Genomic DNA, 57,054 nt, shown 5'->3' with positions numbered 1-57,054 from the left:
GTGGCTGGGCCTTTACCGGACGCGGCTGGAAAGGGCCGGGACCCCGACGGAGCAGGCACTGGCGGTCTTCGACGCCTACCTGGACCACGCAAATGCCGCCTACCAGCAAGGATTCCGCGGCTGCGGGCTGCTGAACGCGGCGGCTGAACTGCCCGCGGGGGACCCCGGGCGGACTGCAGTGCGGCTCCACAAGGAGGAAGTAGAGGAACTCCTGGCCCGGCACGTCACGGCACTGTTGCCCGGGAGGGAGGGGCAGGCGCCCGCCGTTGCCGCCCACTTGGCGTTCCTCCTCGAGGGGGCCATGGCCAGGGCAGGCCTGGAGGGCGGCGACGCGCCGCTGCGGCAGGCCCGGGCCATCGCCGCGCAACTGTTGGACGCGCTGTGAACTCCTCCCCACGCCGCCCGGCGCCGCCATGGGGAGCGTTGTCCGTGGTGGCGGCGTCCGTCCTCTGGGGGACCACCGGGACAGCAGCCACCTTCGCGCCGGATGTAAGTCCCCTGGCCATCGGCGCGGTGGCCATGGGGGTGGGCGGGTTGCTGCAGGCTCTGTACGCCGCACGGCACATTGCCAGCCGGCCGGCCGGCCTGTTCCGGCGGTGGAGACTGGTGTTGTTGGGGGCGGCAGCGGTGGCTGTCTATCCCTTGGCCTTCTACAGCTCAATGCACCTCTCCGGCGTGGCCGTGGGAACTGTGGTCTCCATCGGCTCGGCCCCCATCGCGGCGGCCCTCATCGAGCGGGCGGCGGACAGGAATCCACTGCGCCGGCGGTGGATTGCCGGGGCAATGCTCGGAGTGGGTGGAGCGGCGCTCCTTTCCTTTGCCGGGCACGGCCCTGCCGGGCCCGCCGCCACGGATTCCTGGACCACCACGGCGGGAGTGGCCCTGGGACTGCTGGCCGGCAGCACGTACGCCCTGTATTCCTGGGCAGCCCACCGCCTGATCGGGGACGGTGTCACACCCAGGGCGGCCATGGGCACGGTCTTTGGCCTGGGCGGGCTCTTCCTGATGCCGGTCCTTGCCCTGACGGGCGGCCCACTTCTGGCCTCCTGGTCAACGGTCGGCGTCGGCGCCTACATGGCGGTGGTGCCGATGTTCGCCGGCTATCTCCTGTTCGGCTGGGGCCTTGCCCGGGTGGGGGCGAGCACGGCCACCGGCATCTCGCTGCTCGAAACGGTGGTTGCCGCCGTACTGGCGGTATTCGTAGTGGGTGAACGGCTTCCGGCGCTCGGCTGGCTTGGCGCCGCCGCGGTCCTGGCCAGCCTGTTCATCCTGGCGCCGCGCACCCGGGCCGTACCAGGGCCGGCAGCAATCCCGGGTCCGCGCTCACCAGCGGCGCCGTCAGGCGGTGGGCTGCCGCCGCGCGCTCCTGTTCAACCCGATGGGGCCCAGCAACAGGCAGGCGCCCAGCCCCAGCAGCAGGATTCCTAGCACCACCGCGCCCGGCGCCGGCAGACCTGCCCCCGCCAGGATCAACACCAGGCCGATGACCGCCACCGCCAATCCCGGGAGGAGAGCCGTGGGGAAACGGCGCGCTGGATAGCCGGACAGCAGTTCCATGGCCAGATGGGGATCGTCCGCGATCAGCCCCAGTTCCAGCTCCCTGAGCAGGCGTCGCTCCTCATCGGACATTGGCATGGCAGCCCCTGTATTCCCTGGGAGGCGGTTTCGCTATCGACCGTAGAAGTCTTCTACCGCTTAGTCAATAGTTTCCCCGGCGGCCCGCCCCGCCCGCCCCGCCGTCCCGCCCGCCGGTGTCGTTCGACGCCGGGCCGTGACGGTGCTGCCGGACGCTGACCGTGCTGCCGCGCCCGTGGGCCCGCTACCGGCGTCGTAATTCGGCGAACTCGATGGACGGGACAATTGCCCCGGCGTCCCGCTCCACGAAGTTGGTCCCCGGCGGAACCAGGTCGTCGATGGCGTCCAGGACCGTCTCGCCCAACTGGACATCCGCGGCGCGGAGGTATGCCTGGAGGTGTTCCTCGCTGCGCGGGCCGATGATTACGCTGCTGATCGCGGGGTGGGTCAGGGCGAAGCCGACGGCCAGGTCCACCAGGGGCATCTCCAGCTTGTCCGCCAGCCGGGCCAGGGAATCCGCTGCCAGCAGCTTCCGCTCGCTGGAGGGCCCGGAAATGTCGTACCGCCCCGGCAGCGTGTGCACCCGGGTGGGCGGCTTCCCCGAGTCAAGGACGAAGCTGCCGGAAAGCCAGCCGCCCGCCAAGGGTCCGTACGCCAGAACGCCCAGACCGTACTGCTGGGCGATGGGCAGCACGTCGCGTTCGTTGCCGCGGACCAGCATTGAATAGGGAACCTGGTTGCCCAGCGGCGGAATCAGGTGGTTGGTGGTTGCCAGCCACTGCGCTTCGACGAGCTGCGCCGGGGTAAACACCGACGTGCCGTAGTAGAGGATCTTGCCCTGGCGGATGAGGTCGTTGAGGGTGGTGATGGTTTCCAGGACGTCGGTGTTGTAGTCCGGCCGGTGCGCCTGGTACAGGTCGATGCGGTCCGTCTGCAGCCGGCGGAGGCTGCCCTCGACGGCCTGGGTGATCCAGCGGCGGGAGTTGCCCGAGTGCGCCGGATTGGGGCTCATCTGGCCGTGGAACTTGGTGGCCAGGAAGACGTCATCCCGCCGCCCGCGCAGTGCCCTCCCCACCACCTGTTCGGACTCGCCCTGGGAATAGACATCGGCGGTGTCCACCGCCGTGATGCCGGCATCAAGCGCCGCGTGGATGATGCGGATGGCCTCATCGGCGCCTGTGGGGGCGCCCGGCGGCCCACCGGTTCCTTCGCCAAAGTTCATGGTGCCAAGGGTGAGCGGGCTGATGGGGGTTCCTGACCGTCCGAACACCCGCAGTTCGCTAAGGCTCATCTCCGGTCTCCTCCATATAGTTGCCGCGCCGTGGATCGTCATGACGCTACACAGATTCCGCGGACGGCCGCAGAATTCCGCCTTAGTCCTTCTCTTTTCGTCGCATGGAGTAACCGGAGCGCCGCAGGATGACGTTTTGTGGCGGCCGCCGCCATCCTCGGCCCGGGTTTCGCCCCGGCTGCCCCCTGCAATAATCTGAACCAACGGTTGTGCACTGGGGTGTCAGCTCCCGGGGCAACAGGCAGCACTGTAAGTTCGGGACCATCACAGACGAGGCGGACACCCATGACGGCTTCAGACCAGCAGCACGCACCACGGCCAAACATGCCCGCAGACCCTCCCGCCGCCCAGGCGCCGGTGGATCCGCACCTGCTCCAGCAGTTGGCGGATGCGCACGGGGTGGGCACGTCCTTCCAAGGCTGGGACGGGCTCCCGCACTCCGTGGCCGCGCCAACGCTGATCAAGGTGCTCGCCGCCCTGGGTGTGCAGGCCCACACGAACCAGCACATCGAAGCTGCCCTGGCGGAAGCGGAACTGGCGCCATGGCGGCGGATGCTGCCGCCCGCCGTCGTCATCAAGCAGGGTGAGCCCGCCCAGGTTCCGGTCCATGTCCGGGACGGCGCAACGGCCCGGCTGACGGTCGCCCTCGAAGGCGGCGCAGGCTCACTCGAGGCGGCCCAGGAGGACGTCTGGGTCCAGCCCCGGGACGTCGACGGCATCCCCACCGGACGCGCCACCTTTTCCCTGCCGCCGGATCTCCCGCTGGGCTGGCATACCCTGCACGCCGACTCCGAGGGCGCCACGGCCACTGCCACGCTGGTGGTGACGCCGGCGCGCCTGGACACGGCGGCGCCCCTGATGGAGCGGCGCGGCTGGGGCCTGGCCACGCAGTTGTATTCGGTCCGGTCCAAGCGCTCGTGGGGCATCGGCGATTTCGCGGACCTGGCGGACCTGGCGGCGATCAGTGGCGGGCGCGGCGCCGATTATGTGCTGGTCAATCCCCTGCATGCGGCGGAACCGGTGCCACCCATCCAGCCCTCGCCCTATTCCCCGTCCACGCGGCGGTTCTTCAACCCGCTCTACATCCGTATTGAGGCGGTCCCCGAGCTTGCCTACTTGCGGCCGCGGAAACGGGCGGCGCTGGAAAAGCTGCACGAGGAAGTCGCCGGGCTGAACAGGGACGGGGCCCGGCTGCACCGCGATGCCGTCTACGCGGCGAAGCTGCAGGCGCTGGAAATGCTGTACCACACCCGGCGCTCGCCGGCCCGGCAGGCGGCGTTCGACGAGTTCTGCCGTATCTCCGGCAGCGGCCTGGACGACTTTGCCCTCTGGTCCGCCATCAGGGAGGACCTCGCGCCGGACGATCCGCTCTGGACCGACCCGGCCTGCGCCATCGGAACCCGCGAGGCGGAGGCACTGCGGGAGAAATTGGCGGACCGGATCGGTTTCCACCGCTGGCTTCAGTGGATCTGCGACGAACAGTTGGAAGAAGCGCAGCAGGCAGCCTTGCGCTCCGGAATGCGGCTGGGAGTGGTGCACGACCTCGCCGTCGGGGTTGACCACAGCAGTGCCGACGCGTGGACGCTGCGCGGCGTGCTGGCGCCGGCCACCAGCGTGGGCGCGCCGCCGGACATGTACAACCAGCAGGGCCAGGATTGGGGCCAGCCGCCATGGCACCCCACCCGGCTTGCAGAAACCGGCTACGAGCCGTTCCGCAACATGCTCGCCACCGTGCTCAGGCACGCCGGCGGCATCCGCGTTGACCACATCCTGGGCCTGTTCCGGTTGTGGTGGATCCCTGCCGGCAACGCGCCGGGGGACGGCGCCTACGTCCGGTATGACCATGAGGCCCTGATCGGCATCCTCGCCCTCGAAGCGCACCGCGCCGGTGCCGTGGTGATCGGGGAGGACCTGGGAACCTTTGAACCGTGGGTGCGTGACTACCTCGCTGCCCGCGGCATCCTGGGCACGTCCATCCTGTGGTTCGAGTACGACGGCGACTCCCCGCTGGCGCCCGAAAAGTACCGGACGCAGGCACTCGCCAGCGTCAACACGCACGACCTCCCGCCCACCGCCGGCTACCTCGCGGGTGACCATGTGGCGTTGCGGAGCCGTCTTGGCCTGCTGGAGCGCTCCGAGGAGGACGAACGGGCCGAACACAATGCGTCGCTGGAAAAGATGTTCGCCCTGCTGCGCGAACGCGGTTATCTCACCGAGGCGAACACCACCGGACCGGGCGAACCCGGTGCCGAGGCGAACACCATCGAGGCGCTGCACCTGCTGCTGGCCCAGGCGCCTTCGGTGCTGCTCGGCGTGGCCCTGGTGGATGCGGTGGGGGAGCGGCGGGTCCAGAACCAGCCCGGGACCACCGAAGCGCTGTACCCCAACTGGCAGGTGCCTTTGGGCGGCCCCGACGGCAAACCGGTCTTCCTCGACGACCTTCCGGCCAACAAGAGGTTCAACTCGCTGCTCGCGGTGGTGGACGGGGCCCTGCACGGATCCTGACTGGTGTTCATTGACGAAGGGCCCCGCCGCTGGGTGAACTGCCCGGGAAGCGGCGGGGCCCTTCGGTGTGTTGCCGGCGAACGCTAGCTGGCGGTCATCACATGGGTGAAGTGGTCGTAGCGGAAGGTGACCGGGCCGCCGTCGTGCTTAAACACGATGTTGGCGCCAGGCGTTGCCCCGCCCGCTCCGTAGCTGACGTCCCATGACTTGTTGAGGGCGGCCTTGAAAACTCGTAGCTTCCTGCCGGGAGGTCCGGGATGGACAGCTTCCAGAGAAGGTCGGCCGGGTCCAGTACCAGCTGCGCCTGGGGACAAGACGGCTCCCAGTCCGAGGCGCAGCCCAGCTCGCTGTCCATGCTTCCGGCGGCTGCCACGGCGGCCGGCTGCTGCGACGCGTAGACGGCGCTGAGCAGGTGGGTGCTGTTGTCATAGCGGAACGTGACCGGGCCGCCGGGGTGGTCCAGCACGATGTTCTGCCCGTTGAGCTGGCCGTCTGCGCCGTAATTTTCGTCCCAGCCGCCGTTGAGCGCTGCCTTGTATTCGTACTTCCCGGCCGGCAGGTCCACGGTCAGCCGCCAGATCCGGTCCGCCGGGTCCAGGACCATCTTTGACTGCGGGCAGGCCGGATCCCACTGCGCGGTGCAACCCATGGCCTGGTTCAGTGATCCGGCCACCGTGACCGAGTCGGGCTGCGGGGCCTGGCCCACCAGGACAGTCCTGGTGCCGCTGGTGACGTTGAAGCCGGCGCCGGACATCGCCGCCCGGTATTGGACCTTGGTACCGTCCGCCAGTCCGGAGACATCATCAGTGGCCGAGTACACGGGCGAGGACGAGTCGGTGCCCACCGACGTCCAATCCCCGCCATTGACGCTGCGCTCGAAGGACACCACATGGCTTGCCTTCTCCGGGTCAGCCGTGGCGCTCAGCTCCACTTTGCCCTCGACGCTGCTGCCTTCGGCAGGCTTCTGGAGGGTCAGCACGGGCGCGGGAACGTTGGTGGAGCGGCCTTGGCTGGTGGTTGTGTGGCCGCCGTTGTCCAGCACGGTGGCGCGGTATTCCAGCGGTGTCCCGGCATCCAAGGCCGCCACGTCGTGGAATACCTGGTACGGGGCGGTGTCGTCCGTCCCGATCGGTTCCCAGCTGCCGCCTGCCGTCCTGGCCTCGAAGGTGACCTCGTAGAACGAGGTACCGTCGACGTCGGCCGTCACCTGGATGCGCCCGTTGTCACTCGTGGCTGCTGCCGGCTGTTGGAGGGCGACGGCGGGAGCGGCCTTTGAGTGCGGAATGCGGCCTGAGGATTCGTAGACGACGGCGGAAAGCGGCGGGACGGTCACCGTCAGTCTGGCGTCGTCAGAGGTTTTGGCTTCATTGGCGCCTTCGCCGTAAACGCGCGTGTAGCTGCGCTTGGCGATGTAGGTGGGAACGTCCGCCGTCCGGGCCTGGGCGCTGTTGTTCAGTGCCACCACGTATTCGCGCTGGTCCTGGGCGTCCGTGCGGGAGAAGGCGTAGATGCCCGGGCCGTCGGAGGCGTAACGGTTTTGGTGTGCGCCGTTCCGCAGCGCCGGGTGCTCCTTGGTGAGGGCTGCAAGCTCCCGGATCTTGGCGTACAGCGGGTGGCTTGGGTTGAAGTTGTCGGTGGCGTGGGTGGCGTCCGTGCCCAGCAGGTCGTCGTCGAGGTAGTCCGGAACTTTGCTGGCGAAGAGCGTCTGCCGGGCATCCTGGTCACCGCCCGGTCCAGTGAAGCCCTGTTCGTCGCCGTAGTACACCACCGGGTTGCCGCGCGAGAAGTACATCAGCTCGTGGGCCAGTTCGTCCCGTGCCACCTTCTCGGCGTCGCCTGCGGCGGGGTTGTCCTGGCTGATGAAGCTGCCGATGCGGCCCATGTCGTGGTTTCCGAGAAAGGTGGGCAGTTCGTAGACGTTGGAATCGGCGTCGGTGTACCAGTCATCGCCGGCGAAAAAGGCCTGGAGTCCTTTGGCGTCCTGGCTCTTGGACGCGAAGTTGCGGGCGGCATCCTGGAACGGGAAATCCAGGACTGCCTGCATTTTGTTGCGGGTGGTGAATTGGGAGGTGAAGCTCTTGCTGGTATCGAACACCTCGCCGAACATGAAGAATTCGTCCTTGCCGTGTTCCTTGGCGTAGCTAAGGACCTCGGGGCCGAATTCCTGCCAGAACTCGTTGTTCACGTGCTTCATGGTGTCGATCCGGAAGCCATCCACGCCAAAATTGCCGATCCACGATGTGTAGATGTCTTCCATGCCGTGCACCACCGCGGGGTTTTCGGTGAAGAGGTCATCGAGGCCGAAGAAGTCGCCGTACATGGAGTCCTCGCCGGTGAAGGTGGTGTCGCCCCGGTTGTGGTACAGCGTGGGATCGTTCAACCAGGCCGGTACTTTGAGGTTTTCTTCGCCGGGCGCCAGGACCGGCTTGTAGGGGAACGATGTCCCGGCATCCAGCTGCGGGAAGGTCCCGGTGCCGGCGTAATCCCGGTCATCAAACGGTTGGCCCGAGGCAGTTTTGTACGGTGCGGCGTCCTTGGATACGTAGCCTTTGCGGTCGCCTTCTTCGTAGCCGATGACGTCCGCCGTGTGGTTGGTGATGATGTCGAAGTAGACCTTCATGCCGCGGGCGTGTGCCTCGTCGATGAGCGCCTTGAGTTCATCGTTGGTGCCCAGGTGCGGATCGATCTGGGTGAAGTCGGTGACCCAGTAACCGTGATACCCGGCCGACTTGTCCTCCGGCTGGACTGCCTTGTTCTTGAAGCTGGGCGTCAACCAGATGGAGGTGGTGCCCAGGCCCTGGATGTAATCGATCTTGTTGCGCAGGCCGGCCAGATCGCCGCCGTTGTAGAAACCCTTCTTGGTGGGGTCGAAGCCGGACACCACGGGATCCGGGCCCAGGCCGCCCTGGTCGTTGGCGGTGCTGCCGTTGTTGAACCGGTCCGCCATGACAAAGTAGAAGTTTTCGTCGGTCACGGGGCCGCGCAGCGAATGCAGTGCCGGAGCGGAGCCCGGGTTCTTGGGTCCGGGATCCTTGATGCCGGGCGCCGCCTGGGCCGGAAGGACCGCGATGCCTGCGGCGAGTGCCGTTGCCAGCAATGCGGCGGCGGACCGGGCAGCGGTGAGGTGGATTGCGGAAGTTGGCCGGGATGCGGCGCGGCGGGACCGTTTGTTCCGCCGGGACGCAGTGACGTGGTGGGATGCTGCCGGAGTGCCCGGCAGGTGGGCGCGTGGGGGCGCGCCATGGGGGGTGCGGAATAACAAGGGTGAGACCTTCCTGGGAAGCAGCGCTGCTGTACAGGCGTGCCGTTGACATGCGGATGCGGCAGGAGAGCTCGAAAGGGCAGCTTGCTGTCCTTGTGAACCAAGTCACAACTGTAAGCGCTTGCACCGGATTACTCCAGCGTTTGGGGAAGCTGGTGTTCCCGGGCGCCTTGCTGTTATCCGGCGTTTATGAGGGCGGTGGGTGACGGGGTGGAAAGGCGGTGCAGGACCGGGCCGGGGATGCCGCTGGCGGGGTCCAGGTCAAATGTGGCGATGTTGTCCGACCGTTCGTGGGCTACGTGCAGCCGGTTTCCCCGGACCAGGTGGTGCCGGGGCCAGTCACCGCCACTGGGGACGTCTTTGACGGGGATGAGTTCCGTGCCGCCTTCTGTGACGGCCAGGACGCTGATGATGTTCGAGCCGCGGACACCGGCATAGGCGAACCTGCCCTGGGGGCCGAGGCAGATCTCGGCCGCGGAATCGCTGTCCTTGCCACCGCTTGCCGTGGCCGGTCCGCTGAATATCAGTTCGTAGGTGCCGGCCGCCGCGCGGACCACGAAGACCTCCACGGAGTATTCGGACACGATGAAAACGGCGCCGGTATGGTGCTGGACCATGTGCCGGGGACCGCTGCCGCGGGGGAGGACCACATGATGGTCGGGAACCAGCCCGGTTCCCGGCACATAGTTCCAGATACGGAGCACGTCATGGCCCAGGTCGGTGGTCATGATGCGGCCGTCCTGCAGCACCAGGCCGGCGTGGGCGCGGCTTTGCCTGGGGCTGCCGGGGGCCGTGCCGGCGTAGGGATCCACCGATGGTGCGCCGGGGAACCGCCCGGTGATGGCGCCGTCGTTATCCAATTCGTAGAGGAGGACCTGACCGTCACCCCAGCACGCCGCAGTGAGGAACCGCCCGGCCGGATCCACGGCGACATGGCACGTGGCCTCGCCGGCCGGTTGGGGCTGTCCGTGCGGCTCCAAACCGAAATTGCCCCGGCGGCGGTAGGCCCGCACTTCCTGGCGGTGCTCGGCGGCCGCGTACACCACCGGCTGACTTGGGTGGACGGCCACGAACGACGGCGATGGGGCCTCGACCGCCGTGCCCAGCCATTCAAGCCTTCCGTCCTGGCGCGTGCCCACCGCGCCGATGCCGCTGGCACGGCCGCCTGCGTCGTCGGTGTAGCTGCCGATCCAAAGAGCGCTGCTGGCTGTGCCGGTGGTCATGGTTCCATCCTTTCAACACTTGGCCCCATTTCCCTGCATCGGGCTGGCCGTTAGCATGGGGAAGTCCGGCTGTTGCAGCAGGCGACGATGCCGTCTTCTGCAGTTTTCGATGTCCACCGCATGCCGGTCCAGACTGGTGGCGGACGGTGTCGGTGAGTGTTCCCGCTGATTCACCTGAGAGGCGTCGATATGCCATATCCTGAATCAAGCGCTGTTGACAGCCACCCCACCCGGGTCTTCGACCACATCGTCACCCTCCTGCGCTCCGCCGGCTGCGTTTTCGCCGAGGAGGAGGCCCGGCTGCTGCTGTCGGACGCGTCCGGGCCTGCGGAGCTCGCGCTGAATGTGCAGCGGCGCGTTGAAGGGGTGCCGCTGGAGTACGTGCTGGGCTGGGCGGAGTTCGCGGGCCGCCGCATTGTTGTCGAGCCCGGGGTTTTCGTACCGCGTCGCCGTACTGAACTGCTGGTCAACCACGCTGTGGCCCTCTTGTCCGGCTCTTCCCTGGCGGTAGCTCATGTCGTCGTCGACCTGTGCTGCGGGTCCGGCGCCGTGGGGGCTGCCATTCTCTACGCGCTGCCCGGTGTGGAGCTGCACGCGGCCGACATCGACGCCACAGCCGCACGGTGTGCGATGCGAAACATCGGGCCGCTGGGCGGCCGCGTCCATCGGGGTGATCTGTTCGAGGCACTCCCTTCCTCGCTGCACGGCCGGGTCGGGCTGTTGGCCGTCAACGCGCCCTATGTGCCCACCGGGGCCATCAGGACCATGCCGCCCGAAGCCCGGCTCTACGAGCCGGTGGCTTCACTGGACGGCGGCGAGGACGGGCTGGACTTCCACCGCCGCGTTGCCGCCGGCTCCATCGAGTGGCTCGCGCCCGGGGGACACTTGCTGATCGAAACCAGTGAACGCCAGGCGGCCGGCACATCTGCAATCCTGGCTGCGGCCGGGTTCCGGACGCAGACGGTCCGCTCGGAGGACTTGGACGCGACGGTGGTGGCGGGGCGCGCCCTGCCCGGGACCAGCCGGGGCTAAGTGCTGTCGCGGGGCAGGAATTCTGCCTTTGGAAGTGACCCCGCCGCGCTTAGGACGATGCCGGCCGCCGCGTCCCCCAAGGATCGCGACGGCCAGCAAGGCGATTCAGTTGTAGCACAACACTGGCCGGCTGTGCTTGTCACACGGCCGCAGCGCTAAATGCAAACAAATAGACCTGGAGTCAGGCCTTTCCTGCGGTCGCGTCCGAGGTGCCAAGGTTGGTGGTCTCCGGGTGGGTGCTGTGGGCGGGAATGTGGTCCTCGCCCAGCCCCGCCGCACTCTCGGCCGGTGGGGTGCCGGTAACGGTGGCGGAGGTCCGGCTCCCGTCGGAGGCACCCTCGCGGTGCAGTGCGGAGCCAACCACAGTGCCTGCCCTGCGGGCGGCTTCGCCGAGCTGGTCGGCCACTTCGGGGGCCTTTTCCTTGACGGCCTCCGTGGCTGCTGCCACCTTGTCCTGAACCGGCTTGCTGTCCCACAGGCCGGCCGCGCGGGCCTTCAGCTTGTCATACGCTGCACGGCCGGACCGTGAGCCGAGAACGTAGCCGACAGCCACGCCCACACCCAAAAGAAGCTTGTTTTTCATGATGAACTCCTGCTCTGCGAGAGGGTTGTCAGTTCCGGCATACGCGGGGGCACCCGTTGCCGGAGAAAATGAAAGCCGGCCTGGGGAGGGTGTCCCCAAGCCGGCTTCCTGGCTTGCCCGAGCTGTTAGCGGGCGCTGCGCCGAGTGACCATGCCGTAGATGGCAAGGACGATCAGCGAGCCGACGATCGCCAGCAGCCACGTCTGGATGGAGAAGAACTCCTGCAGTCCACTGCCGAAGATCATTCCGCCCAGCCAGCCGCCGAGGAGCGCGCCAACAACGCCCAGGATCAGCGTGACGACCCAGCCGCCACCCTGCCTGCCCGGGAGGATCGCCTTAGCGATCGCACCAGCGATAAGTCCGAGAATCAGAAATGCAATAAATCCCATTTGTTGCTCTCTTCCTAGGTAGAGGAGGCCTCCGGGTCCCGGAGGCACTTCATCCTTCTGGCTCAATAGTAATCATGCTTACTATCTATTTGCCAACCTGTTTTTTGGAAAAGTGCTGTCCAGGCTGTTCTTAATGCCCGGTTTTGTCGGAATCGTTGCCGGCGCCGGGACCCTCGTCCAATACCGAAAGTTCCGCTAGATCCTGCGGATCCAGGGCGAAATCGAACACGTCCAGATTCTCCCGCATCCGCTCCGGGGAAGAGGTCTTGGGAATCGTTACCAATCCGTTTTGTATGTGCCATCGCAGGATCAGCTGGCCGGGTGTTTTCCCGTGTTTTTCCGCCAGTTGCGCCAGAATGGGGGCACCCAGCAAACCCGCTCCGGATCCGCCCAATGGGCTGTAGGATTCCGTGACGATCCCGTGCCTGGCATGGAATTCGCGCTCAGCGGTCCGGGTAATTGCGGGGCTGAGCTGGACCTGGTTGACCGCGGGCACCACGTCCGTCTCCGCCATCAGGCGCTCCAGGTGCGACGGCTTGAAGTTGGACACCCCAATGGACCTGGCCTTTCCCTCCGCCTGCAGCCGCTCGAACGTCTGCCAGGTGGAAATATATTGGTCCCTGCCCGGGAGGGGCCAATGGATCAGCAGAAGGTCCACGTACTCCAGGCCCAGGCGTTTCAGCGAGCCTTCCAGTCCTGAGACGGCGCGGTCGTGGCCCTGGAACTCACCGTCGAGCTTGGTGGTGATGAAGAGCTCGCTGCGGTCCAGTCCGCTCGCCCGGATGCCGTTGCCCACGCCGCGTTCGTTGCCGTACTTCACGGCCGTATCGATGTGCCGGTACCCGGCTTCCACGGCCTGTACGACGGCGGCAGCCACCTGGTCGTCGTCCAGCGGCCAGGTGCCAAGGCCCATTTGGGGAATGCTGTTGCCGTCATTGAGGGGGATGAGCGGTGCAAGTGTCATGGCATCAGTCTGCCCTGAATCGGCCGCGGCGGTGCCTTCGTCCATGAGGTTTCGGGGGAAGCTTTGGGGTTTGTCCTCCGGTGTGCCGGTCCCGCGGGCTTAGCCGGCGTCCCCGGCCAGTTTCCGCTTGAGGATCTTTCCACTTGGTCCGAGGGGCAGTTCGGAGAGGATCCTGACCACCCGCGGGTACTTGTAGGCCGCCAGCCGGGTGCTGGCGAACTCGACCAGCTCGGATTCGGTGACGGCGGCTCCCGGGTCCAGTACGATTGCGGCCGCGATCTCCTGCCCATGCATCTCGTCCGGAATTCCGTAAACGGCGGCGCTGACCACGGCCGGGTGGGTCAGCAGGACTTCCTCCACCTCCCGGGGATAGACGTTGTATCCGTTGCGGATGATCATGTCCTTCTTGCGGTCCACGATGGTGAGGTAGCCGTCGTCGTCCTTTGTCCCAAGGTCGCCGCTGCGGAACCAGCCGTCCACCACGGCTTCTGCCGTTGCCTCCGGGCGGTTGAGGTAGCCCTTCATCAGCAGGTGTCCGCGGATCACGAGCTCGCCCAGTTCCCCGTTGGGCAGCAGTTCGATGCTTTCCACCGTCTCGGGACGGGCGATCTCGATGTCCACGCCCCAGATCGGGACCCCGATGGTTCCCGGCCGGGGAGGGGTGCCCACGTGGTTGAAGGCGGCCACCGGGGAGGTCTCGGTGAGGCCGTAGCCTTCATGGATTTCCACCCCAAAGACGTCGCGGAACCGGTCCATCACGGCCAGCGGAAGGGAGGCCCCGCCGGAGATGCCGTACCGCAAGGCCGCCGGCCGTTCAGGCGCTGACTTGGCGGCTTCCAGGAGAGCCACGTACATGGTGGGCACGCCGAGGAAGATGTTCACGTCGTGCTTTACCAGCAGCTGCAGGGCGTCTGCGCCGGTGAATCGCGGCATCAGGACGATCGTGGCGCCGGCGCGGAGTCCCGTGTTGAGGACAACGGTCTGGCCAAAGGTGTGGAACAGGGGCAGTCCACCGAACAGGACGTCGCCGGGCCGGAAGTCCATCACGCTGGTGAGCAGGACGCTGGTCTGTTCCACCAGGGCGAAGTGCGTGCCCAGCGCCCCTTTCGGTTTGCCCGTGGTGCCCGAGGTGTAAAGGATGGTGGCCGTGTCCGAGGGGCGGCAGGGTTCATAGGTCCGGATGGGGTCGGCGGCGGCGGCCTCCGTCTCCAGCCGGGGGAACCCGTCGTCGTCCGGTGCCAACACCGTCACCACGTCCACTCCGCTGGCGGCAGCACCCGCCGCACCCTCGGCCAGGAGCGGGGCAGCGCAGATCAGCAGCCCGGCCCCGCTGTCCTGCAGGACATATTCGATCTCACGGGCCTTGAGCAAGGCGTGCACGGGGACCACGATGGCGCCCAGGGACAGGATGGCGTAGTAAACCCGCGCGAAGTCCGGAACGTTGGGAATCAGGACGGCGACGGCGTCTCCCGTACCTATGCCGCGGGCCCGCAACGCTCCGGCGTAGGCGCGGGTCTGGCTCCACAGGTCCCGGTAGCTGACCTGGTCCTCACCGACGACGAGGGCAATGCTGTCCGGGGTCCGGTGTGCCGATTCGGCCAGGATGGCGGCGACGGAGATGGTGGCAAAACCGTCGGCGGTGCTGGTGTTGGTCATGGCCTGCTTCCTTGGTGGGAGGGACTCGCTGGTGGGAGGGTCAGGCTTTGAGGATGAGGGCGTCGCCTTGGCCGCCGCCCCCGCAGAGGGCTACGACGCCGGTGCCGCCGCCACGCCGTTTCAGCGCCAATGCCTGGTGCAGCACCAGGCGGGCGCCCGAGGCGCCGACGGGGTGGCCCAGGGCAATCGCCCCGCCCTCGGCGTTGACCGTTTCGGCGTCGATGCCAAGATCGTTCGCGGACTGGATCAGGACCGAGGCGAAGGCCTCGTTGATTTCCACCAGGTCGAGGTCCTGCGTGCTGAGGCCCTCGACCTTGAGGGCACGCTCGATGGCCCGGGCGGGCTGGGAGTGCAGCGATCCGTCCGGGCCTGCAGTCTGGCCGTGTGCGCCGATCTCGGCGATCCATTCCAGCCCCGCGGCGATGGCGGCGGCCTTGCTGGCAATCACCAGCGCCGCCGCGCCGTCGGACAGGGGCGACGCCGAGCCGGCGGTGATGGTGGCTGCGGCATCCTTTGAGAAGGCAGGCCGGAGCTGCGCCAGCGATTCGGCCGTGGTGTCCGGCCGGATGCCCTCGTCGTGCTCAAGGGTCACGGCGGGGCCCTTGCGCTGCGGTACCTGGATCGGCGCGATTTCCTCTGCCAGGGCACCGGAAGCGCGCGCCGCTTCGGCACGCTGGTGCGAGCGGGCGGCCACGGCGTCCTGCTCGGCACGGGTGATCCCGCGCTCAACATTTCCGGCGTCAGTTGCCTCGCCCATCAGTTTGCCGCTCACCGGATCCTGGAGTCCGTCATGGTTCAGGGAGTCCAGCATGGGGGCATCGCCGATGACGACGCCGGCGCGCAGCCCGGGGACCAGGTGCGGCGCATTGGTCATGGACTCCTGGCCGGCGGCGACAATGAAGTCGGCTTCGCCGGTGCGGATCATCCGGGCGGCATCAATGACTGCCGTCAGGCCGGACAGGCAGAGCTTGTTGATGGTGATGGTGGGAACGTCCCAGCCGATGCCGGCGGCCAGGCTGGCCTGCCGCGCCGGGCCCTGGCCGGCCCCGGCCTGGATGACCTGCCCCACGATGACGGCTCCGATGAGTTCCGGGGCCACGCCCGTCCGTTCCAGCGCCGCCCGGATCGCGTGGGCGCCCAGCTCGCTCGAGGAGAAGGGGGTAAGGCCGCCGCGGAACCTGCCAAAAGGTGTCCGGGCGCCGCCGAGGATGACGGGGATGTTGGCGTTCTGGTTCAAGAACAGTCCTTTCGGGACGATGGGGCGGCCAAAGTCAGCCGGTAAGGGTCAGGCGAAGGCGGAGACACCCGTGATGCCGCGGCCGATGATCAGGGCCTGCACGGTTTCGGTGCCTTCGTAGGTATGGATCGCTTCGATATCGGCCAGGTGCCGGGCCACCCGGTTGGCCAGCAGGATGCCGTTGCCGCCCAACATGTCGCGGGCATTGGAGGCGATCCCGCGGGCCGTCCGGGTGCAGGTGTACTTGACCAGCGAGGCCTGCTCCGGGGTCAGCGTTCCGGCTTCGTTGAGCCGGGTCATCTGCACCACCATGAGCTGCATGGTGGCCAGTTCGCTGAGCATCCGCGCCAGGCGCTCCTGGATGATCTGGGACGCGGCCAGCGGCCGGCCGAACTGCTTGCGCTGCTTGGCGTACTGGACGGCTGTCTCGTAGCAGGCCGTGGCATGCCCGACGGCGGACCAGGCCACGCCGAGCCGGGTCGCCAACAGGACGCGGGCGGTGTCCTTGAACGTGCGTGCGCCCGGCAGGACGTTGCTTTCGGGGACGAAGACGTTCTCCAGCCGGATGTGGGCCTGCCAGATGGCGCGAAGGGCCAGCTTGCCCTCGATCCTGGTGGCGGCGTAGCCGGGGGAATCCTGGGGGACCAGGTAGCCGTGCACCTGGCCATCGTCGCCGCGCGCCCAGACAACGCTGACCCCGCCGATGGAGCCGTTGCCGATCCACTTCTTTTCGCCATTGAGCAGGAATCCGCCGTCAGTGCGGGTTGCCGTGGTTTCCAGGGCTACGGAGTCGGATCCATGGGTGGGCTCTGTGAGGGCAAAGGCTGCGTACTCGGTTCCGCGGGCGATCGCGGGCAGCCAGCGTTCCTTCTGCGCCTCGGATCCGCACTCGGCGACGGACCGCAGGGCGAGGCCGCCCTGGACCGCGATCATGGTGGCCACGGATCCGTCCCCGCGGCTGATTTCCATGTTCACCAGTCCGGCGGCCATGCTGCTCATCGGTTCGAAGCCGTCCACGGCGGTGCCGTCGCGGAGCAGGTCCAGTTCGCCGAGGCGGTGGAGGAGGTGGAGCGGGTACTCGCCGCGCTCCCAGTAGCCGTCAATGACGGGGAGGACTTCCTCCTGGACGAAGCGGCGGGCGCGGTCCCAGTACTTCCGGTCCTCGGCGTTGATGCCGGCGAAGACGGAGGCGGGATCGGTGCCGAGGGCCTCGGTGAGAAGGTAATCGGGTTCCACCGTCCCGGCCGGGAAGTCCGGCGCACCGCCGGTGACGGTGGGTGCTGGGCTGGGCGACGTCGTCGTCATGTCTGCATCCTCTGGTTCAGCGGCGGCTGCGGGCCGCCCGGGTGATATGGCTCACGCCGCATCGACTAAGAATGCACTGAAACGCAGTTCCACGTCAAGAAACTCCGTACCAGATGCGCCTGGGCGTCAGGGCAAGGCATCGCGGACCGCCCGGGCGATGGCATCCTTGTCCGCCGGGCCGGCGAGCACGGTGACGACGACGGTGGCCGCCTTTTGCTCCGTGGCGTCAACAGGGGCGCCGGGACCGAGGAGGGTTGGCCGGAACGTTTCGGCCAGGGCCGCGAGTTCACGGGCGAGGGCTGCCGCCCTATCAGGCTGCCCGGATTCCCCGGCCGCGAAGGGCGCGCGAAGCCACTGCCGCAGGAAGGCGTTGTGCACGGCCACCACGGCTGCGGCGAAGGCAACGGCCGCGTACTCGCGGCGGCCGTCCCTGGGCAGGGTGTCGTTGAGGTACCGCAGGAAGGCCCGCTCATACCGGTGGGAGGTGACCAGCTCCCGGTCCCGGAGGGCCGGCACCGCCTGCAGGAGCCCGTACCGGGCCAGGGACGTTGCGCGGTTCCGCAAGTGGTGGTCGAACACCAGGAGCGCGGCGTCCGCGACGGCCGCCAGTGGCTCCAGCCGTGAGTCCGCCAGCCGGGTGTTCACCTGCTGCAGGATGCGCTCGTGGTCAGCGAAGACCACATCCTCCTTGGATCCGAACCTCCGGAAGAACGTGCTGCGGCTCATGCCCGAGGCCTCCGCGAGTTCCTCAACAGACGTTGCATCGAAACCCTGCTTTGCCAGGAGTTCGATGGCGGCGGCGACAGGCCCGTCGGCAGGATGGCTGGGAGGGGGTGGGGTCATGCGCCGAAATCTAGCACAGCGGCACTGTGGCCGGCCTGCCGCGGGATGGTGCGGCAGGCCGGCCACGCCGGCAGGTACGGATCAGGCGCCTTGCCGGGCCCAGCCGGTGAGCTTGTCCGAAAGCTGCATGTAGGCCTCGTTGACCTGCTGCAGCTCCGGGTGGGCGTCGTACCACTGGACAATTTCCCGGGCTCCGTCCGCAAACGGGATGGTGGCGGTGTAGTCCGGGACCAAGGATTTGATCTTGGTGTTATCGAAGACCACCGAGTGGGACCGGTCGCCCAGCAGGTTTGACCCCAGTTCCTGGTCGTGCGCGGCGATGGTCTGGGATGCCACGTGCACCAGTTCGGGTTCACGGACGCCGGCCGCCCGGGCGAACAGCCGGTAGATCTGGTTCCACGGCAGGTATTCGTCGGAGGTGATGGTGTAGCTTTCACCCACCGCCTGGGGCCTTCCGAGCAGGCCAACAAACGCCTTCGCGAAGTCTTTGCTGTGCGTCAGCGTCCAGAGTGACGTGCCATCGCCGTGCACCATGACCGGAAGCCCGCTCCGCATCCGGTGGATGTCCGTCCAGCCGCCCACCATGGCGATTTTGGTGCGGTCGTAGGTGTGCGACGGCCGGACCACGGTCATCGGAAAGTCCTCTTCCCGGTAGGCCCGGAACAACAGCTCCTCGCACGCGATCTTGTCCCGGGAGTACTGCCAGAAGGGGTTCTTCAACGGCGTGGACTCCAGGATGGGCAGCCTGGTGGGCGGCTTCTGGTAGGCGGAAGCGGAGCTGATGAAGACGTACTGGCCCGCCCGGTCCCGGAACAGATCCATGCTGGCTTGCGCCTGGTCCGGGGTATAGGCGATGAAGTCCGCCACGGCGTCGAACTCCCTGCCGCCCAGCACCTCACGGACCGCGAACGCATCCCGGACGTCCGCGTGCAGCACTTCAGCACCGTCCGGAACCGGCCTGGTGGATTGGCCCCGGTTCAGGATGGTCAGCCGGTGGCCGAGCGCGACGGCGTGTTCTGCCGCCGCCGCGCTGATCACCCCGGTGCCGCCGATGAAGAGGAGGTTCCGTGGCGCCACCGTGCCGGCAGCCAGGGGAGTTACCACGCGTAGTCTTCCGGTGCCGTGCGGTGGCCGGGGAAGATGTCGTCAAGCCGCTTGAGCGCGTCTGCGTCGAGTGTGACGTCCAGGGCGCGGATGGCGGCATCCAGTTGTTCCTGCGTGCGCGGGCCCACGATCGGGGCGGTCACGGCGGGCTGGTGCAGCAGCCACGCCAGTGCGATGTCGCCCGGTTCGTGCCCCAGTTCGTCGGCGAAGTCCTCGTACTGGCGGATCTGGTCTTCATGCTTCTTCAGCGTCTCGGCGGCGCGGCCTTCGGTACGCCGCACGCCCTGCCGCTCCTTCTTCAGCACGCCGCCCAGCAAGCCGCCCTGCAGCGGTGACCAGGGGATCAGGCCCAGGCCGTACTGCTGGGCCGCCGGGATGACTTCCAGCTCCACCTGCCGCATGAACAGGTTGTAGATGGACTGTTCGCTGACCAGCCCGGTGTAATTCCGGCGCCGCGCCGCTTCCTGGGCCTGGGCGATGTGCCAGCCGGCGAAGTTGCTGCTGCCGGAGTACAGGATCTTTCCCTGCTGCACCGCCACTTCGATGGCCTGCCAGATCTCGTCCCACGGTGTGTCACGGTCGATGTGGTGGAACTGGTACACATCGATGTAGTCCGTCTGCAGCCGCTTGAGGCTCGCATCCAGGGCCCTGCGGATGTTCAGTGCCGAGAGCTTGGACTCGTTGGGCCGGTCCGTCATGGTGCCGTAGAGCTTGGTGGCCAGGACGGTGTGCTCGCGGCGCTCGCCGCCCTTGGCGAACCAGCGCCCAATGATTTCCTCGGTCCAGCCGCGGTGGTCTGCCCCGCCGTAGACGTTGGCGGTGTCGAAGAAGTTGATGCCGGACGCGTGGGCGGAGTCCATGATGCTGTGGGCGTCCGCTTCCTCCGTCTGCGGCCCGAAGTTCATGGTGCCAAGGCAGAGGCGGGAAACTTTCAGGCCGGAGCGGCCCAGGTGGGTGTACTGCACGGAAGATCCTTTCGGTGGTGGAGCTTGTCGGCCCGGTGGTCGGGCTTGTCGAAACCTACATCTGGGTGAAGGCCGCGACGGCGGGATCGGACCCGATGCGGGCACCGGACTCAAGTGCCGTGATGGCGGCCAGTTCGTCGGCGGAGAGCGTGAGCGATGATGCCGCGAAGTTTTCCCGGATCCGGCCGGGGTTGGCCGACTTGGGGATGACGATGTTTCCCTGGGCCAGGTGCCAGGCGAGTACCACTTGGGCGGTGGTGGCCTCGTGGGCGCTGGCAATCGCGGTGACGGCGTTTCCGTTCAGGTCCCCGCCCTGGCCCAGCGGGCTGTACGCCTCCACGGCGATGCCCAGGTCCCGGCACTTTGCGGCGAGGTCCGCCTGCTGGTAGCTGGGGTGCAGTTCGATCTGGTTGACGGCGGGGACGGTTTCGGCGGACTCAAGCAGGGTGTCCAGGTGGTCGGACAAGAAGTTCGAGACCCCGATCGCGCGGATTTCCTTGTTCTGGTACAACCGCTCCATCTCCTTCCACGCCTGGACGAACAAACCCTGTGAGGGCACCGGCCAGTGGATGAGGTAGAGGTCGATGAAGTCCAGGCCCAGTGCTTTGCGGCTGTTTTGGAACGCCTCCTGCGCGCGGCCCTGCTCGCCGTTGCGCAGCTTGGTGGTTACGAAGATCTCGTCGCGGGCGATGCCGGTGGCGGCAAGCGCCGCACCCACTCCGGCCTCGTTGCGGTAGGCGGCGGCGGTATCGATGTGGCGGTAGCCGGCCTCGAGGGCGTCCTCGACGGTGCGCTGGGTGTCTTCCGGCGGAACCTGGAAAACGCCGAAGCCAAGTTGCGGGATGGTGACGCCGTTGTTGAGTGTCAGCTCTAACATGGGTGTGCTCCTAGGACGATGGTGATGTGGATCGGTGCCGGCTGCTCGACGAAGAAAGCGGTTTCCGCTGGCTCACTCCTGAGCCTATGCACTTTTGCCCGACAAGTCAGCAGAGAAGGCTGTTCCTGTTTTTCCTAGGATTCCCAGTCCTACCTTTTGGGTGGAGCGGGGCACCCTTCCCGGGCAGAATGGTCTGCATGGGTCAAAGCGCCGAGTTCGGAAAATTCCTCAAAGCCATGCGGTCCCGGCTGAGTCCGGAGGTTGCCGGAACGGGTCCCAGCACCGGTGCCCGCAGGGTTCCGGGGCTGCGGCGGGAGGAAGTGGCGCGGCTGGCCGGGGTCAGTACCGACTACTACGTCCGGCTGGAGCAGGGGCGCAACATCCACCCCTCACGCACCGTCCTGGACGCCGTCGCGAGGGCGCTGCGGCTGGACAGCAGCGAGCACGCGCACATGCTGGACCTGCTGGAGAACTGTGCCGGTGGTCCGCGCGAGGCCGGTACGGCCGCAGCGCAGGGCGTCCGGCCCGCGCTGCGCCAGCTCCTCGACGCGGTGGGGGAGGTGCCCGCCCTGGTGCTGGGCCGGCGCAGCGATGTCCTGGCCGGCAACCGGATGGCGTTCCTGCTGTTCGCCGATTTTCCGGCGCTGCCGGCGGCGGAGCGGAACCTCACCCGCTGGACCATCCTTGATCCAGCGGCGCGGGAGCTTTTCAGGGACTGGAAGACGGTGGCTGCCGAAGCCGCCGGATCCCTTCGGCTCGACGTGGGCCGGCATCCCAACGATCCGCAGGCCAACCACCTGGTGGGGGAGTTGGCCGTGAACAGCGAGCATTTCCGCCAGTGGTGGGCCGGGCACCGGGTGGCCACGAGGGCGGCGGGCACTGTCCGGCTGCACCATCCGGCGGTGGGCGACCTGGAATTGAACTTCGAGAACCTGGTCCTGCCGGAGGATCCCGACCAGATGCTGCGGGTGTATTCCGCTCGTCCGGGCTCGCCGTCGTCGGACGCATTGGCCCTGCTTGGCAGCCTGGGTGCCCCCAGTGCTCCCGGTGCGGGAGATGCAGGCGCGCTGCGGGACGCAGCCACGGTGGCCGACGGCGGGCCGGCGGACTAAGCGCCGCGGCTCGGTACCGTAACTGTACATTCGTCCAGCGAATGGCACCGATTCTGGCCAGCCGCCCATTGGGCTTCGGCCGACTGTTTCCTAGGGTTGAAGAACAAGCTTCCCCGCCCGGTTCTTACCACCCCAGGATGGTCTCAACGATGAAACGCATCGCACTGCTGAAGGAACGCCAGGCCTCCGCCGGCGCCACGTCCACAGCCACGGGTTCGCACTGCCCGGCCTCCGGACTCTGGAGCCCGGACTCCGATTCCCGCACCGTCCTGTCCTTCTTCGAAGGCCAGGTTTTCCCCGCGTTCGACGGCGTCCCAACGGTCTGGCGGCGCCGCAGCCCGGGAACAGCCAACTAAGGCACGAGCCCGGGGCAACGAGCTTAAAATCGGGAGGTCGTGAAGCCAGTGCTTCACGACCTCCCGGCGTTAAGGCTGGAGTGCTCAGTGATCTTCCAGCCGGAAGCCGAGTTTGATGGTTACCTGCCAGTCAGCGACCTTGCCTTCCTCCAGGTGGCCGCGGATCTCCTTCACCTCGAACCAGTCGAGGTTCCGGAGGGTCTGGGAGGCTTTGGCGATCCCGTTCCGGACCGCGTCGTCCACGCCTTCGGTGGAGGTGCCGACAATTTCAGAAATGCTGTACGTGTGGTTGGACAACTTCGCTCCTCGTGATCATCGTTGCTCCCGGTTGCGGGCCGTCCCTGAAGCCTAGTGGCACTGCGAGAGCGTTGACCAGAGGACCTGCCCCCTTCATGCAGGCCGCCCGCGGGCTCACTTGGCGGGCAGGACCAGGTTCCGCAGGTCGTCCAGGGTCTGCTGCATGTGGGCGTCCATGGCGGTGCGGGAGCGGGCCGGGTCGCGGGACTCAAGGGCCTCGGCGATGTTCTGGTGGTGTCCGATGGCGTGTTCCTGGATGGCCGGTACCGCCGACGTCTCGGCACGGCGCTTTTCCAGGACGCGGTGCAGCGGCTCGAACAGGACGGAGACGAAGACGTTCCCCGACGCGCGCAGGATGACATCGTGGAAGCCGAGATCGGCCTCTACGAACGCTGCGACGTCGTTGATGCTGTTGGCGGCCTTCATGGCCGAGACGTAGGCGAACAAGGAGGCAATGTCCTCCTCCGAGATGCGTCCGGCGGCAAGTTCGCAGGCTCCGGTTTCCAGCATCCGGCGGAGCTCGATGAGCTGGATGGAGGCGTCGGCGTCGTTCTTGCCCTCCGATGCCGCCCGCAGCACCGCTTCCAGCGATGTCCACCGGCTCAGGGGGTTGACGAACGTCCCCCGCCCTCGTTCGACGCTGAGGATCTGCTGGGCCTGGAGCGTCTTCATCGCCTCACGGACCGTCATGCGGCTGACTTCATGGCGGGCGCTGAGTTCCAGTTCGCCCGGAACCGTGGCGCCGGGCGGAAACTCGCCTTCGATGATGCGGTCCAGCAGCTCATCGGCCACGATGCCGACCAGCGATTTCCTTGCCATGGTTCCCCCGCTTCCTGCTTCCGGCCAACGCCCGGCGGATATGTCAGACAAGTCTACTTGCGCGTCTTTATGCCGTGTGCCACACTAACATTCAAATGCAAGATGTCAGACATCTTACAGTTACCTTTACATCAGTATCCGGGTCCCGGATCGCTACACAATGGAGTGCACTTTGACGCTTGAAGCAGACCTTCTGGCCGCCTATCCGGCTGACCTCGAGATCCCCGCAGGGCTCGTTGCCGGCTCCCTGGCCGCTTCCAACGCAGAGGTTCCCCGCGTCCTGGTGGTGCTCGACGACGACCCCACCGGCACCCAGTCCGTGGCAGACCTCCCCGTGCTCACCAGGTGGGACGTAGAGGACTTCAGCTGGGCTTTTGCGCAGGGAAAGCCCGCGGTCTACGTCCTCACCAACACCCGGTCCCTCGACCCCGCCGAAGCGGCTGCCCGCAATGAGGAAGTGGTCCGCAACGCCCTCGCGGCGGCAGGATCGCCCGACTCCCTGCGGCTGGGATTCGTCAGCCGCAGCGACTCCACCCTCCGCGGCCACTACCCCCTTGAGCCTGACGTCATCGCGGCCACCGTTGCCGGGGTCAGCGGCGAGACGACCGACGGCGTGGTCCTGGTCCCCGCATTCCCAGACGCCGGCCGGCTCACCATCGGCGGCGTCCACTACATGCGCGGCACCGGTGACGCCAAGGGCACCGTGGTCCCCGTCTCCGAGACCGAATTCGCCAAGGATGCGTCCTTCGGCTTCAGCACCTCCGTCATGGCCGACTACGTCGCCGAGAAATCCCAGGGCAGGTTCCCGGCGGACTCAGTGATCGTCCTGGACCTGAACATCATCCGTGCCGGCGCAGCCGCCCAGGACCCGGCCATCTCCGCCAAGGCGATCGCGGACGCCATCGAGCCCGCCACCGATTCCACGCCCATCGTGGCCGACATCGTCACCGAGAATGACTTCCGCGCCCTGGCGCTGGGACTGGAAGAGGCAGAACGCCGCGGCAAGAAGCTCCTCTACCGAGTGGGCCCGCCGTTCGTCCGCGGCCGCATCGGCCAGGAGATCCGGGCCGCACTGACTTCCGAAGAGGCCTACGCAGGCAACACCCCGTCGGAGGCGGGCGGCCTGATCGTGGTGGGCTCGCACGTCGGCGTGACCACCCGGCAGCTCAACGTCCTCACCGCCGAACACAGCTCGGCGCGCATCATCGAGATCGACGTCGAGAAGCTCCTCGCCGCCGAAGCTGGAACAGCCGACCCCAACGCCAAGGAGCACCTGGACCGCACGGTGGACGCCGTGGTCGAGGCCCTCCACGCCGGCGACGTGATCGTCCACACCAGCCGCCTGCTGATCAAGACGGACGACCCCGCCGAAAGCCTGCGGATCGCCCGTACCGTCTCCGCCGCCGTCGTGGACGTGGTCAACCGGACCCTGAAGACCTTCCCGCCGCGGTTCGTCATCGCCAAGGGCGGGATCACGTCCTCCGACGTCGCCGCCCACGGCCTGGAAATCCGGCACGGCATTGTCCGCGGCCCCATGCTCCCGGGCATCGTCAGCCTCTGGGAACCGGTGGACGGCCCCGCCAAGGGCATCCCCTACATCGTGTTCGCCGGCAACGTGGGCGACGACGACTCCCTGGCCCAGGTCACCCGCAAGCTCAGCAACAAGTTCTAAGAGTTCCGAACAAATTCAACGGAGAACACCATGACCAGCAACTACACCATCACCGTCCTGGGCCTCGGCGCCATGGGCCTGCCCATGGCCACCCGACTGGCCTCCCAGCTCACAGTCCACGGCTTCGACATCGCCGAGCCCCGCCTCAAGCTCGCCGAAGAAGCCGGCATCGCCACCTTCACCACCGCCCGCGAAGCCGCCAAGGGCGCGGACGCCGTGCTCCTGGCCGTCCGCAACGGCGAGCAGCTCAACGACGTCCTCTTCGGCGAAAACGGCGTGGCCTCCGTCCTGGAGCCGGGCGCCGTCGTCATCCTCGGCAGCACGGTGGGCACCGACGCCATCCCCGCCACCGTGGCCAAGCTGGCCGAATACGGGGTGGACCTGGTGGACGCCCCGCTGTCCGGCGGCCCCAAGCGCGCCGGCGAAGGCGACCTGCTGATCGTCGTCGGCGCGTCCCCCGAAGCCCGCGAAAAGGCCGCGCCGGCCCTAGACCTGCTGGCCTCCACGCTCACCGTGGTGGGTGACAACCCCGGCGATGGCCAGGCCCTGAAGACCGTCAACCAGCTCCTGTGCGGCGTCCACATCGCCGCGGCCGCCGAGGCCCTGGCCCTGGCCGACGCGCTGGGACTGGACCAGGCCAAGACCCTCGCCGCCCTCGAAGCCGGCGCTGCCGGTTCCTTCATGCTCTCCAACCGTGGCCCCCGCATCCTGGAGGCCTACAACGAGGAAGGCGCCGAGGTCCTGTCCCGCCTGGACATCTTCGTCAAGGACATGGGCATCGTGGGCAAAGCCACCCGCGCGGCCGGGCTGGCAGCCCCCGTTGCCGCCGCCGCCGAGCAGCTCTACCTGCTGGGCCAGGCCCAAGGCCTCGCCGCCGCCGATGACTCCGCCGTCATCAAGGTGGTCGCCCCGGCCAAACGGACCAAGTAAGCGTCTCTCCCCCCCCCGAACGGTACGACGACGGCGGTCCCCCCTCCGCCGTCGTCGCACCTCCCAGCGTTGCGGCTTTGTTCCGCAGCGTTCCATCCCCGCCGTGATACCTGATGCCCGTCTGCCCCGGACCGGCACGTCAAAGGAGACATTTCCCGTGAACCACCTGATGAGCCCGCTGATACAGCGGGCGGCCGATGCTCCGGCCATCAAGCCCGCCGTGGAGCTGGGCACCCCGCTGCTGCTCACCATCGCCGCCGTTGGCATCGCCATCCTGCTGGTGATGATCATCCGCTTCAAGATCCAGGCGTTCGTGGCCCTGCTGACCGTCAGCATCCTGGTTGCCGTGGCCGCCACGATCCCGCTGCAGGACATCTTCACCGTGGTGTCCGGCGGCGTGGGCAGCACCATGGGCAAGGTGGCGATCCTGATCGCGCTCGGCGCCGTGCTGGGCCGCATGATCGAGGTCTCCGGCGGTGTCCAGTCGCTGGCCGACCACTTCACCCGCAAACTCGGCGCCCGCCGGGTGGCCGTGGCGCTGACCGCCGTCGGCTTCCTGGTGGCCATCCCCGTGTTCTTCGAAGTCGGCATCATCGTGCTGGTCCCCATCGTCTACGCCTTCGCCAAGATCGCCAAGGTCCACCCGGTCAAGTTCGGCCTGCCCATGGCCGGCATCATGCTCGCCATCCACGTGGCCGTTCCGCCGCACCCGGGAATCGTTGCCGGCGCCGGCGTGCTGGGTGCCGACATCGGGCTGATCGCCCTGATCTCACTGCTCATCTGCATTCCGCTCGGCTTCCTGTCCTACTGGGTGGCGTCCATCATGAACCGCAAGGACTACGAGCTGCTGCCGGCCGTGAAGACCCAGGTGGAGGAGTTCGGTTCCGACTCACTGGTCAAGGTGGGCCACGACGGCCCCGGTGCCGCCGCCATCGCACCCCCTCGCCCGGGCCTGATCATTTTCCTGATCGCCGCCCCGATCGTGCAGATCCTCCTGGGTACCGCCGGCACCCTCATCCTCCCCAAGAGCGATCCCCTCTACGGCCTGGCAGCCTTCATCGGCAACCCGTTCCTGGCCCTGCTGGTGGCCGTGGCGCTGTCCTTCTTCCTGCTCGCGGTCCGCCGCGGCTGGTCCTTCAAGGAGACCGGTGAAATCTTCGAAGGCGCCCTGCCTCCCATCGCCTCCATCCTGATGGTGGTGGCTGCCGGCGGCGTCTTCGGCAACGTCCTGCAGGTCTCGGGCATCGGCGGGGCGCTCTCCAAGACCCTGGACACGCTCGGCGTGCCGCTGCTGCTGCTCGGCTTCATCATTTCCCTCGCACTGCGTGCCGCCCAGGGTTCGGCCACCGTGGCCATCGTGACCACCACCGGCCTGCTCTCCGCAGCGGTCAGCGGCGGCGGCTACAGCCCGGCCCAGATCGCGGTGATCGTGATCGCCATCGGCTTCGGCGCCTTGGGCCTCTCCCACGTCACGGACGCCGGCTTCTGGGTGGTGGTGCGCTACTACGGCCTGACCGTCTCGGACGGCCTGAAGACCTGGACCGTCCTGACTACCATCCTGGGCCTGGCCGGCTTCGCGCTGACCTTCGTGGCCTGGATCCTGGTGGGAGGCCTGGGCGTCTGATGCGTACCCGACTGGACCACCTGGTCACCACCGCCCTGCAGCAGGGTTCCGCCGTGCCGGCCTTCACCTGCTACGACTTCACCACCGCGCTGGCCGTGGTGGGCGCCGCAGAGGAATCAGGACGTGGTGCCATCCTGCTGGTGGCACCCAAGACCGCGGCTACCGCGAACGGGCTCAGGCTCATAGCGGCGCTCCGCACCCTGGCCGACGCGGCCGCGGTTCCGGTTGCCGTGCAGCTTGACCACGCCAGCGACCTCAAGGTGATGGCCGACGCCGTCGCGGCAGGGGCGGATTCGGTCCTCGCCGACGGTTCATCCCTTCCCTACGAGGACAACATTGCCCTGGTCAAGTCGGCCCGCGCCCTGCTGGGCCCGGACGTCGTGCTCGAAGCGGAACTTGGCGGCCTGGCCGGCGACGAGGACCGCGCCTTCGGTGCAGACCAGTCCGGCGCCGACGTTGCAGGCCTGACCGACTCGGCGCGGGTGGAGGACTTCGTGTCCCGTACCGGCGCGGAACTGCTTGCCGTGGCCGTGGGCAATGTCCACGGCAAGTACAAGGGCGAGCCGCGGCTGCGCTGGGACGTGCTCCAGGACATTGCGGCCCGGGTCCACATTCCGCTGGTGCTGCACGGCGCTTCCGGCATCCCCGCCGGGGAACTGGTGAAAGCCGCGGCCATGAACGTAGGCAAGGTCAACTTCAACACCGAGCTGCGGACCGGCGTGCTGGCCACCCTCCAGGACCAGCTGCCCGCCCACCGTGCGGACGGCGAAAACCTGCAGGGCCTGCTGGCCCGGTGGAACCACTCGGCCAAGGAGTTCGCCACCGCCACGCTGGCCACGCTGGCACGGTAGGAAAGACCCCACTCCGGGGGAGGCTAGGATCAAGCCATGATCCTGGCCTCCCTCTTTTTTGCCTTCCTCGCCGCGGCGCTGCACGTTTTCATCTTCACCATGGAATCCGTGACCTGGACCCGGCCCGCCACGTGGAAACGCTTCAGCATCGGATCCCAGGACCATGCAGAGATCACCAGGCCGCTGGCGTACAACCAGGGGTTCTACAACCTGTTCCTGGCAGTGGGTGCCCTGGTCGGAATCGGCCTGGTGGTGTTCGGGGCCGGTCCGGCGCAGCACGTGGCGGGCTGGACCCTGGTGTTTTCAAGCTGCGGCTCCATGCTCCTGGCGGCCGTGGTCCTGGCCCTCAGCGGCCGCAAGTACCTCCGCGCGGCGGCCACCCAGGGCGCAACGCCGCTGCTCGCCGTCGTCCTGGGCCTGGTGGCTGTGCTCTAGCCCGGCACCCCTGCCTCTTCTACACCACCGGCAACAGGCGCAGAATGGTGCTGTGAACAGGGCCGGGACGCTGTAAGGCCACGCGGTGCGGCGGGGTCAAGGGAACGAAAAGCAGTCGGACACGGCAGCCCGTGATCCGGCGATCGACCTTGTCCGCTTCGTCTGCCTGGCATTGGTGGTGGTGGGCCATTCCATGATGGTCAGTCCGGTCCTGCACCCGGACGGGACCGTGACAACGGAGAACACCCTTGGCGACCAGGACTGGTTTGTCCCCGTCATCTGGATCTTCATGGTCATGCCCCTGTTCTTCGTTACCGGGGGTGTGACCGGCCTGCAGTCCTGGCGCCGGCTGAAGGCGCGCGGCGGGACGGCGGCCCAGTTCATCCGTGCACGGCTGCTGCGGCTGGTCCGTCCCGCCACCGCGCTGCTTGCGGCGATGGTCCTGGGACTGTTGTTGGCCCGTGCCCTCGGGGTGGACCCTCAGGTGGTCCAGCTCATGGCCACCGGCGCCGGCATGCCGCTGTGGTTCCTGGCCGCCTACCTCGCGGCGCAGTTGAACATTCCGGTCCTGGCGGCGCTCCATGCGCGTTCCCCCTGGCTGGCGCTGGGCCTGCTCCTCGGCCTGGTGGTTGCCGTGGATTGCCTCCGGGGGGCGCTGCCGAACCTTGCCTACGCGAACCTGGTGTTCGTGTGGTGCGCAGTGCAGCAACTGGGCTTCCTGGCGGCCGACGGCTGGACGTCCCGGCTTTCCCGTTCGGGCCTGCTGGCCATCGCGTTGGCAGCAAACCTTGCGTTGGGTGTGGTGACGGGGCTGGGCCTGTACACCGGCAACATGCTGGTGAACCTCAATCCACCCAACCTCACCCTGGTCCTGTTGGCCGTCTCCCAGCTGGCCGCGATGGAGCTGGCGCGGCCGGTCCTCGCGTCGCTCGCCGAGGTCCGCTGGATTGGCCGCCTCGTGGGCGTGGCGGGCAGCCGGTCCCTGACGGTGTACTTGTGGCACCTGCCGCTGCTGGGCGCGATGTCAGGGCTGCTGCTCCTGGTGCCGTTCCCCAAGCCCGGCGCCGGCACCGCCGCGTGGTGGTGGTCGCGGCCCGTGGTGGTCCTGGCCCTGGTCGTCCTGCTGCTCCCCGTCGCTGCCGCCTTCGGCCGCCTTGAGGACCGGGTAACGGCGCCACACGCCTACCGCAGCCGGCCCGCCTTGGCTGCGGCCGCCGTCGTCGTGGTCTTCCTTCCCGCGGCGGACGCCGCCCTCAACGGATTGTCACTGGGGCTGCTGGCTGCCGGCACCTTGTGCTTTTCCGCGGCGATCCTCCTGCTGGGCGGGTTTCCGCTGCGGCGACGGCCATCGGCCGGGACCAGGCCCCCGCGACGGCCGGCGGGCGGGCCGGCGGCCCGGACCACCTCCCGCCGGAGGCGCGGCCGAAGGGGCATTGCCAGCGGGGTGAAGTAGTGCCAGTGTCAAACCATGACCGAGAACACCATGTCCACAGAGGATAAGTTCACCCCCAACGTCACCCTGCGGCGCAACGACGCGGACCACCGGTACGAACTCCTGGTGGACGGCAGGCTCGCTGTCCAGGCCTTCTTCCACGACCTGCCGGGACATATCGACTTCACCCATACCGAAACGGGCCAGGACTTCGAGGGGCAGGGGCTGGGCAAGGTGCTGGCGCATTTTGCCCTGGATGACGTGGTGGCCACCGGAAAACGCATCATTCCGCACTGCCCGTTTATGTCCAGCTACCTCCGCAAGCACGAGGGCTACGAACAGTTCGTGGACTGGCCCGAGCGCTGACCGCCCGCCGGCCCCATCCTCTGATCGCATCCGCCGATCACATTCGCTGGCCGCGGGCCGGCGCCCGCGCTCGGAGCAGAGTCAGCTGGCCAGGGCCGAATCGCTGACCGCCCAGGCGGTCCCGGGGTCGTCGATGGTGAAGCCGCAGGCACAGCGGTAGGTGGTGACGGTTTCGGCCGCCTCCGGCCGCAGTGCCACCACGGAGGTTCCGTCAACGTAAACGGGCTGCCGGACCGGAAGTTCCCCGTGATCGACAAGCTGCATCGGCGTGCGGCAGTGCATGCGCGAATTGAGGGTCACCAGCAGTCCTGCATCGACAGGTACCGTGGCGGCCGGAAACTGCTCAGCCGGTTCGCGGCGCTCCCCAAACGCCATCAGCTGCTCATCCATTGTGGTGGTCATCATGTTCTTCCTTGGGCTTCTTTCACGGAACCGCCATGGCCGGCAGTCCCGCCGCGAACTGCTTGCGGAGGTTCATCTACCCCATAAGAAAAGCATGCTTACTAATTGATGCACAAGTTCCGGCATCTGGTGATGGCCCGCAATCCCTAGTACCCGCTTGACCCCAAGCGTAGCGTCGCGGGGACCTGCCGGTGCCCCGGAGCGCTGAATTCGCGGTTCATCACGAAATACATCACAAAAGTTTGATTAAAAGGGTTACCTAAGTAAGGCTTACCTTACAAGAAGGCAGGGCAGGGGTGTTCCGCTCCAGCCCTGCCCGCTCCGACCACTGCCACTCCGGCAGTGCCCAGCAAAGGAAACCCATGCCGCTGATGCCCCACCCTGCTCCGCACGTGGAAACACAGCTTCCCGCCACCGCCTCACCACAGGGCCCGCCAGCCGCTTCCGCCGGCCAGGACTTTGCCTCCCGGCTGGAACTGGCGCTCGGGGCCAGCAACCACCTCCTCAATGCCAGGAATTCAGCCCGGTACGTGGCGCAGGTCCTGCAGGGTGTCACTGCCGTGGCCACCAAGCTGGAGCGGACCACCCGGCCCTTTACCGGCGTCGAACCGTCAGCGCTGGAGGCCCGGGTGGGGGCGGTTGACCTGGACGTGCCGCTGCGGGACACCGCTGCGGCACTGGAGGAGCTCGAGGACGTCTACCTGCGCGACGCCGTCTATTTCCATGACCCCAAATACGCGGCGCACCTCAACTGCCCGGTGGTGATCCCGGCACTGGTGGGCGAGGCCGTCCTTTCCGCCGTCAACTCCTCGCTGGACACCTGGGACCAAAGCGCGGGGGCCACCATGATCGAGCGCCGCGTCATCGACTGGACCGCGCAACGGCTGCACCTGGGTGCCGCCGCTGACGGTATCTTCACGTCCGGCGGCAGCCAGTCCAACCTGCAGGCGCTACTGGTCGCCCGCAACCACGCAGTTGCGGCCCTCCGCCAGGACCCGGCCCGCAGCGGCCTCCGCCTCCCGGCGCTGCTGGATAAACTCCGGATCTTCGCCTCCGTGGACAGCCACTTCAGCATCCAAAAGTCGGCCGCCCTGCTCGGCCTCGGATTCGACGCCGTCATCAACGTCCCCTGCACGCCGGACCGCCGGATGGACCCCGAAGCCCTGGCCGATGCCCTGGCCGACGCACACCGGGCCGGCCTGGTCCCGATGGCGGTGGTGGCCACCGCCGGGACCACCGACTTTGGCGCGGTGGACCCCCTCGCAGACCTCGCCGCCCTTGCCCATGCCTCCGGCGCCTGGCTCCACGTGGACGCCGCCTACGGCGGCGGCCTCATGGTCTCCGGCCGGTACCGGCACCTCCTGGACGGGACCCGGTTCGCGGACTCGGTCACCGTTGATTTCCACAAGACCTTCTTCCAGCCCGTCAGCTCCAGCGCGCTTCTGGTCCGCGACAGGGCCATGCTGCGGCACGTCACCTACTACGCCGACTACCTGAACCCGGAAAGTGCTGCCCTCGCGGACATTCCCAACCAGGTGGACAAGAGCCTCCAGACCACCCGCCGCTTCGACGCCCTGAAACTGTGGCTCACGCTGCGGATCATGGGGGCGGACGCCATCGGCGCGCTGTTCGACGAAGCCATCGACCTCGCGGGGCGCGTCGGATTGCTCCTGGAGGCAGACGACGACTTCGAAATCGCGGCACCGCCGCAGCTCAGCACCCTGGTGTTCCGCTACCGCCCGCGGCTGGACGGGGGAGCGCGGCTCAGTGAGGACGCCGCCGACGCGCTCAATCCTGCCGTGCGCGCCGCCGTCTTCGCGTCCGGGCGGGCGGTGGTTGCCGGGACCACGGTGGGTGGCCGCCACTACCTGAAGTTCACCCTCCTCAATGCCGAAGCCACCCTAGAGGACATCGCCGGCATCATCGACCTCCTGCGCCGCACCGGCGCGGACCTCCTGCAGGACGGTGCCGCCGCATGACCACCCCCGCAACCGGCCACGTCCATGACTTCGCAGCCATCGGCGTCGGCCCCTTCAACCTTGGCCTCGCCGCCCTGGCTGAGCCCGTCGAGGGCCTGGCCGGCATCTTCCTCGACCAGCGCGAATCCTTCGAGTGGCACCCCGGCATGATGCTGGAGCCGGCCCACCTGCAGGTCCCTTTCCTGGCGGACCTGGTGACCATGGCGGACCCCACCTCGCCCTACTCGTTCCTGAACTTCCTCAAGCAGACCGGCCGGCTGTACCGGTTCTACATCCGCGAGGACTTCTACCCGCTGCGAGCCGAATACAACCAGTACTGCCAGTGGGTGGCCGGGCAATTGCCTTCGGTACGTTTTGGCACAACCGTGCTGGATGCGGCGTACGACGACGGCGTGTACCGGCTGGCCGTCTCCGGCCCCGGCGGCACGGAGGTACTTTCCGCCCGCCGGCTGGTGCTGGGCACCGGCACCAGCCCCTACGTACCGGAAGCCGGCCATGGCATCATGGCCGAGGCCGCCGCAGGCCGCGGGGGCATGGCCTTCCACAATGCCGACTACCTGGCCCGGAAGGCGGACCTGCAGCAGCGCCGCAGCATCACCATCGTGGGCAGCGGGCAGAGCGCGGCGGAGATCTACTATGACCTGCTCACGGACGCGGACGCCTACGGGTACCGGCTGGACTGGGTGACCCGTTCCGGCCGGTTCTTTCCCCTGGAGTACACCAAACTGACCCTCGAGATGACCTCGCCCGAGTACGTGGACTACTTCCATGGCCTCCCGCCGCACCGCCGCGACCACCTCAACAAGACGCAGAAGAACCTCTACAAGGGCATCAACGCGGACCTGATCGACGCAATCTACGACCTCCTCTACACCCGGAGCCTCGCCGGGATGGTGGACACGCGGCTGCTGACCCATTCCACGCTCACAGCCGCCGCATGGGACGCCGCCGCCGGAACCCACACCCTGGGCCTGCACCACGACGAGCAGGGCACCGCCTACACCCTGGACAGCGACGCCGTGGTTTTCGCCACCGGCTACACCTACCGGGAACCGGAGTTCCTCGCGGGAATCCGGGACAGGATTGCCCGGGACAGCGGGGGCCGTTTTGCGGTGGACCGCAACTACAGCACCGGCGTGGAACCCGGAGAGATCTTCGTCCAGAACGCCGAGCTGCACACCCACGGATTCGCCGCCCCGGACCTGGGCATGGGCGCCTACCGCAACTCGTGCATCCTCCGGGCAATTAGCGGCCGGGAGGTCTATCCGGTGGAACGCAGCATCGCGTTCCAACAGTTCGGCGCACCGGAGAGCATCACGGCGGAGGTGCCCGCATGAGATTCACGTTCCGCTGCGTCGACCCCGCGGCCGACGCCCCGCTCCTGCACAGCTGGGTCACGCGGCCCTACGCCTCCTTTTGGGGAATGCTGGCCTCCGGCGTTGACGACGTCGAAAAGGAGTACGCCGCCATCCAGGCGAGCGGACACCACCACGCCCTGCTGGGGCTCGACGACGGCATTCCGGCCTTCCTCGTTGAGGAGTACCTGCCCGCGTCCTCACCGCTGGCCACGGCCTACCCGGTCCGGCCCGGTGACGCCGGCATGCACCTGCTGGTGGCCCCGCCGTCGGACGCTCCTGTGGCCGGGTTCACCACGGCCGTCATGGATGCCGTGCTGGCCCGGCTGTTCGCCAAACCCGGGGTGGACCGGATCGTGGTGGAACCCGACGTCCGGAATACCCGGATCCACGCCCTCAATAAACGGCTCGGCTTCCGCCCCGAGGGGGTGGTGGCCCTCCCGGACAAGGACGCGCTCCTGAGCTTTTGCAGCCGGGAGGACTACCTGGCTGCCCGGGCTTTGAACCTTCTCACCGCCCCAATCCGCTTGCCCGCCACCTCGACCGCAATGGAGCACCACTGTGACCACTGACCTCTACCCCGCCCCGGCCGCTGCCTTCCCGTCCGACGTTTCCCACCTCAGCCCGCACCGCTGGGAGGCAGCCAACCGGCATCTGCTCCGCAAGGCGCTCGCCGAGTTCTCGCACGAACGGATCCTTGCGCCTGAGCGCCTTCAGGAGATGGACCACGCCGCCAGCTATCGGGTGGTCAGCGACGACGGAACCCGCGAGTACCGTTTCGACGCGCGGATCCTGGACCTGGACCACTGGTCCATCGACGCCGGTTCAATCCGGCATCTCCACGAGGGCGCCGAGGCGCCGCTGGAGGCCATGGAGTTCATCACGGCCTTCCACACGACCCTCGGCATCACCATCTCCATGCTTCCGGTCTACCTGGAAGAAATCAGCAGCACGCTGGCCGGACACGCCTACAAACTGGCGGACCGCAGGCCGGACTCGGCGGAACTGGCGGCCGGAATAACCCGCGGCGCGGACGCTGCCGCCGATTTCCAGGCCATCGAACGCAGCATGTCCGAAGGCCACCCCTGCTTCGTGGCCAACAACGGCCGGCTGGGCTTCGGCATCGGCGATTACCACGCCTTCGCTCCCGAAACCGGTGCCGCCGTGCGCCTGGAATGGATCGCCGTGCACCGCAGCTGCGCCGTCTTCACCGCGGCTGCCGGGCTGGACTACCGGACACACCTGGCCGCCGAACTGGGGCCGCTGCTGGACACTTTCCACGCCGTGCTGGCGGAACAGGGACTCGAGCCGGAGCAGTACTTCCTCATGCCGGTGCATCCCTGGCAGTGGCAGAACAAGCTCACGGGTACGTTCGCGGCGGAGATCGCCCGGCAACGCATCGTCCACCTGGGCAGGGGAACCGATCAATACCAGGCGCAGCAGTCGATCAGGACGTTCTTCAACACCGGCGCCCCCGCCAAGCACTACGTCAAGACCGCCCTGTCCGTGCTGAACATGGGCTTCATGCGCGGACTCTCCCCGCAGTACATGAAGGCGACGCCCGCCATCAACGACTGGCTGCGGGACCTAATCGGCTCAGACCCGGCACTGCAGCGCCGCGGGTTCACCATGATCGGCGAGGTGGCCGCCGTCGGTTACCACAACCCGCATTACGAGGCCGGCTCCGCGGAAGGCTCACCGTACCGGAAGATGCTGTCCGCCCTGTGGCGGGAAAGTCCGCTGCCGCTGCTGCGCGACGGCGGGCAGCTGGCCACCATGGCGTCGCTCCTGCATGTGGATGCGGCAGGAAAACCGATGGCCGCCGCACTGATCGAACGTTCCGGACTGGCGCCCGCCACATGGCTCCGCCGGTACTTCGAGGCCTACCTGGTTCCCCTGGTGCACTGCCTCTGCCGCTATGAGCTGGCGTTCATGCCGCACGGCGAAAACGTCATCCTGGTCCTGGAAAACGGCGTGCCCGTGCGGGCCGTCATGAAGGACATCGCCGAGGAAATCGTCGTGATGGGGGACCGGCTGGAGGTGCCCGCCGAAGCCGCAAGGATCAAGGCCGCGATTCCTGACGGGGAGAAGGTATTGGCGATCTTCACCGACGTCTTCGACTGCATCTTCCGCTTCCTCGCGGCCCTGCTGGACGAGGACGGCACCCTGCCCCAAGAGGAGTTCTGGCGCACCGCAGCCGCAGCCATCCGGGACTACCAGGCGGAGCATCCAGAGCTTGCGGACCAGTTCGCAAGACACAACCTGTTCGCCCCGGACTTTCCACTGTCCTGCCTCAACCGGCTGCAGCTGCGCAACAACCAGCACATGCTGGACCTCTCCGATCCCTCCGGCGGCCTGCAGCTGGCCGGACGCCTGGCCAACCCGCTGGCCCGGTTCGCAGGGGTGTAGTACCGGCAACTGGTTAGGCTGGCAGCATGACGCCAACAATCGCACTCGTTACCGGAGCCAGCGCCGGGCTGGGACACGAATTCGCCAAGCAGCTCGCGGCCCAGGGGCACCCCCTTGTCCTGGTGGCCCGCAGCGCCTCCCGCCTGGAGGAAACCGCGGCGGACCTGCACCGGCGGTACGGAATCACGGCTGAGGTCCTGCCCGCTGACCTCACGGTGGACGCCGACGTCGCCGCCGTCGTCGAACGTCTCAAGGACCCCGCGCGGCCGGTGGGCATCCTGGTGAACAATGCCGGTATCGGGCTGCTGCACAACTTCGAGGACAACCCGATCGGGGCGGAAAAAGACCACCTGAAGCTGCACGTGGAAACGGCCATGGTGCTCACCCACGCGGCGCTCGGCGGAATGCTCGAACGCGGGGAGGGCAGGATCATCAATGTGGCCAGCGTGGCCGCCTTCCTACCCCGCGGCACCTACTCGGCAGCGAAAGCATGGCTGGTCAGTTTCAGCCGGTGGGCCAACCTGGCGTACCGCCGGCGCGGGATCCAGGTCACCGCGGTATGTCCGGGGTTTACGCATACCGAGTTCCACGACCGGATGGGCATGGACAAGTCCGTGGCCCCGTCCTGGACGTGGCTGCGTGCGGAGCGGGTGGTGCGGGAAGGCCTGGCGGACAACGAGCGCGGCAAGGCGGTGTCCGTGCCTTCCAGGCGCTACAAGGCGGTGGCCGCCGTGGCCAAGCTGGCGCCGGCGCGGCTAATGGCGGGACCGGCGCGCAAACCCAAGCCGGAGCGCAACCCCGGGTAGCTGTACCGGGCCTTCGAAGCCGGTGCCTGCTTGCGGCCCGGAGCGGCGGACGGCCACCACTACCAGGATGCCCAGCAGCGCGCCCACCAACGTTTCCACGGCCCGCTCCAGGATCAGGACCCCCGGTTCGGCCGGCGAGGCCAGTTGGGTCATGAGCAGGATCACCGGGGTGAACCAGACCATGGCCAAGCCGTAGTGCCTGGTCATGAACAGCTCGGTGGCGAACTGGAAAAGGATCACCAGGAGGGCCAGCACCTGGGCATGGCGCGCGGGCTCCTGGAACGCGGGGTAGAGCCCGGCCAGCGTCCAGGGTGCCGGAAGGAGGACGACGGCGGTCACGGCCAGGCCCAGGAAGGTCCCCACGATGCGGTGGATGCCGCGCCGGACACGGCTGGGAAGGTCCGCCCCGGCGAGCGGCACTGCCGCGGCTGCCATGGCCCAGTGCGGATGGCCGCTGCCGCTGAGGACGCCCACTGTTCCGGCTGCGCCCACGGCCAGCACATACCGTGCGGCGTGGACCAGCAGCTCACGCCGGCCCGCCGGGGTGGGGGAGGGCACGGCCCTGGTGGCGCCGGGTTCCCAGGACCTGCGCCGTATCCAGCCGCTGAAGCCCACAGCCATGGAGAACACAGCCGATCCGCCGGCGATGAGCATCGCCACATACCAAGGGACCGCGACAGGAACGGAAGCGCAGGCTCCGAGGGCCAGGATGCCGAAGAAGGGTCCGTTGGGTTTCAGCCGCACCCGGTCCGAGTAGACGGAGCCCACCCCGGCAAGGGTGGCTTCCACGGCCACCAGCCACCAGGAATGGAGGTGGTTGATGGACAGCGTGATCCCCACGGCCACTCCGCAGAGCAGTACCAAGGCGGCCTGGCCTTGGTGCCGAAGCCGCAACTGGTGGGGCTCCGAGCGGCCGTACATCCCGGTAAGGGCACCGAACACGGCGTAGATGATCAGGTCAGTCCTGCCCAAGGCCAACAGGACCAGGGAGGGGGCTGCGACACTCAGGGCAACCCGGAGCGCCGCAAGATGGTCGTTGGTGGCCGGTTCCAGCCGGTGCAGCGCGCGCACCTGGTCCACTACGCGCTTCATATCCCGAATCCATTCCCTGTTACTGCGGTGCCGGCGCCTGATAGGGCCTTTGGGAACGTATCACCAGGCATCCCGCAGAGTCATATGTTGCCGGCTGGGCTCCTGACACACCAGGACATCCGGCGGGCACGCGAAGGCCCGCTTCCGTACTTCCCGCAGGAAGCACAGGAGCGGGCCTGTGAGCGTGGGCTACAAGAATGCCCGGGCGGCAGGCGGGAGCTTACGCTCCTGCCGGAACACCGCGGTGTGCATGCGGATCCGTGCCGTCCTGGGTGTCGAACGGCAGTTCGTCCAGGTTGATCAGCGGGTTCTGGTCCTGGGTCTCCACCAGTTCCTTGGCTTCCGCCTGGGTATCAACGCTGGGCATCGATCCCGGGAGGGGGCGGTTGGCGGATTCCTTCAGGAAGTAAATGGCCACGGCGCCAACCAAAGAGGTTGCCATCAGGTAGTACGCCGGCATCATGTCGTTGCCGGTCGATTTGATCAGCAGTTCCACGATGAAGGGTGTGGTTCCGCCGAAGATCGCCACTGCGAAGTTGTAGGCAATGCCCATGGCTCCGTAGCGGCTCGACGTGGGGAACTGGGCCGGCAGGGCCGAGGCGAGGTTGGCCACGTAGAAGGTCACGGGGAAGGCTACCAGGGCCAGGCCTGCCAGGGTGGACCAAACGGCACCGATACCGATCAACAGGAACGCCGGAACGGCCAGGACGATGGTGCTCACCGCACCGATCCACAGCACGGGGCGGCGGCCGATCCGGTCAGACAGCCTGCCGGTCAGTGGGATGCAAAGGCTCATGACTACCAGCACCGGGATGGTCAACAGCGTGCCGTGGAGCTCGTCGTAACCCTTGGCGTCGGTCAGGTAGGTGGGCATGTAGGAGGTCAGGGCGTAACCAGCCGTGTTGGCGGCCGCAACCACAACCATGGCCACGATGATCGGACGCCAGTAGGCCTTGACGATACCGACAGGTCCCTTGGCCGTAGGGGTGCCTTCGGAGGCGTTTTTGGCGTTTGCCTCCTGGGCGTCCAGGGTGGCCTGGAACTGCGGCGACTCCTCGATCTTGCTCCGGAAGTACACGGCGATCAGGCCCAGCGGGCCCGCAATCAGGAACGGGATGCGCCAGCCCCAGTCCTCCATGGTGGCCTGGCCCAGGGTCAACTGCAGGACCGAGACCAAGGCCGCGCCGATAGCGAAGCCCATGTAGCTGCCCAGGTCCAGGAAGCTGGCAAAGAAGCCACGGCGCTTGTCGGCGGCATACTCGCTGACGAAGGTGGTGGCACCGGCATATTCACCGCCGGTGGAGAAACCCTGGATGACTTTGAGGAGCACCAGCAATGCTGCCGCCCACAATCCAATCTGGGCGTATCCGGGCAGCAGGCCGACGGCGAACGTGCTGGCCGCCATGATCATCAGCGTGGTGGCCAGGATCTTTTGCCGGCCCACTTTGTCGCCGAGCCAGCCGAAGATGACGCCACCGAGGGGGCGGGCGATAAAGGTCGCCGCAAATGTGCCCAGCAGGAAGAGGTTCTGCGTCGTGGGATCGGATTCCGGCAGGAACACGGGCCCCATGGTGGTGATGAGGTAGCCGAAAACGCCGACGTCGTACCATTCCATCGTGTTTCCAACGATGGTGCCGCCCAGTGCTTTTTTGAGCATGGGCTGGTCAACTACGTTGACGTCGGATTCCTTGAGCCGGCGGCGTGGCAGGAGCCTGGGCTTCTTGGCAGCCGTGGGGGCCGCAGGGTCGGTTCCGCGGGCGCTCTTGGCGCCTGCTGGAGAGTGGTTACTGCTTCGGTCTGTGGGCATTTGGGCAACTCCTGTGGAGGTCATTTGCTTGCGACTTGTAGCTGCCCCGCTCCGGGCAGGCCTTCAATTTTACGGGATGTCTATGGCGTTTGCCCGGCCCAATGGCGTAGCATGCTCCCTTTTCTACCCCTGAAGTGCCGCATTTGGTACCTTTTTTCGCCGTGGATTCCCGCGCTACTACTGGGAAGCAGGCTGATCAACGGCGCCGTTACCAAAAATTTTTCCTCGGGAACCGTTTCAAGCCGTTTATTTGGGTAAATGCGGGCGCGGAAGTGAGCACGGTCACGGCCTCAGGAGGGGTTCACAGGAGCCTTCGGGGTGCCTATGGTAGAGCGATGAACACACTTCTTTTCGGCTGACTGCCCGCGCACGCCCGGGCGCCCGGCCGGCGCCTCGTTTCAACGAAGAACGATGGAAAGAAGGGAAAAAGACATGGGTGAAGAGTCCAACCAGTTCCATATCAGGCCAGAGGTGGCGGACCATCTTGCCGCAGCCATGGACGCCCCGGTCACACCCGGGCCCGCAGTAGGCGGGGCTGTCCCCCTGGCCCGGCAGAATGCATGGCCGGATGGCGGCGGCAAACGCCGGCATCCGAAGGACCGGGCTGCCGGACACGGCCGCATGGGCCACGAGGCGGCAGTAACCGCCGTCCACCGGACCGGCCGGCCGCAGATGCCGCACTCCTCTTAGCCGCCTGGCAAAGGCCACTGCACCGATCGAAACGCAAATTACCTGGCGCCCCGGAAATGTCGCGGGCGCCGGGTAATTTCCGTCTTGCCGCGCGCACGGTACGTCGCAAACCGGGGCGTCATTCCCGGACCACCTCCGCCGGGTCCTTGTCAACGCGCCAGCCCCGCCACCGAGGGTGCCGCAGCCTGCCCGGCCCGGTCCATTCGCTGTAGGTCACCTCTCCCACCAGTTCCGGGGCCACCCAATGGGCGTCCGCTGCGTCCAAACGGGGGACATCGTGGAACGGGGACGCCTTCCGGCCCAGCCGTTCCACGGTTTGCCGCAGTTCCGTGAGCTCGCGCATGCTGAAACCACTGCCCACCCGGCCCACGTACTGCAGCTTGTCGCCATCGGGAATCCCCACCAGCAGTGAGCCCACCGTCTCTTCCCGGCCGCCCTTCCCCGGCCGCCAACCGCCCACCACCACTTCCTGGGTTTGCTCAAGCTTGAGTTTGATCCAGGTCCGGGTCCGTTGGCCGCTGACGTACCGGCTGTCCGTCCGTTTGGCCATGATTCCTTCCAGGCCCAGCTCCCTGGCGCTGTCCAGCAGGAGCCCCACGGGTTCCTCGAGCACCATGGACAGGTCCACCGGACAGGCCGACGGCCTGAAGAACTCCTCGAGCCTCCGCCGCCGGGTGCTGAGCGGCTGGCGCCGCAGGTCCTTCCCGTCGTCGAAAAGCAGGTCGAACAGCATCAGTTGCACCGGGATGGCGGTGCGGGCTTTCGCGACGTCGGCGGCCCGGGTGAGTTTCATCCTGCCCTGCAGGAGCCCAAAGTCGGGCCTGCCGCCGGGCCCGACGGCGATGATCTCGCCATCGGCCACGAACGGCTGCTCCGGCCAGCAGGCGCGGTCCGTAAGCTCCGGGTAGGTCTTGGTCACGTCGTTGCCGTTGCGGCTCAATATCCGGATCTTTTCCCTGTCGGCCACCAGGATTGCCCGGACCCCGTCCCATTTGAGTTCAAATTGCCACGTGCTGCCGCGCAGGTCGGGTTCGGTGCCCGCCGTGGCCATCATGGGCCGGTATTCGGCAGGGTCCGGGGACGGATCCGGTGCGGTGGGCGCGGTCCGGGCAGGCTCCGGCGCAGGCGCCGTGCCACCTGCGCCGGCTTCGCCCCGTTCCGGCGACGGCTCTGCTGCTCCCGTCGGCGCGTGCCGTGGTCTCCCGCCCGCGTGTTCCGGGTCCATGAGGTGGATGAGCCACTGCTTCTCCCCGTCCTTGTCCCGGCCGCGGCCGGTGTGGATGAGCGCCAGTTTCGTGGGCCCTCCCAGGCCACCACCCTCCGATCCGGTCAGGGTGACGATGACTTCCTTGCCATTGATCCACTTGTGCAGTTCGTAGGTGCCGGTGTCCCAAATGGTCATCTCACCCGCCCCGTATTGTCCCTTGGGGATGGTCCCGTGGAAGGTGAGGTAGTCCATGGGATGGTCCTCGGTCTGGACGGCCAGGTGGTTCTTGCCGCCGGATTGGGGGACCCCCTTGGGCAACGCCCAGGACACCATGACGCCCTCGTGCTCCAGGCGCAGGTCCCAGTGCAGCCGGCTGGCGTGGTGTTCCTGGATGACGAACGCGTTCCCGCCCGTCGGGATGCCCGCGAAAGGCTCGGGCGTTGCCTTGGGGTCACGCATGGAGCGGTACGCGCCCAGGCGGGGGTCGCCGTCGTGCCCGTCCTCCGGTTCCTCCGCGCGGGCCGCACCATTGACGACGACGGCGAACGGGTCCTTGCCGTCCCGCACCCGGCGCAGCACTTCCCGGTAGTCCAGGTGCTTCAGGCGGGGAGACCCGATTTCCCGCCACGTCCGCGGGGCTGCCACCATAGGCGTGGGCCGGCCGCGCAGCGAGTAGGGAACCACCGTGGTTTTCGCCGCGTTGTTCTGGCTCCAGTCCACCAGCACCTTGCCTCTGCGCAGCGTCTTTTTCATGTCGCTGACGGCGAGGTCAGGGTGGTCCGCCTCGAGCGCCCGGGCCAGTTCGCGGGCGAAAGCGGAGATCTGCTCGGACGTCTGGGAACCGTCCAGCGCGGCGTAGAGATGGATGCCCTTGCTGCCGCTGGTCACCGGCACCGGTTCCAGGCCCACGTCCTCCAGGATGGACCGCGCGAGCAGTGCCACCTCGCGGCATTCCGGCAGGCCCGCGCCCTCACCCGGGTCAAGGTCCAGTACCAGCCGGTCCGGGTTCAACTGGTTGCCGTGTGCATCCACCCGCCACTGCGGCACGTGGATTTCGAGTGAGTTGATCTGCCCGAACCAGGCCAGCGTGGCGGCGTCATTGACCAGGGGGTAGTGGATGGTCCGGTCCTTGTGGGTGATCGCGGCCCGGGGCAGCCAGCCGGGGGCCGAGTCCTCCAGGTCCTTTTGGAAGAACACCTCACCGGGCTTGCCTGCCGTGCCCACGCCGTTGACCCACCGCTTGCGGGTGGCCGGCCGGTTGGCCGCGGCGGGGATCAGGACGTGGGCCACTGCGGCGTAGTAAGCCAGCACGTCAGCCTTGGTGGTGCCGGTCTCCGGATAGATGATTTTGTCCAGGTTGGTGAGCGTCAATTCGCGTCCCGCCACCCGGACACGTTCCCTAGTGCCGGCCACAGGTCTTCACCTCCGGCCCGCTCTGATGTTGACTGTATGAATGAGAGCCATCTGGAAGGGTGCCATCGCGTTCGGGCTGGTCAACGTGCCCGTGAAGGTCTACAGCGCCACTGAGGATCATGACATCAGTCTGCACCAGGTGCACAACGCCGACGGCGGAAGGATCCGCTACCAGCGCCGGTGCGAGGTCTGCGGCGAGGTGGTGGACTACTCGGACATTGAGAAGGCGTTCGAGGAGGACGGCCGGACCGTGGTGCTGTCCAAGGAGGAACTCAAGTCCATTCCGGCCGAGAACAGCCACGAGATCGAAGTGGTGCAGTTCGTGCCGTCCGAGCAGCTCGAACCCATGATGTTCGAGAAGAGCTACTACCTGGAACCGGATTCCAAGTCGCCCAAGGCGTACGTCCTGCTGCGGCGGGCCCTGGAGGACACGGACCGGGTGGCGGTGGTCCAATTCGCGCTGCGGGAGAAGACCCGGCTGGGGGCCCTGCGGATCAAGGACGACGTGCTGGTGCTGCAGTCCCTCCTCTGGCCGGACGAGGTGCGGGAGGCCAGCTTCCCCTCCCTCGAAGCAGACATCCGGATTTCGGCGCAGGAACGGGACATGTCCGCGGCCCTGGTGGAGTCCATGGCAGCTGATTTCGACCCCACCTCCTTTACCGACGAGTACCAGGTGCAACTCCGCCAGCTCATTGAGGCGAAACTCGAACAGGGTGAATCGCTGGATACGGAGGAGACTTTCGGCGTCGAGTCCGGTGAGGGCGGCAAGGGCGAGGTCATCGACCTGATGGAAGCCCTGAAGCGGAGCCTGGACCGGAAGCGCGGAGGTGCCGCCTCTGGCGGGGATTCCGACGGCGGCGAGGACGCGGCGGACGGGGAACCTGCCAAGCCAGCACGCAAGGCCGCCGGCACCAAAGCGTCCGGCGCCAGGACAGCCGCTGCCAAGACAGGTGCCGATGAGGCAAAGCCGGCTACCACGAGGCAGGCCGGCAAGGCCACTGCCACGAAGGCTGCCGCGAAGCCGGCGGCCAAAACCGCCGCCAAGACCTCGGGCACTAAGTCCGCCGGCACCAAGTCCGCCGGCGCAGCGGATGGCAAGCCGGCCGCGAAGACCAGCACCAGGACCCGCAAGCCTGCCTGATCCTGCCCGGCAGGGACAGTTGCTGCGCCTTTACAGGGGCTGCCATCGCGTCCACAATGAGTCGCATCGCAGCCTCCGCTGTGCCAACAGCGTGCTGTCACCCATTCGGAACGGACCCGTGGGAACGGGCACGTAAAGGGGCGCGGACATGAACGACCAGGCAGCAGCGGAGGCGGACCGGCAACTCAAGGCAAAGCATCGGGCCATGTGGGCGTCGGGGGACTACCCGGCGCTCGCGGACGAACTGCTCCTGGAACTGGGTGCCGTGCTGGTGGAGGCGTGCGGCATCAAACCGCGGCAGCGTGTCCTCGATGTTGCGGCAGGGACCGGCAACGCAGCCATTCCCGCTGCCATGATGGGCGCCAAAGTAGTGGCCAGCGACCTCACCCCAGAGCTGTTCGACGCAGGCCGGAGAGAGGCGGCCAACCGGGGCGTCACCCTCGACTGGAAGGAGGCTGACGCCGAAGCCCTGCCCTTTGGCGATGAGGAGTTCGACGCCGTCATGAGCTGCATCGGGGTGATGTTCGCGCCGCGCCACCAGGCCGCCGCCGATGAACTGCTCCGCGTCTGCAAACGGGGTGGCACCATCGGGCTGCTCTGCTGGACGCCGGAAGGCTTCATCGGGGAATTGTTTGCCGCCCTGGGACCGTTCGCGCCCCCACCCCCGGCGGGTGCCCAGCCCGCCACGCTGTGGGGGAGCGAGGAACACCTCCGCGAACTCCTGGGGGACAGGGCGGCCGGGATCCGCACCCGGAAGCAGAACCTGGCCGTCCGGAGCTTCCACCAGCCGGCGGACTTCGTCAGGTACTTCAAATCGCATTATGGCCCCATGATCTCCGTGTACAAATCACTGGCCGATGACCCGGACAAGGTCAAAGCCCTGGACCGGGCGCTCACGGACCTGGCGGACTCCTATGGGGACGCGCACGGCGACATCCCGTTCCAGATGGAATGGGAATACCTGGTCTTCACCGCGAGGAAGGATTGAGCATGACCGGAAACCACGTGGCAACGTCAGTCACCACCATCGATGCCCCGCCGGACCGTGTGTGGGAGGTGATCACCGACCCCGCGGCGGTGAAGGAGTTCATGTTCGGAGCCACCCTGCAGACGGACTGGAAGGTTGGCAGCCCCATCATCTGGCTGGGCGAATGGGAAGGGAAACCGTACCAGGACAAGGGCGAGATCCTGGCCGTGGAACCTGGACGGAAATTGGTCCACACCCACTTCAGTCCGCTCTCCGGCCAGCCTGACGAGCCCGGAAACTACCACACGCTCGAATGGACCCTGGAGGACCAGGACGGCACCACCCGGCTGTCCCTGGCCCAGGACAACAACCCCAGCGAGGAAGCCGCCGCCCACTCCCAGGCGATGTGGGACAAGCTGGTGGCGGACGTAAAGGCCATCGCCGAACGCGGCTGATCCCCGCCTCCCAACTGGGTCGCACATGTTGTCGTTTTGGGCGTACAAAAAGACAACAACTGCGAGTTGCTTGGGTGGCGTGGCGCTTAAAGCCAAGCGGCCGCCGTCGGGCACCCCTCCTTGAGGGAAGCCCGACGGCGGCCGCCGGCTGTGTGCTGCCAGGCAGCGTGGCTGCTACTCGGCGTCGTGATCCGTTTCCAGGATCTGCACCAGGCGTTCCAAGGCGTCGTCCGCACCCGCGCCCTCGGCGCGGAGGACCACCACGTCGCCGTGCGAGGCGCCCAGGCTCATGAGGGACAGGATGCTGGCGGCATCCATTGCCTCGTCTGCCGGCTCCCCTTCGCGGGCGATGGTGATCTCCAGGTCGAACTCGCCTGCCGCCTCAGCGAAGATGGCGGCGGGGCGTGCGTGCAGGCCCACTCGGCTGGCGACGGTTGCGGTGCGTTCTGGCATTGTTGCTCCTTAGTCGTTCGGCGTGCTGATGGTTCAGCGCCGGGAGGATAGGTGGGTCGGGGCCGGCTTAGACGGTTACGGGAACCGGTTCAACCGTATCAACGGTCTTCTTGACTGCCCAGCGTTTGAGGGCGATCACGGACAGGGCCGTAACTACCGTACCGACCACGATCGAGACGACGAACATCAGGAAGTTGTCGATGGCGAAGAAGACGAAGATGCCGCCGTGCGGTGCCTTGGATCCGACGCCCGCCGCCATCGAGATGGCGCCGGTCACCGCGCCGCCGAGCATGCTGGCGGGGATGACGCGCAGGGGGTCTGCAGCGGCGAACGGGATGGCGCCTTCGGAGATGAAGGACGCCCCCAGCAGCCAGGCGGCCTTGCCGTTTTCCTGCTCTGCGAGGCTGAACAGCTTCTTGTTCAGGACGGTGGAGGCCAGCGCCATGGCCAGCGGGGGAACCATGCCGGAGGCCATGACCGCGGCCATGATCTGCCAGGGTGCCTGGTTGTCGATGGTTGCTGCCCCCAGGCCGGCGACGGCGAAGGAGTAGGCAACCTTGTTGACGGGACCGCCGAGGTCGAAGCACATCATCAGGCCCAGGATCACGCCGAGCGCGATGGCGCCGGCACCGGTCAGGCCGGACAGCCAGGCATTCAGGCCCTTGGTGATGGCCACGATCGGGCCGCCCAGGATCAGGAACATCAGGCCGGACGCCACCAGCGATGCCAGCAGCGGGATGATCACCACGGGCATCAGGCCACGCAGCCAACGGGCTACCTGCAGGCGGCCCACCACGTGGGCGATGTAACCGGCGAGCAGGCCGCCGACGATGCCGCCGAGGAAGCCGGCTCCCATGAATCCGGCCACGGCACCGGCGACGAAGCCGGGGGCGATGCCCGGACGGTCGGCGATCGCGTAGGCGATGTAGCCGGCCAGCGCCGGGACCAGGAAGCCCAGCGAGAGCGCGCCGATCTTGAAGAGCACCGCACCCAGGTAGGCGCCCAGCGGACCCCACGCGTTGTCAGGGAACTCGGTGGGCAGGTTGAACAGGCTGTTCTGGACCACGATGTTGTCCGCGTACTTGGTGATCAGGTAGCCGCCCATGAGGAAGCCGAGGGCGATCAGGAGGCCGCCACCTGCCACGAACGGAATCATGTAGCTGACACCGGTGAGCAGGGCCTTCTTCAGCTTCTGCCCGATGTGCTCGCCCTTCTCCTCAGCCTCGTGCTCGGCCTGCTCCTCGGCACCGAAGTGCGGGACGCGGCGGGCGTGGGGGTTGTCGGCTGCGGCGAGTGCTTCCTGGACCATCTTGTCCGGCTCGTCGATGCCGCGCTTCACGGGGGCGTTGATCACGGGCTTGCCGGCAAAGCGCTCCTTGCCGCGCACATCCACGTCCACCGCGAAGATGACGGCGTCCGCGGCGGCGATGACGGCGGGGTCCAGTGCCTTGGCACCGGACGAGCCTTGGGTTTCCACTTGGAGGTCCACGCCCATTTCCCGGGCGGCTGCCACGAGGGAATCGGCCGCCATGTAGGTGTGCGCGATCCCGGTGGGGCAGGCCGTGACGGCTACCAGGCGCTTGGGGCCGCGTCCGCCGGACCCGGCCGCACCGGCGGCGGGGGCACCGGCGGCGGAGCCGGCGGCACCTGCGCCAACGCTGGCACCAACCGGTACCGCGTCCGCGGGGGCGGTGGCAGCGTGCGCGGCGGGCTTGTCCGCCAAGGCCCCTTCAACGAGTTCCACGATCTCGGCCTCGGAGGAGGCGTTGCGCAGCGCTGCGGTGAAGTCCTTCTTGATCAGGGAGCGGGCCAGTTTGGAGAGCAGCTTCAGGTGCTCCTGGTCCGCGCCGTCCGGGGCGGCGATGAAGAAGACCAGGTCCGCCGGGCCGTCCTTGGCGCCGAAGTCCACCTTGGGGTTCAGGCGGGCCATGGCCAGGGTGGGTACCGTGACGGCGGCCGAGCGGCAGTGCGGGATGGCGATGCCGCCGGGGATGCCGGTGGCGGTCTTCTGCTCGCGGGCAAAGGCGTCGGCGAAGAGGCCCTCGACTTCTGAGGCACGTCCGGTGGCAGCTACCTTGCTTGCCAGATGCCGGATCACCGCTTCGGGCGCGTTACCCAGGTTCTGGTCGAGCTCGACCAGTTCCGTGGTGATGAGCTGAGTCACTGTCAATCCTTTCGAAGGGCCGTGATGGTTACGGCATCCGGGGTTGTTTGGTGTACTGCCGGAACAGTGGAACCCGGCAGGGAGGCGGCGGCGGCACCGTGGGCCACCGCCTGACGAAGGCAGTCGGCCGGGGCGGATCCCCGGCCGTGGGCGAGCAGGTAACCGGCCAGCGCGGAGTCGCCCGCACCCACCGTGCTCACTGCGGCGACCGGCGGGTGCGTGGCCAGCCACGCGCCGTCGGCCGTTACAAGGACAGCTCCCTTGGAACCGAGAGTTGCCAGCACAGCACCCACACCGGAACGAACGACGGCGGCCGCGGCGGCTGCGGCTGCAGCCGGGTCCGCTTCCAGCTCGTCTCCGGTGGCCGGGGCAAAACCGGCGGCTGCGGCCAGCTCAGCCAGTTCTTCGGCGTTGGGTTTGAGGAGGTCCGGTTTCCCGGAACCTGGGGTTGTTGCGCCGCTGCCCGTACCGTCGTCGGAGCTTCCGGCGTCGGTCAGGGAGGCGGCCAGGGGCGCCCCGGAGGAGTCGACGGCGATCAGCGGCGCTGTGCCATTGCCCGCCTCCCGGATCCGCCGGGCCACCATGGCGTAGAAGTTGTCCGGGAACCCGGGTGGCAGCGAGCCGGCCAGGACCACCCAGTTGGCGCCGCGTGAGCTTTCCAGCAGCAACTTGATGAGCGCTTCCTGCTGGTCTGCGGCCAGGACCGGCCCGGGTTCGTTGATCTTCGTGGTGACGCCGCCGGGTTCGGTGAGCGCCACATTGGTCCGCAGCGGCTCGTCGATGGGCAGGGAGACGAAAGGCACCCCCTGCTCGCGCAGTCCGGCCAGGACGGGATCGCCGTCCGCTCCGGGCAGGACCGCCAGGGAATCGAGGCCGGACGCCACCAGGGCGCGGGAGACGTTGACTCCCTTGCCGCCGGACTCCTGGCGGACGGAGACGGCACGCTGCACCTCACCGCGGGCCAGCGGGCCGGGCAGGGCAACGGTCCGGTCAAGGCTGGGGTTGGCCGTGAAGGTGACGATCATGCGATCACCACGTCGACGCCGGCGTCTTTCAGGGCGGCCGCGAGTTCGGGCCCGGGTTCACTGTCTGTGATCAAGGTGTCCAGGTCTTTCAGGGAGGCGAACTGGACCAGGGTTTCCGTGTCCAGCTTGGAGGAGTCGGCCAACACCACAATGCGGCGTGCCGACTGGACGAAGGCTGCCTTGACGGCCGCTTCTTCAGGATCGGGAGTGCTGACGCCGAAGGTGGCGTGGATGCCGTTGGTGCCGATGAACGCTATGTCCGGGCGGATGCGGGCGGCGGCGTCCACCGTCGCCTGCCCCACGGCCACCTGGGTAATGCCGCGGACGCGCCCGCCCAGGATCTGCAGGGCTACGCCGGGAACGTTGGAGAGCTTGCTGGCGATAGGGACGGCGTGGGTAATGACCACCAGTTCGTGGTGCGGCCCGGTTCCGTCGGTCGGTTCGATGGCGGTACGGCGCGCCAGCAGGTCCGCCAGGACCTCGGTGGTGGTGCCGCCGTCCATGAGGACGCTGGCCGGCGAGTTCCGTGGAATGAGCGCGAGTGCGGCCTCCGCGATGCGGATCTTCTGGTCCGGCCGCTGGATGGCACGCTCGGTGACGCTTTCTTCGGTGGTGCTGAAGCGGTCGGCAGCCACGGCGCCGCCGTGGACCCGGCGGACGGTGCCCGCGTTCTCCAGAGCGGCAAGGTCCCTGCGCACGGTTTCGGTGGTGATGCGGAAGCGCTCTGCCAGCAGGGTCACGCTGACCCGGCCGTTGCCGGCGACAAGCTCGGCAATCTTTTGCTGGCGCTCTTCGGCGAACACGTACCCTCCGTTGCGTAGGTTCCTGCGTGACTGGCATCACATTGATGTTGAGTTACTTGACTTTATCTTTGCTTATGTTGGTTTGTCAATGGAAACCCACACGAAACAAAATCGGTTTGGGGGGGACCCCTGTGGACGCAGGAAAGCCGGGCTGGACCTGGGATGGTCCAGCCCGGCTCTCCGGGTTCATGGCTTACTCCGGACTCTCGTTCCGGGATTCGCTGTGGCTAGATGCCGCCGTCGCGGGTTTCGTGCCGGGTGATGCGCTCGCCAGTGTTGGGATCGATGACCGAACGGGACTCGCTGACGCGGCGGCTCCGGCCGGGGGAGGCCAGGATCAGCGAGGCGATCAACCCAATCACGCCCACGGCGATCAAGATGTAGCCCACCAGCTGCTGGTCCACGAACGGGATCAGCCCTGGAGCCACGGCCCAGGCAAGGATGGCGCCGAGGGCGATGAGGAAGATAGACGAGCCAATTCTCATGACGTGCTCCTTATAGCCGCGTCCTGCGCGGCGCTGGTAGGGCATTGCGGTGATGGTGGTGCGTATGGTGCCACTGCTAAGCATGCTGTCTGTCAGGCGACACGCTACCTCCCGGCGATTCCGGATTCAATCACCGCGCCGGGGCGGCGTGCACGCCTCGCTAGGCTGGTCCGGTGGAAACAGTTGTGTGGTCCAAGCCGGAAGAGTTGCGCGCCGGCACCCCCTTGCTGGTGATGATGCACGGCTACGGCACGGACGAGTCCCGGATGGTGCGCCTCTTCGAGTACCTGCCCCAGGAGTTCACGTTCGCCGCGCTGCGTGCTCCCATGCCCATCGGGGACCACTGGGGATGGTTCCTGCTGGACTACTTCCTGGCCAACGACTTTGCGGACGTTATCTCCGCGGCCACCTCCGTGCGGGCCTGGATCGGATCGGTCAAGGACCAGCACAGCAGCGTCACCCTGATGGGGTACTCCCAGGGGATGGCGATGGCAAGCACGCTCATGCGGCTGCACCCCGATGACTACAAGGCCGTGGTGGGGCTGTCCGGCTTCGTGCTCAACAACGAACTCCTGTCCACGATGGACTCCTTCGACACCAAACCGCCGTTCTTCTGGGGGCGGGACAAGGCGGACCTGGTGATCAATGAGGACGCCACTGCCTACACCGCCGAGTGGCTGGCTGCCAATACATTGCTGACGGCCCGGACCTACCCGGGCATGGGGCACGCCATGTCCAAAGCCGAGATGGTGGACATCAGCGCATTCCTGCGCCACTACGTGCTGCGCTGAACTCCGCCCGGTGCTGCCGGGCCGGGAAAAAACAGTTGCCAGTCAAATTTGCAAGCGCTTACACTCGTCTGTGGCCATGATCGGTCCTGCAGTGGGCGGACACGGAGATGCTGCTGTGCGCGTGCGCACGGGAGCCTCCTGTGGCCGCACCGGCGGGGCCGGCTGTCCGCAGACTGAAAGGACACCGCACCGCTGATGACACACCTCACGTCACCCGGGACTACCGACTGGACCGGCGCCGCCGCAATCCTGTTCGACCTCGACGGAGTACTGACGCCTACAGCCACAGTGCATGAGCGCGCGTGGCAGGAACTCTTCGACGGCTACCTGGCCTCGCATCCGGACGTTCCCGGGTACCGCGAAAGCGACTACTTCGACCATATTGACGGCAAACCCCGCTTCGACGGGGTGCGGGACTTCCTTTCGTCCCGCGGTATCACCCTGCCCGAAGGCCCGCTCGACGACGACCCCGCCCACGAGACGGTCCAGGGCCTGGGCAACTGGAAGAACGGGATCTTCAACGACATCGTCAGCGCCGGCGTCGAACCTTTCGACGGCTCGGTGCGCTTCCTCGAAGCGGTGCTGGCGCAGGGACTCAAAGTCGCCGTCGTCTCGTCCTCCCGGAACGCGCCCGCCGTCCTGCAGGCGGCCGGGCTCAGCCATCACTTCCCCGTCGTGGTGGACGGGGTGGTTGCCGCGGAACAGGGCCTGCCCGGCAAGCCGAGCCCTGCCACCTACGAATACGCCGCGAAACTGCTGGACCTCTCCAGCGCCGAGTGCGTGGTGGTTGAAGACGCCGTGTCCGGGGTGCAGGCCGGACGGGCCGGATCGTTCCACTCCGTCATTGGGGTGGACCGGGGCGCCGGCCGGCAGACGCTCCTGGACGCCGGTGCCACCTTGGTGGTCAATGACCTTCAGGAACTCATCCCCTAAGCCGGTGATGCCCGTCCCCCCCCGGGCTACCGGTACCGCTACCCCCCCAAGTGGCACCCATCCGAGCAGCGCATTCTCCCCGAATACCTCGTGCCCGCCCCCCGGCGGCACCCAGCAAGGCCAAAAGGATCCCCACCATGGCAGTCATTACCGCGGACCGCGAACGGTTCCCCGACACCCCCTGGCAACTCGTCGAAACCCGCCACGAGGCTGGTGGCGCAGGCACCCTCGAGACACTCTTTGCCCTGGGAAACGGGCACCTGGGTATCCGCGGCGCCCACTGGGCGGCGGCGGATGGCGGCCTGCCCGGCAGCTTCATCAACGGGCTGCATGAAATTTGGGACATCAAGCACGCGGAAAACGCCTTTGGCTTTGCCCGGACCGGGCAACGCATCATCTACGTTCCGGATGCCAACAACTTCGCGGTGGTGGTGGACGGCGAAAGCCTCAGCCTCGCCGAGTCCGAGGTCCTGGAATACCGGCGCGCCGTGGACTTTTCCACCGGAATCTACGAATGCCGCATCACCTGGCAGTGCCGGTCCGGGGCCGCCGTGACCACCACTGAACGGCGCGCCGTCGGCTTCGAGTCCCGCGGCTGCCTCGGCATCTCGCTGGAAGTGGCCACGGACCGGCTGGTTTCGCTGGACGTCACCTCCCAGGTCATCAACCGCCAGGACCAGCCGGTGGAGGACCACTCCGTGCACGATCCGCGCCGGTCCGGCCGCCACGCCGGACGGGTACTGCTGCCCGTAAACCTTGACGGCGGCGACGGTTCGCTGCGCCTCTCGTGGGAGGCCGCAGAATCAAAGCAACGGGTGGGCCTGGCAGTGGACCACTGGACCTCTGCGGGGCACCAGCCCTTCGAAACCCTGGTGGACCAGGATGACAGCAGTGTCCGGTATGTCCTGGCAGTGGAGCCGGACGAACCCTTCCGGCTGGAAAAGAGCGTCAGCTACGCCGCCGGCCGCCGCGTCCAGGACCCGAACGTCGATGCAGCCGCGGTGGCCGAGGAAGCCCTTCGCCCGGTGAACGAGATCTTCGCCGAGAGCATGGCCCACTACCGCGGCTACTGGGCCACGTCCGACATTGTGGTGGGCGGCGGCAGCCCGGGGCTCCAGCAGGCCATCCGGTGGAACCTCTTCCAGCTGGCCCAGGCGACGGCCCGCGCCGATGTTGCCGGCATTCCCGCCAAGGGAGTAACCGGCTCCGGCTACGAGGGGCACTACTTCTGGGACCAGGAGGTGTACCTGCTGCCCTACCTCACCTACACCAACCCCGACGGCGCGCGGCAGGTCCTGGAGTTCCGCCACGGCATGCTGCCAGAGGCCAAGATCCGCGCCAAGGAACTAAGCGTTGACGGTGCACTCTTCCCGTGGCGCACCATCAACGGACTCGAAGCAAGTGCCTATTACGCTGCCGGAACGGCCCAGTTCCACATCGCGGCCGCGATCGCCTTCGCCACCAACAGGTACCTCTGGGCCACCGGCGATGCCGCCTTCCGGGACGGAATGGGTGCCCAACTGCTCATCGAGACGGCCCGGATGTGGATCTCCCTGGGCTTCTTCGGCAAGGACGGCCTTTTCCACATCCACGGCGTCACCGGGCCCGACGAATACACGGCCGTGGTGAACGACAACCTCTATACGAACGTGATGGCCCGTTTCAACCTGCGGGTCGCCGCGGCGCTGGACCACCCCGGGATCGACGACGCCGAGCGGGAGCTCTGGGAGCAGGCCGCCAACCGGATGCAGCTGCCCTTCGATGAGGACCTGCAGGTGCACTCCCAGGACAACGACTTCATGACCCTGGAAGCCTGGGACTGGACCACCCCGCGGTCCAAGTACCCCCTGCTGCTGCACTTCCACCCGCTGGTGATCTACCGCCACCAGGTCCTCAAGCAGGCGGACACGGTCCTGGCCATGTTCCTCCAGTGGCAGGACTTCACGGCACGGGAGAAGCAGCGGGCCTTCGACTTCTACGATCCCATCACCACCGGCGACTCCACCCTGTCCGCCTGCGTGCAGGGGATCATGGCGGCCGAGGTGGGGTATTCAAAGGAAGCCCTGGACCACTTCACCAGTGCCGCGTTCATCGACCTGGACGACACCCACGGCAATACGATCGACGGCGTCCACATCGCCTCCACGGGCGGCGTGTGGTCCTCCCTGGTGTGCGGCTTCGCAGGCTTGCGGGACCAAGGGCCGGTCCCGTTCTTCGATCCGCGCCTGCCCGCGGAGTGGGATTCGCTGGCCTTCCACCTGAAGGTCAGGGGCCGGCTGCTGCTGGTCCAGCTCGCGTCCGGTTCCATCACCCTCACCGTGCAGGAAGGCGAACCCCTGGAAGTTGACGTCAGGGGCCAGCGGGTCCTCGCGGCCGCGCAGGGCGTACAGGTCCCGCTGGAGCCGGTGGCCATTCCTGAACCGACGGTCTTCCCCAGCGGCCTTCCGACGGCGAGCATCCCGGTGGTCCGCGGCCACAGCTAGGCCCCTGCCGGGCACCCGGGTGGGTCCGACGGCGGGAGGAGACGGTGGTGCGCCCGCCGCCCTAGTCTCCTGCCGTCGTCGCCCGTTCCACCTGGAGTGCCGCGTCCAGCGGATGCGCGCGTTCATCGCGGGACATGTCGGCGGCTGCCATGGCCACCACCGCCACGACGGGGCACACGCCGCCGGCCACGAGGAAGATCAGCCAGATGGGCAGTACCTCCGCCGCCGGTCCTGCCAGCGCCATGGAGACCGGCATCAGGGCCAGCGACACAAAAAAGTCCAGGCTGGAAATCCTTCCCAGCAGGTGCGGCGGCACGCGTCTCTGGAGCAGGGTGCCCCAGATGACCATGCCGACGCTGCCGGTGGCACCGAACACGAAGAGGGCCGCCCCGACCGCCCAGAAGTTGTCCATCACGCCGATCGCGGCCAGGGGGAGGCTGCCGGCACCCCAGGACACCATCATGACCGTGAGGTACCGCCGCGGCAGCCGGAAGGACGCGGTGAGCAGCGAGCCCAGGGCAGCGCCGACGCCCATGATGGCGAGCAGGAACCCGAACGCGCTTGAATCCCCGCCGAGCTGGTCTCGGACCACAAACGGGAGCAGCACCTCGATGGGGCCGATCAGGAACAGCACCGAGATGCAGGCCCACAGGAGTGTCCACAGGAGCCAAGGGGTGCGCACGGTGTAGCTGACGCCCTCACGCAAGTCCCGGATGAAGGATTGCCGACGGCGTTCCGCGCCTTCCGCCGCTTCCCCGCCTTCGCCGCGGGTGTCCGGGCGTTCCTGGGGGCGCAGGAAGTTCAGGATGACGAAAGCCGCGAAGTGGCAACCGGCAACCGCGGTTACTGCGTGCGACGGCGAGAGCGCTGCCACCAGGACGCCGGCCGCCGCGGGCCCGGCCGCCTGTTGCAAAACCGGCCGCATGGACCCTTCCATGCCGTTGGCCGCCAGCAGGTCCTCCGGTGGCAGGATGCGCGGCAGGATGGCCGAGTACGCCGGGAAGAAGAACGCCGCACCCACACCCAGCACGAACGCGCCCACCGCCACGTGCCACAATTCCAGCCAACCGGCGATCGCCAGCCCGCTGATGGCGGCGATCACGGCAAGGTTGGCGCCTTCCACGGCGATGATGAGGCGGCGCTGGGGGACCCGGTCGGCCGCGATCCCGCCGGCCAGGACGAAGGCCACCAGGCCAACGCTGCCCGCAGCTGCCACCAGGGAGAGGTCCAATGGGCCGCCACCCAGGTGGATCACCTGGTAGACCATGGCCACGGCCCACATCCCGGACCCGAAAATCGAGATGGCCAGGGCCGCGATCAGCACACGGTACTCGCGATGGGCAAACGGCCGCAAAGCTTTGGGCGTGGGCATAGGCCAAGTCTAGGGGGGTTCCGGCCGGGACAACCACCCTGGGCAGGGCCGGCCGGCACCCTCCTGGATTACCCGGCCAGGAGGGTGCTGGCTTCCTGGCGGGTGGTGCCGGAGTCT

General features: G+C 67.4%; 50 protein-coding genes and 1 pseudogene (1 of these 51 only partly in view). 25 read left to right on the top strand and 26 right to left on the bottom strand.

Features of this window, described 5'->3' with window-relative positions; translation table 11 throughout:
• Both DC347_RS16120 and DC347_RS16115 read left to right on the top strand, forming a co-directional pair.
• Positions 1-385, top strand: partial view of a TetR/AcrR family transcriptional regulator gene (locus tag DC347_RS16120; protein WP_109863655.1) — the 3' portion only. It extends 212 nt beyond the left edge of the window; 385 of the gene's 597 nt are visible here — the last part of the coding sequence; its start codon lies off the left edge, out of view; its stop codon occupies positions 383-385.
• Positions 382-1,428, top strand: a complete 1,047-nt coding sequence (locus DC347_RS16115; RefSeq protein WP_165838056.1) for a DMT family transporter — start codon at positions 382-384, stop codon at positions 1,426-1,428. The genes DC347_RS16120 and DC347_RS16115 overlap by 4 nt, the downstream gene beginning before the upstream one ends.
• Here DC347_RS16115 and DC347_RS16110 read toward each other — a convergent pair.
• Complete coding sequence (locus tag DC347_RS16110) at positions 1,339-1,635, bottom strand: DUF3040 domain-containing protein (protein WP_240617825.1); 297 nt, start codon at positions 1,633-1,635, stop codon at positions 1,339-1,341. The two genes, DC347_RS16115 and DC347_RS16110, sit on opposite strands and share 90 nt — an antisense overlap.
• 184 nt (positions 1,636-1,819) lie before the next feature.
• A complete protein-coding gene (locus DC347_RS16105) occupies positions 1,820-2,866 on the bottom strand; it encodes an aldo/keto reductase (RefSeq protein ID WP_018763751.1) in 1,047 nt (348 codons plus the stop codon).
• Positions 2,867-3,151: 285 nt separating this feature from the next.
• Between DC347_RS16105 and malQ the strand changes: the two genes are divergently transcribed.
• Complete coding sequence (gene malQ, locus DC347_RS16100) at positions 3,152-5,371, top strand: 4-alpha-glucanotransferase (RefSeq protein ID WP_109863652.1); 2,220 nt, start codon at positions 3,152-3,154, stop codon at positions 5,369-5,371.
• 83 nt (positions 5,372-5,454) lie between these two features.
• Here malQ and DC347_RS16095 read toward each other — a convergent pair.
• Both DC347_RS16095 and DC347_RS16090 read right to left on the bottom strand, forming a co-directional pair.
• A pseudogene (locus DC347_RS16095) lies at positions 5,455-8,633 on the bottom strand (alpha-amylase family glycosyl hydrolase).
• Between the two features lie 176 nt (positions 8,634-8,809).
• Positions 8,810-9,856 carry a beta-propeller fold lactonase family protein gene (locus tag DC347_RS16090; protein ID WP_109863651.1) on the bottom strand — a complete coding sequence of 349 codons (1,047 nt, stop codon included), beginning with the start codon at positions 9,854-9,856 and terminating at the stop codon, positions 8,810-8,812.
• A gap of 189 nt (positions 9,857-10,045) precedes the next feature.
• Between DC347_RS16090 and DC347_RS16085 the strand changes: the two genes are divergently transcribed.
• The gene (locus DC347_RS16085) at positions 10,046-10,888 is read left to right on the top strand and encodes a putative protein N(5)-glutamine methyltransferase (protein ID WP_109863650.1); all 843 of its coding nucleotides are present in this window, start codon (positions 10,046-10,048) and stop codon (positions 10,886-10,888) included.
• Between the two features lie 181 nt (positions 10,889-11,069).
• Here DC347_RS16085 and DC347_RS16080 read toward each other — a convergent pair whose 3' ends face one another.
• The 10 genes from DC347_RS16080 to DC347_RS16035 all read right to left on the bottom strand — a co-directional run bounded on the left by DC347_RS16080 (position 11,070) and on the right by DC347_RS16035 (position 20,811).
• Positions 11,070-11,471 (bottom strand): hypothetical protein, encoded by a 402-nt coding sequence (locus DC347_RS16080; RefSeq protein ID WP_109863649.1) that lies wholly within the window; start codon positions 11,469-11,471, stop codon positions 11,070-11,072.
• A 125-nt stretch (positions 11,472-11,596) separates the two neighbouring features.
• Positions 11,597-11,860: a GlsB/YeaQ/YmgE family stress response membrane protein gene (locus DC347_RS16075; RefSeq protein WP_018763745.1), complete on the bottom strand. Its 264-nt coding sequence runs from the start codon at positions 11,858-11,860 to the stop codon at positions 11,597-11,599.
• A gap of 130 nt (positions 11,861-11,990) precedes the next feature.
• Entirely contained in the window at positions 11,991-12,824 is an 834-nt protein-coding gene (locus tag DC347_RS16070) for an aldo/keto reductase (protein ID WP_109863689.1), read from the bottom strand.
• A gap of 99 nt (positions 12,825-12,923) precedes the next feature.
• Positions 12,924-14,480, bottom strand: coding sequence for a long-chain fatty acid--CoA ligase (locus tag DC347_RS16065; RefSeq protein WP_109863648.1), 1,557 nt, complete (start codon positions 14,478-14,480; stop codon positions 12,924-12,926).
• Between the two features lie 40 nt (positions 14,481-14,520).
• Positions 14,521-15,717, bottom strand: coding sequence for an acetyl-CoA C-acetyltransferase (locus DC347_RS16060; protein ID WP_018763742.1), 1,197 nt, complete (start codon positions 15,715-15,717; stop codon positions 14,521-14,523).
• Positions 15,718-15,765: 48 nt separating this feature from the next.
• Positions 15,766-17,022 carry an acyl-CoA dehydrogenase family protein gene (locus tag DC347_RS16055; RefSeq protein ID WP_109863647.1) on the bottom strand — a complete coding sequence of 419 codons (1,257 nt, stop codon included), beginning with the start codon at positions 17,020-17,022 and terminating at the stop codon, positions 15,766-15,768.
• A 126-nt stretch (positions 17,023-17,148) separates the two neighbouring features.
• Positions 17,149-17,865 carry a TetR/AcrR family transcriptional regulator gene (locus tag DC347_RS16050; RefSeq protein ID WP_109863646.1) on the bottom strand — a complete coding sequence of 239 codons (717 nt, stop codon included), beginning with the start codon at positions 17,863-17,865 and terminating at the stop codon, positions 17,149-17,151.
• Between the two features lie 81 nt (positions 17,866-17,946).
• Complete coding sequence (locus DC347_RS16045) at positions 17,947-18,969, bottom strand: NAD-dependent epimerase/dehydratase family protein (protein WP_109863645.1); 1,023 nt, start codon at positions 18,967-18,969, stop codon at positions 17,947-17,949.
• Entirely contained in the window at positions 18,963-19,934 is a 972-nt protein-coding gene (locus tag DC347_RS16040; protein WP_109863644.1) for an aldo/keto reductase, read from the bottom strand. The genes DC347_RS16045 and DC347_RS16040 overlap by 7 nt, the downstream gene beginning before the upstream one ends.
• 55 nt (positions 19,935-19,989) lie before the next feature.
• Positions 19,990-20,811 (bottom strand): aldo/keto reductase, encoded by an 822-nt coding sequence (locus DC347_RS16035; RefSeq protein ID WP_109863643.1) that lies wholly within the window; start codon positions 20,809-20,811, stop codon positions 19,990-19,992.
• Between the two features lie 197 nt (positions 20,812-21,008).
• Between DC347_RS16035 and DC347_RS16030 the strand changes: the two genes are divergently transcribed.
• Both DC347_RS16030 and DC347_RS16025 read left to right on the top strand, forming a co-directional pair.
• A complete protein-coding gene (locus tag DC347_RS16030) occupies positions 21,009-21,923 on the top strand; it encodes a helix-turn-helix domain-containing protein (protein WP_109863642.1) in 915 nt (304 codons plus the stop codon).
• A gap of 149 nt (positions 21,924-22,072) precedes the next feature.
• A complete protein-coding gene (locus tag DC347_RS16025; RefSeq protein ID WP_018763735.1) occupies positions 22,073-22,279 on the top strand; it encodes a hypothetical protein in 207 nt (68 codons plus the stop codon).
• An 84-nt stretch (positions 22,280-22,363) separates the two neighbouring features.
• Here the strand turns inward: DC347_RS16025 and DC347_RS16020 are convergent, their stop codons facing one another.
• Together DC347_RS16020 and DC347_RS16015 are read right to left on the bottom strand one after the other, a co-directional pair.
• Positions 22,364-22,576 carry a dodecin gene (locus tag DC347_RS16020; RefSeq protein WP_018763734.1) on the bottom strand — a complete coding sequence of 71 codons (213 nt, stop codon included), beginning with the start codon at positions 22,574-22,576 and terminating at the stop codon, positions 22,364-22,366.
• A 114-nt stretch (positions 22,577-22,690) separates the two neighbouring features.
• Positions 22,691-23,395: a FadR/GntR family transcriptional regulator gene (locus DC347_RS16015; protein WP_018763733.1), complete on the bottom strand. Its 705-nt coding sequence runs from the start codon at positions 23,393-23,395 to the stop codon at positions 22,691-22,693.
• 172 nt (positions 23,396-23,567) lie between these two features.
• Between DC347_RS16015 and DC347_RS16010 the strand changes: the two genes are divergently transcribed.
• From DC347_RS16010 to DC347_RS15980, 7 genes are all read left to right on the top strand, one after another.
• Positions 23,568-25,067 (top strand): four-carbon acid sugar kinase family protein, encoded by a 1,500-nt coding sequence (locus DC347_RS16010; RefSeq protein ID WP_109863641.1) that lies wholly within the window; start codon positions 23,568-23,570, stop codon positions 25,065-25,067.
• A 30-nt stretch (positions 25,068-25,097) separates the two neighbouring features.
• Entirely contained in the window at positions 25,098-25,997 is a 900-nt protein-coding gene (locus DC347_RS16005; protein WP_018763731.1) for an NAD(P)-dependent oxidoreductase, read from the top strand.
• Positions 25,998-26,154: 157 nt separating this feature from the next.
• Positions 26,155-27,621 carry a GntP family transporter gene (locus tag DC347_RS16000; protein ID WP_018763730.1) on the top strand — a complete coding sequence of 489 codons (1,467 nt, stop codon included), beginning with the start codon at positions 26,155-26,157 and terminating at the stop codon, positions 27,619-27,621.
• The gene (locus tag DC347_RS15995; protein WP_109863640.1) at positions 27,621-28,472 is read left to right on the top strand and encodes a class II fructose-bisphosphate aldolase; all 852 of its coding nucleotides are present in this window, start codon (positions 27,621-27,623) and stop codon (positions 28,470-28,472) included. Before DC347_RS16000 ends, DC347_RS15995 begins: the two co-directional genes overlap by 1 nt.
• Before the next feature lie 36 nt (positions 28,473-28,508).
• Positions 28,509-28,907: a DUF1304 domain-containing protein gene (locus DC347_RS15990; protein WP_018763728.1), complete on the top strand. Its 399-nt coding sequence runs from the start codon at positions 28,509-28,511 to the stop codon at positions 28,905-28,907.
• Between the two features lie 85 nt (positions 28,908-28,992).
• Positions 28,993-30,360: an acyltransferase gene (locus DC347_RS15985; RefSeq protein WP_109863639.1), complete on the top strand. Its 1,368-nt coding sequence runs from the start codon at positions 28,993-28,995 to the stop codon at positions 30,358-30,360.
• A 15-nt stretch (positions 30,361-30,375) separates the two neighbouring features.
• The gene (locus tag DC347_RS15980; RefSeq protein WP_018763726.1) at positions 30,376-30,705 is read left to right on the top strand and encodes a GNAT family N-acetyltransferase; all 330 of its coding nucleotides are present in this window, start codon (positions 30,376-30,378) and stop codon (positions 30,703-30,705) included.
• An 81-nt stretch (positions 30,706-30,786) separates the two neighbouring features.
• On the opposite strand, the gene DC347_RS15975 is transcribed toward DC347_RS15980, so the two are convergent.
• Positions 30,787-31,110, bottom strand: coding sequence for a hypothetical protein (locus DC347_RS15975; protein WP_109863638.1), 324 nt, complete (start codon positions 31,108-31,110; stop codon positions 30,787-30,789).
• A gap of 359 nt (positions 31,111-31,469) precedes the next feature.
• On the opposite strand from DC347_RS15975, the gene DC347_RS15970 reads away from it, so the two are divergent.
• From DC347_RS15970 to DC347_RS15950, 5 genes are read left to right on the top strand one after another with little or no spacing between them, the layout of a single operon-like run.
• Positions 31,470-33,086: an aspartate aminotransferase family protein gene (locus DC347_RS15970; protein WP_240617824.1), complete on the top strand. Its 1,617-nt coding sequence runs from the start codon at positions 31,470-31,472 to the stop codon at positions 33,084-33,086.
• Complete coding sequence (locus tag DC347_RS15965; RefSeq protein WP_109863637.1) at positions 33,083-34,423, top strand: lysine N(6)-hydroxylase/L-ornithine N(5)-oxygenase family protein; 1,341 nt, start codon at positions 33,083-33,085, stop codon at positions 34,421-34,423. The genes DC347_RS15970 and DC347_RS15965 overlap by 4 nt, the downstream gene beginning before the upstream one ends.
• A complete protein-coding gene (locus DC347_RS15960) occupies positions 34,420-35,013 on the top strand; it encodes a GNAT family N-acetyltransferase (RefSeq protein ID WP_109863636.1) in 594 nt (197 codons plus the stop codon). Before DC347_RS15965 ends, DC347_RS15960 begins: the two co-directional genes overlap by 4 nt.
• The gene (locus tag DC347_RS15955) at positions 35,003-36,850 is read left to right on the top strand and encodes an IucA/IucC family siderophore biosynthesis protein (RefSeq protein ID WP_109863635.1); all 1,848 of its coding nucleotides are present in this window, start codon (positions 35,003-35,005) and stop codon (positions 36,848-36,850) included. The genes DC347_RS15960 and DC347_RS15955 overlap by 11 nt, the downstream gene beginning before the upstream one ends.
• Positions 36,851-36,876: 26 nt before the next feature.
• Complete coding sequence (locus tag DC347_RS15950; protein ID WP_109863634.1) at positions 36,877-37,656, top strand: SDR family oxidoreductase; 780 nt, start codon at positions 36,877-36,879, stop codon at positions 37,654-37,656.
• Here the strand turns inward: DC347_RS15950 and DC347_RS15945 are convergent.
• Together DC347_RS15945 and DC347_RS15940 are read right to left on the bottom strand one after the other, a co-directional pair.
• A complete protein-coding gene (locus tag DC347_RS15945) occupies positions 37,606-38,748 on the bottom strand; it encodes an FUSC family protein (RefSeq protein ID WP_109863633.1) in 1,143 nt (380 codons plus the stop codon). The genes DC347_RS15950 and DC347_RS15945 overlap by 51 nt on opposite strands.
• Before the next feature lie 220 nt (positions 38,749-38,968).
• The gene (locus tag DC347_RS15940) at positions 38,969-40,555 is read right to left on the bottom strand and encodes an MFS transporter (protein ID WP_018763722.1); all 1,587 of its coding nucleotides are present in this window, start codon (positions 40,553-40,555) and stop codon (positions 38,969-38,971) included.
• A gap of 432 nt (positions 40,556-40,987) precedes the next feature.
• Between DC347_RS15940 and DC347_RS15935 the strand changes: the two genes are divergently transcribed.
• The gene (locus tag DC347_RS15935) at positions 40,988-41,245 is read left to right on the top strand and encodes a hypothetical protein (RefSeq protein WP_109863632.1); all 258 of its coding nucleotides are present in this window, start codon (positions 40,988-40,990) and stop codon (positions 41,243-41,245) included.
• 118 nt (positions 41,246-41,363) lie between these two features.
• Here DC347_RS15935 and DC347_RS15930 read toward each other — a convergent pair whose 3' ends face one another.
• Entirely contained in the window at positions 41,364-43,865 is a 2,502-nt protein-coding gene (locus tag DC347_RS15930) for an ATP-dependent DNA ligase (RefSeq protein WP_109863631.1), read from the bottom strand.
• A 40-nt stretch (positions 43,866-43,905) separates the two neighbouring features.
• Here DC347_RS15930 and DC347_RS15925 point away from each other — a divergent pair, with 40 nt between their 5' ends.
• From DC347_RS15925 to DC347_RS15915, 3 genes are all read left to right on the top strand, one after another.
• Positions 43,906-45,006, top strand: a complete 1,101-nt coding sequence (locus DC347_RS15925) for a Ku protein (protein WP_109863630.1) — start codon at positions 43,906-43,908, stop codon at positions 45,004-45,006.
• Positions 45,007-45,154: 148 nt separating this feature from the next.
• Entirely contained in the window at positions 45,155-45,994 is an 840-nt protein-coding gene (locus DC347_RS15920; RefSeq protein WP_109863629.1) for a class I SAM-dependent methyltransferase, read from the top strand.
• Positions 45,995-45,996: 2 nt separating this feature from the next.
• Positions 45,997-46,428, top strand: coding sequence for an SRPBCC domain-containing protein (locus DC347_RS15915; protein ID WP_018763717.1), 432 nt, complete (start codon positions 45,997-45,999; stop codon positions 46,426-46,428).
• Between the two features lie 174 nt (positions 46,429-46,602).
• On the opposite strand, the gene DC347_RS15910 is transcribed toward DC347_RS15915, so the two are convergent.
• The 5 genes from DC347_RS15910 to DC347_RS15890 form a co-directional block, all read right to left on the bottom strand.
• Positions 46,603-46,881 carry an HPr family phosphocarrier protein gene (locus DC347_RS15910; RefSeq protein WP_018763716.1) on the bottom strand — a complete coding sequence of 93 codons (279 nt, stop codon included), beginning with the start codon at positions 46,879-46,881 and terminating at the stop codon, positions 46,603-46,605.
• Between the two features lie 67 nt (positions 46,882-46,948).
• Positions 46,949-49,045, bottom strand: a complete 2,097-nt coding sequence (locus DC347_RS15905; RefSeq protein WP_018763715.1) for a fructose-specific PTS transporter subunit EIIC — start codon at positions 49,043-49,045, stop codon at positions 46,949-46,951.
• A gap of 2 nt (positions 49,046-49,047) precedes the next feature.
• The gene (locus DC347_RS15900; RefSeq protein WP_109863628.1) at positions 49,048-50,070 is read right to left on the bottom strand and encodes a 1-phosphofructokinase family hexose kinase; all 1,023 of its coding nucleotides are present in this window, start codon (positions 50,068-50,070) and stop codon (positions 49,048-49,050) included.
• Complete coding sequence (locus DC347_RS15895) at positions 50,067-50,873, bottom strand: DeoR/GlpR family DNA-binding transcription regulator (protein ID WP_109863627.1); 807 nt, start codon at positions 50,871-50,873, stop codon at positions 50,067-50,069. The genes DC347_RS15900 and DC347_RS15895 overlap by 4 nt, the downstream gene beginning before the upstream one ends.
• A gap of 227 nt (positions 50,874-51,100) precedes the next feature.
• Entirely contained in the window at positions 51,101-51,358 is a 258-nt protein-coding gene (locus tag DC347_RS15890; RefSeq protein WP_018763712.1) for a DUF6458 family protein, read from the bottom strand.
• 173 nt (positions 51,359-51,531) lie between these two features.
• On the opposite strand from DC347_RS15890, the gene DC347_RS15885 reads away from it, so the two are divergent.
• The 3 genes from DC347_RS15885 (at position 51,532) to DC347_RS15875 (ending at position 55,565) form a co-directional block, all read left to right on the top strand.
• Entirely contained in the window at positions 51,532-52,149 is a 618-nt protein-coding gene (locus tag DC347_RS15885; protein ID WP_026265134.1) for an alpha/beta hydrolase, read from the top strand.
• A gap of 195 nt (positions 52,150-52,344) precedes the next feature.
• The gene (locus DC347_RS15880; RefSeq protein WP_109863626.1) at positions 52,345-53,082 is read left to right on the top strand and encodes an HAD family phosphatase; all 738 of its coding nucleotides are present in this window, start codon (positions 52,345-52,347) and stop codon (positions 53,080-53,082) included.
• A gap of 137 nt (positions 53,083-53,219) precedes the next feature.
• The gene (locus DC347_RS15875; protein ID WP_109863625.1) at positions 53,220-55,565 is read left to right on the top strand and encodes a glycoside hydrolase family 65 protein; all 2,346 of its coding nucleotides are present in this window, start codon (positions 53,220-53,222) and stop codon (positions 55,563-55,565) included.
• 61 nt (positions 55,566-55,626) lie between these two features.
• On the opposite strand, the gene DC347_RS15870 is transcribed toward DC347_RS15875, so the two are convergent.
• A complete protein-coding gene (locus tag DC347_RS15870; protein ID WP_109863624.1) occupies positions 55,627-56,937 on the bottom strand; it encodes an MFS transporter in 1,311 nt (436 codons plus the stop codon).
• Between the last annotated feature and the right edge of the window lie 117 nt (positions 56,938-57,054).

This window comes from Pseudarthrobacter sp. AG30 (genome assembly GCF_003116525.1).
In the GTDB taxonomy this organism is placed as follows: domain Bacteria; phylum Actinomycetota; class Actinomycetes; order Actinomycetales; family Micrococcaceae; genus Arthrobacter.
The sequence above is the reverse complement of the archived record's forward strand: the minus strand, read 5'-3'. Positions and strand labels throughout refer to the sequence as shown.

What these genes read in the sequence shown, in the direction of transcription:
- DC347_RS16110 (WP_240617825.1), bottom strand. Translation starts at nt 1,635, where the DNA reads ATGCCAATGTCCGATGAGGAGCGACGCCTGCTCAGGGAGCTGGAACTG.
- DC347_RS16105 (WP_018763751.1), bottom strand. Translation starts at nt 2,866, where the DNA reads ATGAGCCTTAGCGAACTGCGGGTGTTCGGACGGTCAGGAACCCCCATC.
- malQ (WP_109863652.1), top strand. Translation starts at nt 3,152, where the DNA reads ATGACGGCTTCAGACCAGCAGCACGCACCACGGCCAAACATGCCCGCA.
- DC347_RS16090 (WP_109863651.1), bottom strand. Translation starts at nt 9,856, where the DNA reads ATGACCACCGGCACAGCCAGCAGCGCTCTTTGGATCGGCAGCTACACC.
- DC347_RS16085 (WP_109863650.1), top strand. Translation starts at nt 10,046, where the DNA reads ATGCCATATCCTGAATCAAGCGCTGTTGACAGCCACCCCACCCGGGTC.
- DC347_RS16080 (WP_109863649.1), bottom strand. Translation starts at nt 11,471, where the DNA reads ATGAAAAACAAGCTTCTTTTGGGTGTGGGCGTGGCTGTCGGCTACGTT.
- DC347_RS16075 (WP_018763745.1), bottom strand. Translation starts at nt 11,860, where the DNA reads ATGGGATTTATTGCATTTCTGATTCTCGGACTTATCGCTGGTGCGATC.
- DC347_RS16070 (WP_109863689.1), bottom strand. Translation starts at nt 12,824, where the DNA reads ATGACACTTGCACCGCTCATCCCCCTCAATGACGGCAACAGCATTCCC.
- DC347_RS16065 (WP_109863648.1), bottom strand. Translation starts at nt 14,480, where the DNA reads ATGACCAACACCAGCACCGCCGACGGTTTTGCCACCATCTCCGTCGCC.
- DC347_RS16055 (WP_109863647.1), bottom strand. Translation starts at nt 17,022, where the DNA reads ATGACGACGACGTCGCCCAGCCCAGCACCCACCGTCACCGGCGGTGCG.
- DC347_RS16050 (WP_109863646.1), bottom strand. Translation starts at nt 17,865, where the DNA reads ATGACCCCACCCCCTCCCAGCCATCCTGCCGACGGGCCTGTCGCCGCC.
- DC347_RS16035 (WP_109863643.1), bottom strand. Translation starts at nt 20,811, where the DNA reads ATGTTAGAGCTGACACTCAACAACGGCGTCACCATCCCGCAACTTGGC.
- DC347_RS16030 (WP_109863642.1), top strand. Translation starts at nt 21,009, where the DNA reads ATGGGTCAAAGCGCCGAGTTCGGAAAATTCCTCAAAGCCATGCGGTCC.
- DC347_RS16025 (WP_018763735.1), top strand. Translation starts at nt 22,073, where the DNA reads ATGAAACGCATCGCACTGCTGAAGGAACGCCAGGCCTCCGCCGGCGCC.
- DC347_RS16015 (WP_018763733.1), bottom strand. Translation starts at nt 23,395, where the DNA reads ATGGCAAGGAAATCGCTGGTCGGCATCGTGGCCGATGAGCTGCTGGAC.
- DC347_RS16005 (WP_018763731.1), top strand. Translation starts at nt 25,098, where the DNA reads ATGACCAGCAACTACACCATCACCGTCCTGGGCCTCGGCGCCATGGGC.
- DC347_RS15995 (WP_109863640.1), top strand. Translation starts at nt 27,621, where the DNA reads ATGCGTACCCGACTGGACCACCTGGTCACCACCGCCCTGCAGCAGGGT.
- DC347_RS15990 (WP_018763728.1), top strand. Translation starts at nt 28,509, where the DNA reads ATGATCCTGGCCTCCCTCTTTTTTGCCTTCCTCGCCGCGGCGCTGCAC.
- DC347_RS15980 (WP_018763726.1), top strand. Translation starts at nt 30,376, where the DNA reads ATGACCGAGAACACCATGTCCACAGAGGATAAGTTCACCCCCAACGTC.
- DC347_RS15975 (WP_109863638.1), bottom strand. Translation starts at nt 31,110, where the DNA reads ATGATGACCACCACAATGGATGAGCAGCTGATGGCGTTTGGGGAGCGC.
- DC347_RS15970 (WP_240617824.1), top strand. Translation starts at nt 31,470, where the DNA reads ATGCCGCTGATGCCCCACCCTGCTCCGCACGTGGAAACACAGCTTCCC.
- DC347_RS15965 (WP_109863637.1), top strand. Translation starts at nt 33,083, where the DNA reads ATGACCACCCCCGCAACCGGCCACGTCCATGACTTCGCAGCCATCGGC.
- DC347_RS15960 (WP_109863636.1), top strand. Translation starts at nt 34,420, where the DNA reads ATGAGATTCACGTTCCGCTGCGTCGACCCCGCGGCCGACGCCCCGCTC.
- DC347_RS15950 (WP_109863634.1), top strand. Translation starts at nt 36,877, where the DNA reads ATGACGCCAACAATCGCACTCGTTACCGGAGCCAGCGCCGGGCTGGGA.
- DC347_RS15945 (WP_109863633.1), bottom strand. Translation starts at nt 38,748, where the DNA reads ATGAAGCGCGTAGTGGACCAGGTGCGCGCGCTGCACCGGCTGGAACCG.
- DC347_RS15940 (WP_018763722.1), bottom strand. Translation starts at nt 40,555, where the DNA reads ATGCCCACAGACCGAAGCAGTAACCACTCTCCAGCAGGCGCCAAGAGC.
- DC347_RS15935 (WP_109863632.1), top strand. Translation starts at nt 40,988, where the DNA reads ATGGGTGAAGAGTCCAACCAGTTCCATATCAGGCCAGAGGTGGCGGAC.
- DC347_RS15925 (WP_109863630.1), top strand. Translation starts at nt 43,906, where the DNA reads ATGAGAGCCATCTGGAAGGGTGCCATCGCGTTCGGGCTGGTCAACGTG.
- DC347_RS15920 (WP_109863629.1), top strand. Translation starts at nt 45,155, where the DNA reads ATGAACGACCAGGCAGCAGCGGAGGCGGACCGGCAACTCAAGGCAAAG.
- DC347_RS15915 (WP_018763717.1), top strand. Translation starts at nt 45,997, where the DNA reads ATGACCGGAAACCACGTGGCAACGTCAGTCACCACCATCGATGCCCCG.
- DC347_RS15910 (WP_018763716.1), bottom strand. Translation starts at nt 46,881, where the DNA reads ATGCCAGAACGCACCGCAACCGTCGCCAGCCGAGTGGGCCTGCACGCA.
- DC347_RS15900 (WP_109863628.1), bottom strand. Translation starts at nt 50,070, where the DNA reads ATGATCGTCACCTTCACGGCCAACCCCAGCCTTGACCGGACCGTTGCC.
- DC347_RS15890 (WP_018763712.1), bottom strand. Translation starts at nt 51,358, where the DNA reads ATGAGAATTGGCTCGTCTATCTTCCTCATCGCCCTCGGCGCCATCCTT.
- DC347_RS15880 (WP_109863626.1), top strand. Translation starts at nt 52,345, where the DNA reads ATGACACACCTCACGTCACCCGGGACTACCGACTGGACCGGCGCCGCC.
- DC347_RS15875 (WP_109863625.1), top strand. Translation starts at nt 53,220, where the DNA reads ATGGCAGTCATTACCGCGGACCGCGAACGGTTCCCCGACACCCCCTGG.
- DC347_RS15870 (WP_109863624.1), bottom strand. Translation starts at nt 56,937, where the DNA reads ATGCCCACGCCCAAAGCTTTGCGGCCGTTTGCCCATCGCGAGTACCGT.